Origin of the sequence: Vibrio methylphosphonaticus (assembly GCF_023634655.1) — a bacterium.
GTDB classification, from domain to species: Bacteria; Pseudomonadota; Gammaproteobacteria; order Enterobacterales; family Vibrionaceae; genus Vibrio; species Vibrio methylphosphonaticus.
In genome coordinates this window covers 173,015-230,685 of the sequence record NZ_JAMKMS010000002.1, presented here as the reverse complement: position 1 = coordinate 230,685, position 57,671 = coordinate 173,015, and the positions used below count along the sequence as shown (strand labels likewise).

Genomic DNA, 57,671 nt, shown 5'->3' with positions numbered 1-57,671 from the left:
TTCTGCCACATTAAACCGGTATTGAGGTCAGTAACGGTTCCATCTCCATTATCTTTATAGCTTAATGGCACCCCTTTAACAGACGCATCTTGACCAGTAAACAAGCTGCTCTTAGAGGCAACTAATGGGTCGCCTTTAACATCATATTGAACACTTTGACCCGTATCTGGCAATTTAGGCGCTTCAAGCTGGGCATAAACGGGATTAAGTAATGATAAAACTAATCCCGCTAGTAATGAGGTTTTTAAAATTTTAGACATATAAATCACCTAATTAATGATAATCATTTGCTGGTAGGAGAATCGTCTCTGTGCACCGCTTGATCGAACCTATGTCATGACTGATATAGCACGCTACGGGCACAATAAGTAATCAAACTGCATTAGTTGGCATGTCAACTAATTTGAAGTCAAGATATAGATATATAGTAGACCTGTCAACTATATTGCTGTATAAACACTCTAACTGGCCAATATCTAAAAGTAACAATCTCTATGAACGGTAAACCACGCGACTACACAAGCAGGCCTGATAAGAACCAGATTTCTTTCGATAAAACATTGGATGATGTGTATCGAAATAAGAATAGGCTACTTTCCCACTTTTTAGATAAGTACTCGCTAGGAAATGGTCAGTTTCACATACTTAACATGATCGCTTGGGACGAGGGCACTTCTCAGGAGCAAATTGCGAGTAAAAGGAATATTGATAAATCAGCGATTGCGAAATCGGTTAAGAAGCTTATTGATAACGGCTACGTGCACAAAGTTCGTGATGAGCAAGACAAGCGCGCTTTCTGTCTTTTCTGTACAGAAAAAGGCCAGCAAGTTATCCCTGAAATCCGCAGAGTTTTGCATCAAGTTAATGAGATTTTGACAAGTGGTTCCACACCAGAGGATCTTGAAGCTTTCCTCCGTGTTACAGACCGAATGAATCACAATATCGATGGTTTTCTCAAACCGTAATCAAAATTACGTGGAACTCGTTAGAAGACCGTGTAACTTAGCCGCTTCTAGCGTATCGATATCAGCACATACGCCTAAATCATCACAATCGAATTCATAAAAATGTGCATGGTTTTGTTTGATGATACTTTTTGCCCCTTCTTCCCGTGTTAGCCGTGACAACGCATCGAATAGCGCACGAGAGAAAATAACAGGGTGTCCGGACTGACCTTCAAAACGAGGGCGACAAATAATGGTCGTCGTTAATGATTGGGTGTGTTTTTCCTCTGTAAAACGAACGAGATTAGTTAACGTCATTGAGTGGATAAAAGGCATGTCTGCGAGGAAGATCGCACAAAAGTCAGGCGGGTTGTCGACACTGAGTATTGTTTTTATCCCTCGTGCTATTGATGCGCCTAAACTTGGGTCATGAGTATTATCATGCGAGACTAATGTGACCTTAGCATAATCAATGTTAATAGATGATAAGTCGTCGCCATCTTTATGGACCAAGACGACACGGTCAAAGGTGGAATACAAAGACAATAGTGTTTTTGATAGAAGAGGGGGAGATCCAATGAAGCGCTTGTCTTCACCAAAACGTTGGCTATTCCCCGCGGCAAGGAGTAAAGCGATGGTTTCCATATTTAACCGCGATTTTTGGTCGCAATGATATCTGCGATGACGGATATCGCGATTTCAAATGGTGTTTTGCTGTTGATAGCAAGCCCAATCGGCGCTTTTAGTTTCTTCATATCTTCTTGACCAATGCCACCAACTCCCTCTAACCGCTTGACTCTTTTTTGTGTGGTAAGTTGTGAGCCCATTGCGCCCACATAAAAAGGGTTCAATTCCAAGGCTGCCATTAGACCTAAATCATCGATTCTAGGGTCGTGTGCTAACGCTAAGACTGCGGTATTGTCGGTGATGTACTCTTCAACAAACAAATCCGGGCTTCTCCAAATGACTTCTACCGCTTCGTATTGCTCGGTGGCAGGGACATTCCAACTTTGTGCAAGCTCTTCACGCATATCACAAATTTTCACACAGAACCCCGCCATTAGGCCAAGTTTTGCTACCCATTCACTGACTTGGCTGATGCCGAGAATTAATAATTGGGTGACCTGTTGATAATGTATGTGGATGATTTGTTCGCTCGGCTCAGATTGTAGAGACGACACCTCAGTGTCATCATAGTAATGAATATCACCGCTGTGTAAGTCAATAACCTTATGGAAAGGGCGCTTTTGATTGGCACTGTCTATAAATGTGTTCAATAAATGGTAGTGGCTAGGAGTATAGTGCTCAACCAGCAATTTAATGCTTCCACCGCAGGGAAGCTCGATGGTGATATCGTTATCGACAAGATCCTTTCCGTAAGTAGTGACCTGCGGGAAGCGCTTGATAAAACCACATTCTAACTTTTGAATAAAAGCATCTTCAAGGCACCCTCCAGAAATTGAGCCAAGCCTTTGCGAACCATTCCAAGCAAATAAAGAACCGACAGGCCGGGGAGACGAGCCATACGTGGCCAATATCGTACATAACCAAAAGCTATGACGATCTTGCATCCACCCTTGAATGTCACGCAATATGTGTAGATCAGTGAGTTGCATTTTTTTGACTCTCCGTCACGGATGTTCGTATTTCTTTGGTTTGCTCTACACTGAGCTGAGCACTATTTTCTGTGTAGGTCGCGGTTAAGTAATTGAGTAAATGCATCAGGTCTTCATTACTTAATTGTTTGTCGTAACCTGGCATGGTGTAGAACGCATTGGTTGGGGTGTAATATTGAGGCTTGATGCCGTATAAAATTGCACTGACGCTATTAAAGTGATTTTCTTGGGAAAGAGTACCGTTGCCTTGCATACTAGGGGCATAGTTCGGTTTGCCTTGACCTTCATACCCATGACAATGGGCGCAAAAGGCTTGGTACACTTCGCGTCCCTCACCTTGTGCATTATCAGGACGGAAAGTGAGCGCTTTACCTTCGACATTGCTGTCGGAATCTAACAAATAAACGGCGGCTGCATTTAAATCGTCGTCATCGAACTTGCTCAAACTGTGGAAAATAGCCTCGTACATTTCACCTACAACGGTCCCTTTTCTCGAATAACCGTGCAGTAACATGTCTTTTATATCTTGGGTGCTCCAACCTTGTTGATTAAGGTACGCCGGCGTAATGTTTGGCGCGAATACCGACCCAATCATGGCACCTTGCAAATGGCGCTCAGAATCCATGCCCATCATGATGTTGCGGGGTGTATGACATTCACCACAGTGGCCGAAGGTGTTCACAATGTAGTTCCCACGATTCCACTCAGCACTTTTGCCCGTTACGGGGCTGTAATTCACTTCTTCTAGGTTCAACATGTTCCAAGCATTTAGACCAAAACGAAGATTAGCAGGAAACATCATGTCATTGTCTTTATTGGGCTGACTCGATGGTTTAATACTTTGGAAGTATGCAAAGAGTGCTTGGGTATCGTCGTCGTTAATGCCCGTAAATGATGTATATGGCATGGCAGGGTAAAGGTGACCACCGGGTGCTCCACCATTGTGAAGCGCATCATAAAAATCTTGGTACGAGTAATGACCGATCCCTTCTTCGGAGTCGGGGGTGATGTTTGTAGAATAGACCGTACCAAAAGGGGTAACAAAAGGAAGCCCGCCACCATAAGGTTCACCGCCTTCAATGGTGTGGCACGCGTAACAGTCACTCATTTCAGCGAGGTACTTACCTTTTTCTATCTGCTCACTCTTATCAGCGACGGCGTGCTGAGTCAGACCAAACACACCGATCAAGCAAGTTAGTGTTTTTATGTTCATCGGGTCGCTCCTTCCGTGTTTAGAATCGCTTCCTTGACAGCGGCATAGTATTTTACGTAGCCAGTACAACGACAAACATGTTCGCCTAATGTTTCCTCGATTTTTTCTTCAATTTCTTCGACGGGAATAGGGTTTCGTTTTAGCTCTTCAATTAGGGCGATAGTATGGTTGGTAAAACCGGACGTACACCAACCACATTGGAAAGCAAACCCTTTGATCAAGGATTCTTGGACGGGATGAAGAGAGATAATTTCTCCTTTATCGTCCCGTTCAGCGTGACCTTCTATGGTACGAAGTGTTTTACCATTAAAACCAAGCGCGTTGGTGATGCACGTTTTATGTATTTCAGAGGTGCCATCTTCGTTATCTTGGATAATAACGCATGCTGAACAAATCCCTTGACCACAACCAAACTTTGTTCCGGTAAGATTCAGATATTCATGAAGAAACTCCAACATCGTGATTTCTGGATCTATGTCGAGTGGTCCATAAATTTTGTTGTTTATAGTGAGTATAATCGATGCCATCATTAAACTACCTTCATGATATCTTGTGGTGTAACGGGTAAGTGGTAAAAACGCGTATTGGTTGCTTGATAGATTGCCTCAACAAGCGCGGCGACAACGGGCACCATCACAACTTCTGCAATCCCCTTAGGGTTATCTGTCTCAGATAGTGGGGGCAAAATAGTATGCTTCATATTCCATACCGGTATATGACTCGCCAGTGGTACTTGGTAGCGGTTAAGGTTCCACGTTCCGTTACCAGCACCGCTCTCATCTGCCGGTAGATATTCATATAAAGTGTGGCCCACACCCATAGCTAGCCCGCCTTCTATTTGGCCTTCTACAAGTTCTGGCACAATCACTCGACCTGCTTCTAACCAAGTATGAGTTTCTAAAATATTGACGTGTCCAGTGGCTTTATCAATCGCGATTTCGGCAAGCGTTGCGGCGGGGGCGTAATAGGTCACCATTGCATTGTTTAGCTGTACTTTTGGATAGTCAACGGCGCGTCTTTCAATCACTTGATACCCAAACTTGTTCTTCGTATAGGGTTTTGCACTGATCCCGTACTTCACTGCTAACCCGTCAATTGGGTAGGTGCTGCGTTTGCCATTGAGGTCAAATGCGGAATTTGCCCAAGCCCATCGATTGAAACCATGTACCATGACGCTGGTAATTGAACCGTTAGCGTGAGCTTTCATGGCTAGCGTTTTGAAAGGGATTCCAGGGTAACCTTGAAGCGTTAACTTACCGTCGACCCAGCGAGCATCGAGAATGTTGTCAAAATCAGGTTCGGTTAAGTTGCCGTTGTAGAATTGTTCCTTCCAAATGGCAATAGCTGCTGGGTAAAGTGACTGCTCAAAAAGGATACGACTTGCTTGTTCAGTGACGTGGGATTGATAAAACGCAGACATTGATGCTGACGATGCCATTGGGACAACTGGCGTCCAACGCGGGTCCTTTTGCATTTTATCCTGGTGCTCTTGCGACATTAAATAAGGGTCTTCGGTATCAAAAAGCTCCATTGCTTCAAACTCTTCAATAACACCACCCACAACGTCATCCGCTAAAACGCCTAAATATTTTTTTGTTATCACGCCTTGGGCTGTATCGGTTCCCGTTCCCATTTCGACAAAACAAGATTGAACGATGACCTTTCCTTCAGGCGTTATCTCCACCGACCCAGAAGGTGAGGCCGCACCAGTACCGTAATCCTTGGTCACGATACTAAAGCCAACACCGTATAACAGGTTGGGGTTTTCTTCTTCAAATGCTTTCTTTTTCGCTATGCGGTCAACCCACACAGGGTGCTGCTCTGCCATATCAAGCATTTCATGGTAACGCGCGGCACCATTTGGGATGGCGCCTTGTGTGTTCTTGTCGCCTGATTGCATTGCGTTCGCGCGACGTATAGTGAAAGGGTCAATGTTTAATTCTTCTGCAGCTTCATTGAGCATCAATTCGATGGTTGGCATAGATTGCAGTGTTCCGTAACCACGCATTGATCCGCAATGTGGGGTTTGAGAGGGGTAACAAACGGCTTCAATATCATTTCTTGGGATATAATAGATGCCTTGCAGCGCACTTGCTCCAACCATAGTAACGGATGAAGAGAAATTTAAGCGACCCCCACCATCGACGAGCATACGCGATTTCAGAGCTGCAATTTTGTGGGTCTTTTTATTGAATGCCAGTTTGTTTGTAATAATGAATGGGTGACGCTTAAGACCGGATTGGAACTGCTCAAAACGGTCGTTGGCGATACGAAGCGGTCCGTTGGCAAATAAGCTTGCGATCACGCCGTAGTAGGGGAATATAGTATGGTCTTTAGCACCAAAGCCACCACCGATGAAAGGAGAGTGGACCACTAAGTTTTTGACTTGTTGGGTGAGAGGGCTTTCAGACAAAATCTTAGCGCTCATCTCATGAAAATCTTGGGGCGATTGAGTGGTGATCACAACATGCAGCGTCTGGGTTTCAGGGTTGAGGTAACCGTTGAAAGCTTCCGCTTCAAACATCATAGGCTCCACTGACTGAGTGTTAAACTCTCTGTCGATGATAAGCCAATCGTTTTCATTTTTGCTTAAATCATTAGCGATGCCATCGGCATAATAAACCGCTCTCGCGGTGTTATTAACACTATTTTTATCGCCCATAGGCCAGTCTGGTTTATGATCTTTTACGCCAGTAAAAATCATGCCATCTTCTAGTACTGAGAAAGCGTCTTTGGCATTTCGGCCGTTGGCATTTTCCTCACGAACAATCCGCCATGTCGCATAAGGGTCTTGATTGGCCATGATTAACGGGACTTCTGCGCCGTAACGGACAACGGAGTCATTAAATTGAAGTCGAATCTTGGCTTTTTTAAATTTACTAAATGAGTCGAAGAGCAAAATGGCGAGTTCATGGCCAAGGTAGTCAGGCGCGTTGCCTTCTTTTAGAAGCATATTTTTGCCGTAATAAGCCGGAAGGCGAAGCTCATTCTGCTCGAGGTCGCTTTGGGTGACGACTCGATATGGCTGAGCGTCATCAGGTAAGCCGCTTAGGTCAAAACCTTCAAAGATATGATTGGCTTTGTTTGCACGGAGGATATAACCGTAATGCTGTTGATCTGGCCAACCGCTTATATCACGTGCTCGGTAATCTCGGCCGTAGATTTTTTGCCCAGTGACTTTTTCTATCGCATCGGTTCGATATTGAGGTTCGCCGTCGAGCTTCCAGTGGCTTTTTATTGACTCGTTGATACTTGTTTGTGCTGCTTCACTGGTATTGAATAACATAGGTGCACTATAAACCGTCACACCACCAATGACACATTGCTTAATAAATGTACGTCGGCTTGGATTGACACAATTGCTCATAATCCCCCCTTGGAATAATTTTGTACCAGTAAACAGGCATTGGTGGCTAGGCGCCAAGCCAGCAGCGAACTAATTTAGTGTAAGAGACAAAAATCTATTAATACAGTTTGAATGCTCAATCCATCGACATACTTAAATGATGCAGCTCTATTGATAAAGTTATAAAGTAAAGAGGTGCTGTATTGATAAAGTCAAAAAATTAGGTGCCGTATTGGTGAGGTGTACGTAGATTGGAATTATTTGAATACGAGATGATTGGATAGGGTCTTGAATAATAGTTTGTGTATAAATAGTAATTAAGTGTTTGAATAATTACTATTTATACGTTGAATAGTTAACGAGAAATCCGTTCGATTAATCTACTAAACTAGCGTTGCCGTAAAGACAACGCCGGAAGACAAAGATAAAGACAAAGATAAAGACAAAGATAAAGATAAAGGTTGCCTCACGATGTATCGTGATCGTGGCGATGTTGTGTCTTTTGAGCAAATGAACGATTGACTCGTTTGTGCATGTAGTGGTTTTACCACCTGAATTGATAGCATTTCATAGGAGGTTTGATATGAAATGTCGTTCTCGGCAGGTTCTGCTGTCCACGTCAGCATATATAGGAAACTTCATCAAAGCGTCGCCATCTTTATTCTAATTGACTCTGACTCGTTAACTATTAATTTAAGTTCCAATTAAACTTAAAAGGCGATGCTTGTTTTTTTTCTAAGTGATTGATTGCCTTTAATAGTGTCTTAGTTTCCATCTCGGAAATGGCGTCAGTCGTACTTTTTGAATACTCAAGCGTTAGTAATTTATTCCAAATCATGATGGATTCAGGATCCAAAGATGATGGAAAATGACCGTTAGAAGTAGGTGTTTGTCCGGCGAGTTCATAGATATCTTGCACCGCTTTGTTGTACTGCTTTCTTTCAATATGTCGACAAAACTGAATGCTTAACTTCTTGGTATTCAGTTGCTGGCGTGCGGCAAAATAGCGTTGTAACTCGCTAAAATGGTTGGTTACTAGCCGCGCAGTCGAGGCAATGAAAAGCGCAGCGATGACGAGATAATACCAATATTGGTTTATCCAGTTCGAAACGGTTTGAAACCCTGAGTTAGTACTCAACGAGTCTAATAACTTTGCGTCACCGACTTGAAGCGTTTGCTGCTCTACCGTCAACGATTCCAGCTGATTGGTTCTTGTGTTCCACCACGTCATGGTCTGTTTTGGTAAGACGACTTTCCCTTGCTCTTGAAGAATTAACGTTACCTGTTGTTTGAGTGTCGCGGTATTGCTTTTATTCAGACGATTGAACACGTTTTCTTTGACTGCTGGCTTGCGATACAACTCAACGCCAGATATGTCTGGGATATTGATCTCCGGCAGCAACATCATGTGTGAGTTTGCCACGCTCAATGTATACGTGGCAGTGACAGCGTGGCCAACTTCGAATTCGTCGGTTAATGGACGATCGGTTGATATTGAAAGCTCAGCATTTGGGCTAACAATCAACGCGTCTGTATCAATGTTGCTCACGGGCATTTTGGATGTAAAGTGAATGGGTTGCGATTGAATCGCCCCCTCAACAACGTTTTTGCTAGCAAGCTCTACGCTAACGGGAATGTTCAATTCAGGGACGGTAAACTCGCCAGCTTGCATTGGGTACAAGTAGTAACGTGCTTTTTGTGTAAACCACTTGGTGCCTTCAATTGTGCGTGCTGAACGCGCGACTTTCTGCTCATCTTTTTTTACGACTGTGTTGGGTATATCTAAGTAAGGTAATGCCAACTCTTCTTTAAAGGGGCGGGTACTCAATACCTCAACGTCGAGTGCGACTTGTTGTTTCACTGCGACACCCTGAGCTTTAATTTCAATGTTTAGCTTCAATTCACCGTCACTGATAAGCTGGCTTATGTCATTAGCACTTGCAGGCATTGAAATTAAAAGCACCATCGCGGATAAGACAGCAAACCAACATTTCAGAAGGTCGAATGATCGGACTGTCGATTTAGTTTTGTTCATTGCTGTATTCCTGCTGAAATTTTTGTCTTAGAAACTTAGATGGATTCTGCCTGACCTGTTTTAGCCAAACTTGGTCAGAGATCACGAGCGCCTTCTGACTCCCTTCTTTTGGTTCGTCGTCGACCAATTTCCTATCATCAATGACTTTTTCTGAATCTTGTTTTGTCGGTGGTGTGTTCTTGATTTTCTCTATCGCGGCTTCCACAACGGCGAGGTTGTTGGTCGCTTGTTCTGAATACTTTTCGTTGTTCAACAGTTCGGTGTAAAGCGCAGTGGCTTTATCAAATTGAGCGGTATGAGCGTAGCTGTTCGCGACGATTAACTTAGCAAAATCAGTCAGCGCTGTCGGTTCGTTACTTTGTTCACTCTTTTGTGGGCTTAATTGGTCAATCGCGCCAAGGAAATCACCTGACAGATAACGACTGTAGGCTTTCCATGTTGGATCATCGAACAGAGCAGCACTTTGCGCGTAGTTGCCTTGCTTGAACTCGACATAAGCGTGTTGATCATTGGATAGCCAGAAATCAAAAAGTGCGTGCTTATCGGCGATTCCCCAAATCAGATTTCCTGCAATAAGCACAAGCAACAAGTGCATTGGCTTAAGTTTGGATAACCAAGGTAAACGACTGGCTTTGTTTGTAGTCGAAGTTGTTGGCTTCGTCAGATTATCTATTTTTTCATTAATTACGTTTTCATTATTTACCATTGAAGTGTCCACCCTTTTCTAAACCACATCAATTGGATAGGCAGCAACAAGAACAGTAACCAATAGCCGGCATCTAACCAAGGTAGGGCGTTATCGCTGACCGCAAACAGGTTGTTTTGAATGCCCTGATAAACCGCTTCTACATCGCTAGCATCGTGGGTGAATGAAACCATGTTTCCATGACCTGCTTGCGCGAGTTGTGACAGTGAAGCGAGTTGAGTTTCTGTTAAACCTGCCGTGCCATTTCCGCCACTTTGTGGGTTTTCACCCATCGCCCAAACGATCACTTGGTGTTGCTGTTGTTCAAACGCTTTAGTGAATTCTTCTATCGCTTGGTCATTGGTCTTGTCCGTCAGTATCAAAACCGTTGATGGTGCTTTTGCTTGTGAGATTAGCTTGAGCGTTGGCTTTAACACCGAAGCCGGTTTGCTCTCGTTATCTGGCAACAAGCTTCCATCCAATACATCGAGGAAGTAGCGCGTTAACGCTTTGTCTTTGGTGACAGGCATAGCGACATGCGCACTGCCGCCGTATATGACTAAACCAGTTTTTGCGTCGCCGCGCAGTTCGACAAGTTGATTGATCTTCTGTTTAGCGCGCTCTAATCGTGACGGTTGGATATCGGTTTTATTCATTGAATCAGAGACATCCAAGGCGATCACCAGCTCAGAATTGTCTTCAAAAAATGGTGAAGGTTGTTGCTGCCACGTTGGACCCGCCATAATGAGCGTGGCGAAAACTGCAAACACCAAAAACAATCGATTAGGAGAAACTATACGCGCTCGATCTTGGTTGAGAGACAGATGTTCCACCATGTTTTTAGACATCACAGGTTGCCACTGCGTGACCAAATCGTCTTGTTGAACAAGTGCGCGATAAAACAACACGAACGGGACCAATGCAAACAACCATAATGGGCGGATGAAATGAAACTGGCTGATATCGCCACCAAACCATGTATTGAAATCAGTCATTGGTGAGCTCCTCTCTACGGCGAATCACGCGCTTTATTTCTTTTTGATGACGCCTTTGACGACGCAGATTGGCACCAAACACCATTAAGGCCGCGAGTAGGTTGCTCACAAGACACACGCCAAATGCATAGTGGTGCAAGCTGTGTTTAGGACGGTGAGATAAAAGCTCGAACTCTTGCTGTTCTAGTTCGTCTATCGTTGCGTAAGCTTGTTCGAGTTGTTTTCGGTCCATGGCGTGAAACATCTGCCCGCCAGTTGCTGCTGATACTTTCTCTAGTGTTGGAAGATCCATCTTGTAGCGACCTTTGGTGCTCGGGTCACCAATTGCAATGGTGTAAATCTTCACGCCATATTTGGCGGCGATTTCCGCGGCTTTGACAGGGGGCATTTTCGAGCTTGTGTCATCACCGTCGGTGAGCAGAATCATCACTCGTTGTCGGCTCTGTTCTTGTTCGAATACGGCAATTGATAAGCCAATCGCATCGCCAAAAGCGGTTTGAAATCCAGCGTAGCCAAGCTCAACGTCTTCGAGTAGCGATTGCCACACGTTAATATCTTCTGTAAATGGCGCTTGAACATAAGCAGAGTCGGCAAACAAGATTAACCCCAAGCGATCATGTTCTCGCTGGGCTGCGAATTCACGCAATACCTGTTTTGCTATCGTTAAACGGTCGTGTTTATTGCCTTCTGTATCGGCAAAATCCTCTTCAGACATCGAACCTGACAGATCAAGTGCGACCATAATTTCGCGAGCGGATTTTTTTTGTTCAATGGGTTCGCCTACCCACATCGGCTTAGCAATCGCGACGACTAAAGCGAGATAGCTAATAATGACCAACAGCCATTGCACTTTACGTCGGCTCATCTTGACCGCGGTTTCAGAGGGATCTTGTGAAGACACGGCAATAAGGCGATCAAAAAAGGGCACTTGAATCGCGCTTTTTGACTCTTTGTAAACAGGCAACAACCAATACAAAGCAAAGGGTAAGCAGAGCAGTGCAAACGCTATAGGGTATTCAAATTCAATCATGTGACACCTCGTGATGCTTTATCCAAAGTGCAACGTTCTCCATGATGGCGTGTCGTTTTTCTTCCGTTAATGTCGCTGCTGAAGAGTAGGCGAGTTGAGCAAGTACGCCTGAGAGTTCCGATGTAGAGAACTCGGTTGAAAATTGGCGATTGGCGCAATGGTCGTCTAACCACTTTTCCCAATCTGTGCCGGTTAAAGGAGCGACCTCTGCACGAGGGAAGGCATACAATGCGGTTCTTCGTATCAGTTGTGGTAGCTTTTGAAATGATGAAATGTCACCAGACTGAGCCTCCAAAGAGAGTTGCTCTAACTCCACTAAGGCAGCGCGTCGGTATGTGTTTGCTAAGTACTTTTGAATAACTAAATAGACACGATATAAAGCGAAGCAAAACAGCAACAAGAGTAGCCAGTACCAGCCTGCTGCATTTGGTAGCCACGAAATACTTTCTGGCAAAGAAGGCTCAGACAAAGAAGCCATCAATGGATTCACGTTCTCTGGCTGTAAAGGCTCAAGCCCAGTGTTAGTCGTCATAGTCTGCATTCTCAGTTAGTTAACTCGCGCCGAGTGCTTTTCTAAGCTGAACATCGGTTGGATCGACGGTGTTGAAAGGCAAGACAGGGATTCGATATTTCTTCGCTACTGCCGTGAAATTATCAATGGCTTGAACCACGTCTTTGGCGAATGCATCGCGTAACTGTGCTTCTTGGCCTGATACGGATAATTGCAATTGCCCGTCGCTGAGTACCATCTTATTGAGCGTGGCTAAATCATGCTCCAGTGGGTCGGTGACATGACACAACACCACATCGTTGTGCTGACACAGCGCTTTTATCTGCTCTTCACTGCGCTCGTTATAGCCGTAGCCATCGGTAATCAAGATCACTAACCCATCATGCTTAACTAACCTCTGCGCCTGATGAAACAATTTAGCGAACGAATTGGATTGGGTGTCTTGAGCCTTTCCCGCCTTGAGCTGCTGATTTTTGCTCGCAACTTCATTGAGTATTTTGAGTACGTGATTTGCGCTGCGTTGTGGTGAAATAGGCAGAGCAGTGCTGTCGTTATAAACAATGGCGCCCACCCGATCGGTACTGTCGATGACTTTCCAAGCAATCAAAGCTGCGATTTCTGCCGCAACCACAGATTTCATTCGGCCGGTACTGCCAAAGAACATGCTGGTGCGCTGGTCGACCATCACATAAACGTTACGCTCGCGCTCTTCAGAGAATATCTTGACGTGTGGCTTGCCCGTTCTATTGGTCACTTTCCAATCCATGGTGCGAATGTCGTCGCCAATTTGGTAGTGACGCATCTCTTCAAAGTTCAATCCACGTCCACGTAGCTTCGACACATGGCGACCGGTTAACGCACTGTTGATTGGCTGATTAGGTAGAAAGTCAAAGCCATGCGCCTTGTATTTCAACAATCGTAATGCCTTCAGATTGGTATAGATATCAGGATCAAGTGTTGGTTTCGTCTCCATGGTGACCTCTCGCGTTACGCAACTGCAACCTGAGACAAAATCTCATCGATGACTCGGTCTGAACTGACGCCTTCAGCCAGCGCATCGTAGGACAGAATCAAGCGGTGACGCAGAACGCCATGAACCACTTTACGAACATCATCAGGGTCGACAAAATCTTTACCGTTTAGCCATGCCATTGCTCGTGAACACTTGTCTAACGCGATGGTTGCACGCGGGCTCGAACCAACACCAATCCACTGTGACAGCGGTGACTCTGGGTACAACTCGGGTTGTCTTGTTGCCACCACAATCGCAACAATGTATTTAAGAACCGCGTCGCTACAATGTATGTCGCGTAGTTGATCACGAGCATCAAAAATGCATTGAGGATCAATAGGTGCAGGTTTGTCTGTGCTTGGTTTTTCCTCACTGCGAACCATCTTAATGATCTGCTCTTCGGCATCCGCGTCTGGATAATCAAGATTTATTTTCATGATAAATCTGTCCATTTGCGCTTCTGGCAGTGGGTAAGTCCCTTCTTGTTCTACCGGGTTTTGTGTCGCTAACACCATGAATAGGTCAGGCAATTTGTAAGTCTTGCCAGCTACGGTGATTTGTCGCTCTTCCATCGCTTCTAACAATGCAGCTTGTACCTTTGCTGGGGAGCGGTTGATCTCATCGGCCAGCAATAGATTGTTGAAAACTGGGCCCGGTTGGAAGGTGAGCGTTGGTTTGCCATCTACGTCTTGATATACCTCTGTGCCTGTTACGTCCGAAGGCAACAAATCTGGAGTGAATTGAACACGACCAAGGTCAACTTGTAGGGCAGAAGCCAATGATTTGATAGAACGAGTTTTTGCGGTTCCTGGTAATCCTTCAAGCAATACATTGCCGTTTGTAAGGAGCGCAACCAGTAATGTGTCGACCATATGTTGCTGGCCGATTACTGCGGATTCCATCTGCTGCTTTAGTTGGTTTATAGCGTCTAAAGTTGGGTTCATTTGCTTACCTATTGATTAATTAATCAAGTGAGATTTAGGTCACCAGATGGCGAAAATATAAATATTGTCAGTTAAAGCAATTGTTTAAATCACCTTTGCTAAGGGTAGTCGAAAATAATTTCGTCACACGCGATCAACCTATCCTTATTTACCACTACTTTGGAAATACCAAATATCATGGTCTATAAATAGGCTACTGTATTGTTAGTATTTCAATCAAGAATAATGCTTGATAAGTAACATTACTTCGCTGCATATCTATTATACGGCGATGTCATTTGTGAATTTGTGCTGTCTTGATAACATTGTTCACAAGTTGAGCGGTTAACGACTAACTGCTCGAAAGCACAAATGGACTATGTATCGATTTAGCGTGTTCGATTTTATTAGAGGTCAACAATGAAAAAATTAGCATTAGTAGTTTTAGGTTTAAGCGCAGTTTCACTTTCTTCTTTCGCAGCTGAAGAAGTGTCCACTCTGACAGAGTTCTTCAATGCCGATGGTGAAGTCACCACCGTCGACAATTACGCGGTGTACGAAACGTCACGCCAATATTTAAAAAACCAAGAGCTTGCTGGTGTTAATAAATTCCTACATAAACGCGAGCTCACACCAACAGACAAACAACCTGTCGTTCGAATGAACCGAGACACATACTACTCGATGGCTGTGATTAACGTTTCACAGGGCGCGACTATCACGTTACCTGAGATTCCTGAAGGCAAATACATGTCGATGGAAGTCATTACAGAAGACCACCGCATTCAGCCAATGCAATACGGTTCTGGTACGTTTGATCTTTCTACTCACAGTGGCGACCACGTTTATGTCATCGTTCGTACCGATGCGACGTTCACCAAAGATGAAGTGCATAAAATCCAAGATAAGATGAGCATTGATGCAAAAGCAGACGCTGAATTCACAGCGATGCAAGTGGATGAAACATCGTTTGATGAGGTAGAGAAAAACCTTAAAATGGAAATGCCAAAACTATTGAAACGTGATGGTGCTCAAGCGACGTTTGGCATGTTTACCAGCCCGGAAGATGCGTCAAAAGAGATGTTTACCAAAGAGAAGTACGCGGTGGGTGCGGCTATCGGTTGGGGTGGTGCGCAGTTAGAAGACAATATTTACGAAGTATCTGGAAACTTCCCCGCGGACACTTGTCATCAAGCAACGTTTGAAGACCCTAAGAACCAAGCGTTTTGGTCGGTAACGGTCTACAACAAGCAAGGTTTCATGTTTGGTGAAGTGGCAAACGTAAGCTCGAACACGGCTGATAAAAATGCAGACGGCACTTACACTGTTAGCTTTGGTTGTGGTGATGATGCAGTAAACAACATCAAAACAGTGAACGACTCTGGCGTGTTTAACTTGGCTTTCCGCCATTACATTCCAAGCCAAAAAGTACGTGATGGATTCCGAGTGCTTCCTTATGTGAAAGCAATGAAGTAGTAGGAATGTTGCATTTCATTATCCTGTAAGTAGGTTTAGCACTAAGTGCTAAACCTACTCAAGTGTTGATGATTCACACGATGGTCTAGAAAAACAGCACCATAACCTTAAATAAAACAGCACTATAATTTTAAATAAAACAATTAATTAAATACCATTAGCGTGTTGATTCTTGACCGCTAGTCTTTCGTCCTAACTAAGACGAACAACTGTAATGCGTCACACCACCCACATCGAAAAGACTCAATGGCCTTAATTGATAATACTTGTGTTCAACGTCTTGCGATTGCTCACCATAAGGGTCTGCCAATACGGCTTGAAGCTCATGAATCAAACCAAATTCTTGTTGCTCCGCTTGTTTGTAAGCGGGTACGACTAACCACTCACGCCATGTATATTTGGGGTTAACTTGCTTCATGCGCTTCGATAAGTCATCAAGACATGCCGAGGAATCAATTTGGCGTCGCCAATGACTTAACCAATCTCGCCACTGAGCCAGAAGATCTTCTTCTGGTGAGGTATAGAAGCTCTGCGCTAGCGTCGAAATATCATTTGGGATATGCGACAGCTGACGGAAAAAGATAGTGAAATCCACATGAGTCTCCATCATTAACTTAAACAGATCTTGTAGTAGGTCGCTGTCGAGGTTATCAAGACCGAGTTTCGATGCCCACATACTGCTTAACTTTTCGTGCATGATGGTTGAAAAGTCGTCCTGTATTTGCCCGAGTTTCTCAATGCTGTCGGAATCAGAGTGAATTAGCGGCATCAACGCGGAACAAAAACTTTCGAAGTTTTTCTCTGCAGCGAGTGGTTGGTTGAAAAAGGAAAAATGACGCCCGCCTCCTGTCCAAGGCTGAAAATAAGGTTCAAAACGCTCACAAAATCCAAAAGGACCGAAGTCGAGCGTGAATCCACCCACTGCGCAGTTGTCACTGTTAAAGTTACCTTGGCAGAAGCCAACACGCATCCACTGAGTGATTAACGAGGTGAGCCTCTCTCGAAAGGCCACTGCGAGAGCGAGTACCTTGTGAGAAGTCGTCGCGTTTATGTCTATTTGCTCTGAATACTCCCGCGCTATTGCATGGTTAACGATCATCTCGAGTTCACGAATTGCATCAGGGGACGTTTGACTACGGGCTCGACGGGCAAATAACTCAAGCTGGCCAACTCGTAAAAATGACGATGCGACACGAGTGGTTATTGCCACTGGGTTTGAGACCATAATGTCGGGATTGTCCGAGTGTGATCCATCTGTATACCAAGGTCGATCGACGCTTTCTGATTGCGATACAAATAGGCTAAGGGAACGCGTTGATGGTACACCTAGCGCATGCATGAATTCCTGCGCAAGAAATTCTCTTACACTAGAGCGTAACACTGCTCGTCCGTCGGCGCCGCGGCAATATGGTGTTGTGCCGCCGCCTTTTAGCTGCATTTCCCAACGTTGGTTATTGAGAATGCCTTCAAAGACAGAAATAGCTCGCCCATCGCCATAACCGTTGCCCGTTTTAAATGGGCATTGTTCGATGTACTCGGTCCCATAAATAGAGAGCGCATACCCTGTCGCCCAACCGAACGTTTCCATTGGACTGGGGACATGACTTAATTCGCCAGAGAACAAGTGACGGAATGCATCCGTCTGCGCTAATTTATCGTCTAAGCCCAGTTCCCGAAAAAGCGAGCGACTATGGCTGACATAAATAGGGTTGGCGATTGGCGTGGGCTTAACAGGAACATAGTGGCCAGAAAACACCGGTCTTAGCGTGTAGTCTTCGCCTGTGCTCGTGGCATCAGGGTCGCGATTAAGCGTGTTCAACAAGGAGTAGTCAGCGGCTTTTGCTAATGCCTCTATAGTGGTGATGCCCATATTTATCTTGTTGCGTTCTGCGTCACTCATCCTTTTTAGCCTCTTAATGTTCAGGTTTCTAACCAGTGAGCCAATAATAATCGGCCTAAACAACGGGTCATGATAGTCGATTAGAATGCTGATTAACGTCGTTAGTCTTTTGATTGTAGAATACTGACGTATCGAAAAATCCAGCCTCGATTATTGAGCATTTCGCTGTGCGAATTCCGTTCACTTGGTGAGTGTTATTGGTACCACATATTACGGGGAAGTTCTCTGTAAGTATGACTTTTATCTATAAAACTAGCTAACGGTCAGTGGATTAGCGTAACATGTCATACAATATGCTTTTGCTTTTCTGCCATTTACTACGGAATATCAATGACTCAAGGAATTCGGTACAAAGTCATTCTGCTCGCCTGCCTTATCATTAGCGTTGGTCAACTTAGTATGGGGTTAGTGTTCCCATCTTTACCTTGGATCGCGAAAGATTTTAATATCACACTTGATGAAGCGCAGTTATTGGTGGGCATTTACCTTTTAGGCTTTGGTCCTTCTCAGTTTTTATATGGTCCCATATCGGATGCAATAGGCAGAAAGAAAGTGCTGCTTAGTGGCCTTGTGATTGCTCTTTTGGGTTTAGCGCTGATTATTTTTATGCAGCATTCTTTTGAAGGCATGGTGCTTGGGCGGTTTTTACAGGGGCTTGGGACGGGTTGCTGCGCCGTACTTGCTAGGGCATCGACACGCGATCAGTTTAGTGGCGCAGATCTCCCATTAGCGATGTCATATATCGCGATGGCGGCATCGATTACTCCGGTGATAGCGCCTGTTTTAGGCGGGTTTATCAACTATCACTTTGGCTGGAGCATGGTGTTTGTTTCGCTGTTTAGCTACGTAGCGCTGGCAGGCGCTGTCATTGCCGTTAAGTTTAAAGAAACCGTCGCAGAAAAGTCTTCTATTCCTTCCCCTAGAATGATGATCACGCAATACCGTGAACTACTCAGGTCTCGTTACTTTATGAGCTTTGCGAGTATAGGGTGGCTGAACTTTAGCCTGATGATAACCACGGTTTCTGTAATGCCGTTTATCATGCAAAACCAAATTGGAATGAATTCCGATGAGTACGCGTTATGGGCGCTTATTCCCGCACTAGGAATGATTTTGGGTACCACGCTTTGCAATCGCGTTCGCCCTATCATCGGCAGTAGAAAAATGCTGTTGTGGACTCCAGTTCTTCATGCTTTTTCGGCACTTTGGTTGTTTCTATGTCCACTTGAGCCTGTCTACCTGATGTTCGGCCAGCTACTCATGATTCTGGGTAACGGTATTGCTATGCCTTGTGCTCAGGCTATGGTGATGTTGCCATACAAAAAGCAAGCCGGTGCGGCTGCGGCGCTGTCTGGTGGTGGTCAAATGATCGTATCGTCAATTGTCAGTATGTCTTTGGTGCAACTAGGGCTAAGTCAACCATGGCATTTATCGATAGTGATTGCCGTCTTTGCTTTGATAACATTCTGCAATATTACTCGTGGGTTCAACGTCGCCCAGCCTGTCTAGGGATCAACGCGGGTCAGTTATTCAATAGCGGAGAAAACTGGATAGCGAAGAAAACGGCTTATTAAGATTTAGTTGAACAAACTCTGCTAGCTATGACGCGGAGGACTGCATTATGTCACAGTTTACAAACTAAGAAATTAACGAACTTAGGGCCAGCTTCCGCCTTGAACCTCTGCATTATTTGATATAAGAATCCAAAACTTTCAGCACGATTTCCATATCGGCTTCACGTTGCTGTTTGTCTTCTTCCAGTACTACATGCTCAAGTAAATGACCTTTGATAACTTCCCTCATCAAACCATTTACCGCACCACGAATAGCCGCTATTTGCTGCAACACATCTTGACACTCATGTTCTTTTTCCAGCATTTTTTTTAGTCCGTTTACTTGTCCCTGTATTTTACTTACGCGGGTATTGAGCTTCTTTTGGTCTCTGGTTGTGTGTGACATGACTTATCTTCTTAAGGTGACTTACTGGGCGATTTTAACCGATAATGTAGCACTAAATTTATACTCCCCCCTAGTATTTAATACTAGGGGGGAGTATAGTTTTTGTAAATTTGAATGGATTACAGAGAATAGCAATGGATTTTGTTGCATTACTACAACAAGGGAATGGGTGGTTTTTTATTCCTAGCGCCATCTTACTTGGTGCTTTGCATGGATTAGAGCCTGGGCACTCCAAAACAATGATGGCAGCGTTTATTGTCGCGGTGAAAGGGACGGTTAAACAGGCGGTTATGCTAGGGTTAGCTGCGACTATTTCTCATACCGCTATTGTATGGTCAATTGCTGTAGGTGGGATGTACATTAGCCAGAAGTTTACCGCTGAAGCTGCTGAACCTTGGATGCAACTTATTTCAGGGGGCATTATTGTTTCAACAGGTGTATGGATGCTCTGGAGAACGTGGAGCGGCGAACGAGCTTGGTATAACGCCCATAGCCATGCTCATGACTGGAAAACCCAAATGGTAGATACTGGACATGGGCATATTTCTCTTTCTATTGTTCCGGATGGACGTCATCATCGCTTCCAATTGCGTACGATTAACGGTAAGCCTTTAATGGCGGACAGTGTCAAAGTTATAGCTTCAAGTAAAAACAAGCAAACCGTTGATACGATTATATTTAATGAACAGGCTGGATACTTGGAATCGGAATGCGGCGTTGAGGCATCTGATGATTTCACTGTCACATTGGCTATTGGACACCACGATCATACTCATGATTTTGACGTTCATTTCAATGCAAATGCGCAGTCAGTTAGCGAGAATAAGGAATACCAAGATGCTCATGAACGCGCTCATGCCTTAGACATTCAAAAGCGATTTGAAAACCAAGAAGTGACAAATGGGCAAATACTGCTTTTTGGATTAACAGGGGGATTAATTCCATGCCCGGCTGCTGTAACCGTTTTGCTCATCTGTTTGCAGCTTAAGGCGATGACTCTTGGCGCAACCTTGGTTGTTTCATTCAGCGTTGGTTTAGCTCTGACGTTGGTTACGGTTGGTGTTGTCGCCGCGGTAGGCGTACGAAAAGCGACATCTAAATGGAGTAGCTTGAACGATATTGCGCGTCGAGCCCCTTACTTCTCGGGGGTTCTGATTAGTGCGGTTGGTTTGTACATGGGGGCACACGGGTATACATCACTGATGAGTTAGTGGGGATGGCGACTTTGTTTTGAATACTTTAAAGGTAATAGCGCTAAGCTGTAGATGAGAACCTAGCTTGTTGAATGATGTACTCGGTTCTTTGACTCGTATAGCATCTTAGGCCATGGTACAGCCTCGATTAGCGGTTAAGAGCCATTCTCATATGTATAAAAAAAGCGGACCCTAAGGTCCGCTTTTTCATTGTATTTAACGTCAGCTGAACATTAATCGATGTAGTTATCGATGCTTGGGCAGCTACATACTAGGTTTCTATCGCCGTATACGTTGTCGACACGGTTAACGGTTGGCCAGTACTTAGACGCTTTTGCTTGTCTTGATGGGAAGCAAGCCAGCTCACGTGAGTATGGACGTTCCCATGTGTCAGAAGACAGATCCACTTGAGTATGCGGTGCATTAACGAGCGGGTTATTGTCTAGCGGCCAAACGCCGTCTTTCACTTGAGTCATTTCTTTGCGAATCGCAATCATCGCTTCACAGAAACGGTCTAGCTCTTCCAAATCTTCAGACTCAGTTGGCTCTACCATTAAAGTACCAGCAACTGGGAATGACATGGTTGGAGCGTGGAAACCATAGTCCATTAGACGTTTGGCAATGTCTTCTTCGCTAATGCCGGTTTCTTCTTTCAATGGACGAATGTCAATGATGCACTCGTGTGCAACACGGCCATTGGTGCCACGGTAAAGAACAGGGTAGTGAGGTAGTAGGTTCTCCATCACATAGTTAGCGTTCAAAATTGCGACTTTCGTTGCTTCCGTCAGGCCAGGTTCACCCATCATAGCAATGTAAGCCCACGAGATAGGCAAGATAGACGCGCTACCTAAGTCTGCCGCGGAAACCGCATAGTCTTCGCCTTCTACACCATTTTCGATGTGACCCGGAAGGAAAGGTGCTAGGTGTGATTTAACACCGATAGGACCCATACCTGGACCGCCGCCACCGTGTGGAATACAGAAGGTTTTGTGCAGGTTAAGGTGCGAAACATCAGAGCCAATGAAACCTGGGGTTGTAAGGCCGACTTGAGCGTTCATGTTTGCGCCATCAAGGTATACTTGGCCGCCCGCTTCATGAACCATTTCACACACTTCTTTCACTTGCTCTTCATACACACCGTGCGTAGAAGGGTAAGTGATCATGATGCTTGACAGGTTTTCGCGATGTTTTTCGATTTTGGCCGCAAGATCGATCATGTCGATGTTACCAGCATCATCACATTTCACTACTACCACTTTCATTGACACCATAGACGCCGTTGCAGGGTTAGTACCGTGAGCAGAACTTGGAATCAAGCAAACATTGCGGTGACCTTCGCCGCGGCTCTGATGGTAGCGTTGAATTGCGATAAGACCCGCGTACTCGCCTGATGCGCCAGAGTTAGGCTGTAGCGAAAAGTCGTCATAGCCGGTGATTTCGCAAAGTTTTTCTTTAAGGTCTTGCGCTAGGGCTGTATAACCCGCCGCTTGCTCAAGCGGAGCAAATGGGTGAATAGAACCAAACTCAGGCCATGTCACTGGAATCATTTCAGCCGCAGCGTTGAGCTTCATTGTGCAGCTGCCTAGCGGAATCATACCGTGTGTCAGTGAGAAATCTTTGTTCTCTAGCTGCTTTAAGTAACGCATCATCTGAGTTTCACTGTGATGCGTATTAAATACTGGGTGCGTTAGATAGCGAGTGCTACGGCGGCAGTTCTCTGGAATTGCCGCAAATTCGTTGTTCGCGATTTCAGCAGATAGCTCGTTAACGGAGTCGTTTACGCCAAATACAGCAAACAATGCAGTAATGTCGTCAACCGTAGTGGTTTCATCACAGCTTACCCCTAACTTACCGTCAAGTTTACGTAGGTTAAGATCAGCGTTTTGAGCCGCAGTGAAGAGCGCATCAGTTTGATCACCAGTGTTGATTGTGATCGTATCGAAGAAGCTGTTATTCGCTAATTCAAAGCCAGACTTAGTTAGGCCAGCTGCCAAAATTGCCGTCATGTGGTGAGTACGACGAGCGATGGTTTTTAGACCTTCTTCACCGTGATAAACCGCATAGAAAGAGGCCATGTTGGCAAGAAGGGCTTGCGCAGTACAAATATTTGAGGTGGCTTTCTCACGGCGGATATGCTGCTCACGCGTTTGCATTGCCATACGAAGCGCTTGGTTGCCGTTGCTATCTATAGAGACGCCAATGACACGACCTGGCATCGTACGTTTGTGTTTTTCTTTGGTTGCCATGAAGGCGGCATGTGGACCGCCGTAACCCATTGGAACACCAAAGCGTTGCGCGGAACCAATAACAACGTCTGCGCCCATTTCGCCTGCAGGCTTGAGTAGAGCTGAAGCAAGAAGGTCAGTGGCCACCGTTACAAGTGTCTTATTAGCTTGCGCTGTCGCAATAATGTCAGTGAGGTCGTGTACTTGACCCGTTGTACCTGGGTACTGAACTAAAGCACCAAATACGTCGTGCTCAGCGAGAGAGTCTAGTGAACCAATGACGACATCGAAACCAATGAACTCGGCACGGGTTTTCACGACTTCAATCGTTTGTGGGTGAACATCGTCAGCAACAAAGAAGGTTTTGCTTTTGCTTTTACCAGCACGCTTACACAGTGTCATCGCTTCCGCTGCAGCGGTAGCTTCATCAAGTAACGATGCGTTGGCAATTTCCATACCCGTCAGGTCCATGACCATCTGTTGGTAGTTAAGTAGCGCTTCTAGACGACCTTGAGAAATCTCTGGTTGATAAGGGGTGTACGCCGTGTACCAACCTGGGTTTTCTAAAACATTACGCAGAATAACGTTGGGAGTGAAGGTGTTGTAGTAACCTTGACCGATAAATGAACGTTTGATTTGGTTTAGATTCGCAAACTTTTTCATTTCAACCAACATGTCGGATTCGCTCATTGGCGCAGCCAGTGTCATTGGTTGTTCTAGGCGAATCTGTGCTGGAACGGTTTCTGTGATGAGGGCATCAAGATTTTGAGCATTGATGGCATCCAGCATTTTTTGTTGGTCTGATTTATTCGGACCGTTATGGCGAGCAACAAACTCGTTTTGTGTGCTTAGCGTGTTTAGTAATTCAGTCATGGTTCCTTTACCTTCTCAAAGATCTTCTGCGAGACCCTTAAAAAACAAGCTGCCCAAAATTGGGCAGCTTTAATTTGTGCTTGGCTTATTCGTCTTCGATAGACGCAAGGTAGTCTTCAGCGCTCTTTAGATTATCCAGTTCAGATGCATCAGACATCTTCACTTTAACAATCCAACCGCCGTCATAAGACTCTTCGTTAATAAGCTCTGGGCTGTCTTCGAGTTCTTCGTTGATTTCTACGATTTCACCAGTAATTGGCGCGTAGATATCCGAAGCTGCTTTTACTGACTCAACGAGAGAAAAGCTCTCACCTGCTTCAATTTCGTCTTCGACTTCTGGTAAGTCAACAAATACCACATCGCCCAGCATTTCTTGAGCGTGCTCTGAAATTCCGATAGTCACGGTGCCGTCACCGTTATCACGAACCCACTCATGGCTGTCAGAAAACTTCAAAGTGTTATCCATTGCTATATCTCCAAATATTTTAAGGATGTTTATTCTTTATTGGTAAAGTGGGAAGCGAGCACACAGGGCTTTCACTTCTTTTTTAATGCGTTGTTCAACGTCTGGGTTGCCCTCAGGGGATTCAACCAAGCCATCAAGAACGTCACCAATCCACTCTCCGATGAGTTTAAATTCTTCAGTTCCGAAACCACGGGTGGTTCCAGCTGGTGTTCCTAAACGAATACCAGAAGTAATCATAGGCTTTTCGGTATCGAATGGGATGCCATTTTTATTACAAGTAATGCCAGCACGCTCAAGCGCCTCCTCAGCTTTGTTACCTTTAAGTCCTTTTGGTCTTAGGTCAACAAGCATCAGGTGAGTGTCGGTGCCGCCAGTTACGATGTCACAACCGCGAGTTTGCAATACTTCAGCAAGAACTTTTGCGTTCGCGATCACTGAATCAATATAAGTACCAAATTGTGGGCCTAGCGCCTCGCCGAATGCGACAGCTTTTGCTGCGATGACGTGCATCAGAGGGCCGCCTTGTAACCCAGGGAATACCGCTGAGTTTATCTTTTTGATGATGTCTTCATGGTTAGTGAGGATCATGCCACCGCGTGGACCACGCAATGTTTTATGGGTTGTCGTGGTGACAACATGCGCGTGTGGTAGTGGGCTAGGGTGTGCGCCAGTGGCAATGAGGCCAGCGATGTGCGCCATATCGACCATTAAGATTGCGTCTACTTCGTCGGCAATCGCGCGGAATTTAGCAAAATCAATGGTACGTGGAATAGCAGAACCGCCTGCAATGATCATTTTTGGTTTGTGCTCGATTGCCAATTCACGAACGGCATCGTAATCAATTTCCAGCGTTGTTTTGTCTACACCATACTGAACAGCGTTGAACCATTTACCCGATAAAGCTGGGCGAGCGCCGTGGGTAAGGTGCCCACCTGCATCGAGTGACATTCCCATGATGGTATCGCCAGGTTGCAGCAGAGCAAGTTTTACTGCGCCATTAGCTTGTGCGCCAGAGTGAGGTTGAACGTTTGTGTATTCACACTTAAAAAGAGATTTAGCGCGTTCGATAGCGATGGCTTCAACAGTATCGACGTGTTCACATCCACCGTAGTAACGGCGGTTGGGATAACCCTCTGCGTATTTGTTTGTTAGACAAGTCCCTTGGGCTTGCATGACCGCTTTGGAAACAATGTTCTCTGAAGCAATAAGCTCAATCTGTTCATTTTGACGAGTGAATTCGGCTTGAATACCAGTAAAGACGGCGTCGTCAGTGGCTGAAAGATTGGTTGAGAAAAAGTTTTCTAAGCTGTGGCTTTGGTAGCTTTTTAGGTACTGAGCAGTCATGGCAGTTTACCTTCCGTTATTTGTTCAATATGACGTTTATTCAATATGACGATTATTCAAACTCTCTGTTATTCAGTGGCCGCTTGCGGCGCTGTTTTATGAGTTGAATACTCTGTGTCGTTGTACTGCGCGAACAAAAAAGTTGTTCAATAATGCAGCGTGAATAGGTCCCAATCATTAGGACTAAATCATTCAGCAAGGTGGGTTTTGAACACTTCACTGATTGCGTCAACGCATCTCTTCATCTAACAAGTCGGTAACATACCTCGCGTGACGCCAATAATCAATCAAAAATTTCCTATAGGAAACACAGTTTCCAGTTTTGTTAACCAGAGCACGCTTTATTTTTGACCATGACCTTTAATGAATAAGTCGCTTCATGCAACAATGTCGGTAAGATAAAGGAAGCGACTATTTCGAGGGATAATATGTCTGAAGACATCTATGATGAGTACCCATCTTTGACGCTAGCGAAAGACGCTGCCGATGAACATATAGAGCCGCTTAAACTGGGCGAACGATTAAAAGATATTCGTGCCAAAATGGGCCTGACGTTGGAAGAAGCTAGCCAACGAACCGGCTTGGCGCGTTCTACTTTAAGCAAGATTGAGAATGAGCAGATCTCTCCGACTTTCCAGGCTATGCAGAAGTTGGCGACAGGCCTTCAAATAGACATGCCGCAACTCTTTGAACCACCAAAGAAAAAAGTGGCGACTGGGCGTCGAGACCTGACTAAACAAGGGGAGGGGAAACCACACCCAACTCCAACTTATGAACATGAGTTGCTTGCGACGCAGCTTTCTAATAAAAAAATGATGCCATTTAAGAGCACTGTCCGAGCGCGTGCTTTTGAAGAATATAGTGATTGGGTCCGTCACGATGGCGAAGAGTTTTTGCTTATCCTTTCCGGCACGGTACGTTTCTTTTCTGAATTCTATGAACCGGTAGAAATGAATGAAGGCGACAGTGTGTATTATGACGCAAATATGGGGCATATGCTGATTTCGGTAAGCGAAGATGATGCCCATATTTTGTGGGTGACGGCGAAATAACAAGCGATTGAATGAGTTTCCAATAATAAAGGCAAACGTTTGCTATTGCCGCTAAAATCGCAGAAATTACAGGAAATAAGCAGAAAAGTGCATTGAACAGGCCGCTTCATTTGCATTTGGTTGTGTAATGAGTTTGTTAAATGTCACATTTATGCCTGTTCAAATGTTGTTAATGATGAAAAATTGGCGCATTCTTGTTTATTATAGGAAACATAGTTTCTGGTAGGTGGATTTTTAATCATTGAGCTGATTGATGATTCACTGTGAGAAACGGTGTAAAGCATAGTAATGTGCTCTAGCGGCGAATGCGTTAGGGCTTATAAAGATGACGTGAAAGTTAAACAGCGGCTGATTACAGCTCACGGAGAATAAAATGGCACAAGAACAAGTGACTCAAGATCTATTGACGACACCTTTACACGCTCTTCATGTTGAAGTTGGCGCTAAAATGGTTCCATTCGCTGGTTACGATATGCCAGTACAGTATCCTTTGGGTGTAAAAAAAGAGCATTTACATTGTCGTGATGCGGCTGGCCTTTTTGATGTGTCGCACATGGGTCAACTGCGTTTGCATGGCGAGAATGCCGCTAAGATTCTTGAGTCATTAGTCCCTGTCGATATTATCGATTTACCAGTAGGAAAGCAGCGTTACGCTTTCTTTACTAATGAGCAAGGTGGCATCATGGACGATCTGATGGTGGCCAACCTTGGGGAACACCTGTTTGTTGTTGTTAATGCGGCTTGTAAAGAGCAAGACATTACTCACATTGAAGCGCACCTTACTGATGGCGTTGAGATGGAAGTTATCCAAGACCGCGCATTACTGGCGATTCAAGGACCAAAAGCGGCGCAAGTTTTGGCTCGTCTGGCACCAGAAGTCGCGGATATGCTGTTTATGGATGTAAGAAGCGTTAATCTACTTGGTGCCGACTGCATTGTATCGCGCAGTGGTTACACTGGCGAAGATGGGTACGAGATTTCTGTACCTGCGAACCAAGCAGAGGAGCTTGCTCGTAAGCTTACCGCAGAAGAAGAAGTGGAGTGGATTGGCCTTGGTGCTCGTGATTCACTGAGACTAGAGTGCGGTTTGTGCCTATACGGTCACGATCTTGACACCACAACGACGCCAGTAGAGGCAAGTTTGTTGTGGGGAATTCAAAAAGTACGTCGTGCCGATGGTGAGCGTGCGGGTGGCTTCCCTGGTGCGGATATCATCCTAGATCAAATTGAAACCAAAGCCGTGAGTCGTAAGCGTGTTGGTCTGGTTGGTCAAACTAAAGCACCGGTACGTGAAGGCGCGGTACTGTTTGATGCTGATGATAATGAAATTGGTATTGTCACCAGTGGTACAGCTGGGCCGACAGCAGGTAAGCCAGTGTCTATGGGCTATGTGAAAACAGAGTTTATGCCAGTAGGCACTGAAGTGTTTGCAGAAGTGCGTGGTAAAAAGTTGGCAATGACCGTTGAGAAAATGCCGTTTGTGCCTCAGCGTTATTACCGTGGATAGCTCGTTTGCGTGGATAACTAGTTACGTAGATAGCTAGTCGCGCGGATAGCGAGTTGTGTGGATAGCAAGTCGTATAGATAACTGGTCGCAAGAATAGTAAGCAGAACAAGTGCCCCTGAGAGTCTGCGACTGACGGTTACTCTTAAAAACACCGCATTATGCGGTGTTTTTTTTCGCCTCTAGAAACTGAGAGTGCGCCTAAACACATATGGCTAACGCAATAAAGTGCGAGAAATGTTGTACTTAATGAGAGTTAGGTTGGTATGGCGCCTTTGGCGTTTGCATGAAGTTGGTTTGAATGATATCAATTGAACTCTAGCCATACAGAGCGATAGTCAACAGGGAGTAACTATTTCGTGGTTCAGTTTTTAAGGAAATCTTATCTAGCGGTCATTGCGCTATCAACGCTATGTTCAAACGTATTAGCTGAAGACAGTACGAGTTCAGCAGTGGCGATATCGCCTTATATTGTCAATGGCTCCAATGCTGATGTGAGTGATTACCCCTCCTTTGTCAGCCTGTTTCAGGATTCGAGTGAGTATAATTTTTTCTATTCAGTGGCACCATATTGTGGAGGAACATTACTGAATGATCAGTATGTGCTGACCGCTGCTCACTGTATTTATGGCAATCAAGAGTCACAGCTTTTTACTATGGCTGCCCCCCAATTACAGAATGAAAATGATTATCTAACCGCTGAAAAGCAACGTGTGGTCGAGATTTATCATCCGGCGAACTATAGCAACGATATTGGGCAACTATTGCCTAATGATATTGCGATATTAAAACTTGAGTCTGCACTGAGTATCGGCACCGCGATTGCCCAGCCAAGGGATGAAAGCTATCGCAGCGGCAATCATGTTTTTACGGCGGTTGGTCACGGTAATACACAGTCAAATGTTGATGCGACAAGCGTGTTACAAAAGGTCAATCTTAGCTGGGTGGATAATTCTGTCTGCGCGGGAGAATTTGATAATGGTCATTACCTAGAAAGCTTCCATCTTTGTTTTACCGGTGATTATAGTGCGGTAAGTCACTTGCTTGCTGGGAGCTGCCAAGGTGATTCTGGCGGTCCGATTTATTGGGATGATGCGGGCGTGCAGACGCAAGTTGGGATTACCAGTTTTGGTCCTGTTCCTTGTGGAGACAATACGCGGAACGTGACGGCTGTATTTACAGAAATTGCGGATTACTCAGACTGGATTAATGACGTATTAAACGGGCAGATCGATCCAGACTATGTATCCACAGACGAAGAAAGAACGGCGTACTTGATTAGTCAAGGCTTTGATATTCGATCAAACGAGAGCACAACATCGAGTAGTTCTGGTGGCGGCGCGATATCATTATTTGCGTTGTTGATGCTCACTTTTTTTGGTTGGAAGAGAGAGCGTCACGTGTCAGCCAAGTAACACTTTTTCGCTATTGCTTTTTAAAGACCTCGCAGTGCCGTTGCGGCCACGGGGTCTTTGTTTTTCTCTCCTACGAATACAAGCGCACAATCAGCAGCCATATTGCCCCGACTCTATTCTTAAAAATGATACTTAGCCAGTTAGTCTCAATAAACGGGCTTAGATGCACGTTGGCTTGATACTTTTCAACGATTTTCTTTCTATACTGTTAATGAAAGCACAATAAATTTGCCAATTTGGGATGTGCGTCAATTGTATGGAGGGGCTTTGTATGGCATGGATGTTGAAAAAGCAAACTCGTGAGATCACTCAGAAAATACTGCTTGCTATGTGTGCTTTGGGCGCGCTTCCTATTCACGCTGAAGATGTAGATATCGCCCCTATGATTGTCAATGGCGAGGATGCTAACGCGGCTGATTACCCTTCTTACGTCGGCCTTTATATCGATTCTAGCGAGTATGATGGTCGCTATTCGGGTGGGGCCTATTGTGGGGGTACCTTATTGAACTCCGAATATGTCCTCACCGCCGCTCACTGTATTGAAGGCGATCTTGCCGCTGGTTTATTCACCACTGTGATTCCGATGTTAGAAAACGAGAGGAACTTTCTAAACGCTGATAGAAGGCGAGTGGTTGAAGTGTATATCCACCCCAGTTTCTCAAATAATATTACCGCTCTGCTCCCTAATGACGTGGCAGTGCTGAAATTAGAAACTTCCACGTCTTCGGGTACTGCCGCAACGCTAGCATCCTCTGAAAGTTATCGCTCTTCCAGCAATACATTTACCGCGGTAGGTCATGGTAACGTCCGATCGAATGTTGAAGGAACGACAATCTTGCAAAGAGCCAATTTAGTGTGGGTCAACAATTCGGTGTGTGGTGCTAATTTTAGAAATGGTGGCAACTTAACGGATAAGCAGGTGTGCTTTACCGGCGCAGTCAGTCAATCAACAGGATTAAAAGCAGGCACTTGTCAGGGGGACTCTGGCGGCCCCATTTATTGGGATGATGCGGGTGTGCAGACACAAGTTGGCATCACGAGTTTTGGCCCTTCGACCTGTGGGGACAGCAGTTCGGCAGTGACAGCCGTGTATACCGAAGTGAGTGACTATCGCGTTTGGATTACTCAAGTGACTGACGGATTAGAGACGCCTAGATATGTGTCGGATGACCTCGCACGGAGTAACTATGTCGCTCAGTATGGCCAAGTTGTGTATACCGGAGGGACCTTTGCCTCTGGTGGTGAGGGAGGAGGCGGTAGTGTTGGTTTGTTCTGGTTAGGCTTATTGATGGGCGGATTTTTGATAAGAAAATTGCCGTCTTAGACAAGTATTCGCTAGATCACTAGCCGTTCAGACTGCGACTAGCTGAGATAGCGTTCAGTTTAGATAGCGTTCAGTTTAGATAGCGATTGGTTTAGATAGAGAGGAATTTAGATAGCGAGTAGCTTGGGTAACGGCTACCGTTAATAGTGATATGCATTGAAGAGACGACTAAGGTGTGGTTTCTCAACTCACGGAAAGTAAAAGGCGCCGCAGATGCAGCGCCTTTTTTAATGATGGTGACCCACCCTAAGTAGTCTGTCTTAAATCATTCGGACAAGGAACCTTCGTACCCAATTAAGCGTTAGCCACCTGTTGCGTTTCCGCGCGGTGCTTTAAGAAAGCGTAGGTAAAGCCTGTCACCAAAGTACCCGCAGCGATAGCGACTAAATACATCAGTACTGGTGAAATTGCTCCAGGAATAAGCAATACGAACAGACCACCGTGTGGTGCCATCAGTTTTGCGCCTACAAGCATAGATAGTGCACCCGTTAGCGCGCCGCCAGCCATACATGATGGGATTACGCGCATTGGATCTTTTGCTGCAAATGGAATGGCACCCTCAGAGATAAAGCACATGCCTAGTACGAAAGATGCTTTGCCTGCTTCGCGTTCACCCGCTTCAAACTTATCTTTTGCAAGGAAAGTCGCAAGCCCCATACCCAGAGCCGGCACCATACCTGCGGCCATGATAGCGGCCATTGGAGCATAAGTTTGAGACGCAAGCAGACCAACGCCAAAGGTATACGCTGCTTTGTTGACCGGACCACCAAGGTCAAAACACATCATGCAGCCCAAGATAACACCGAGTAGAACCGCATTCGCAGAACCCATATTATTTAGGAAGTCCGTCATTGCAGACATAATGCCAGCCACAGGGCCGCCCACGATGTAAACCATGACTAAGCCAGTAAACAAGCTGGCAATAAATGGAATGATCAAAATAGGTTTGAGCGCTTCCATTGATTGCGGCAACTGAACTTTATCGGCTATCAACTTAGCTGAATAGCCCGCAAGGAAACCTGCAACGATACCGCCTAAGAAGCCAGCACCAGTCGAGCTTGCCAGCATGCCGCCGATTAGACCGGGCGCAAGACCTGGACGGTCAGCAATGGAAAAGGCAATAAAGCCAGCAAGAACCGGAATCATTAATGCAAATGCGCTGCCACCACCGATGGTCATAAGCGCAGCAGGTAGAGACCCTTCTTCTTTAAAGGCTTCAATACCAAATACGAACGAAAGGGCGATAATCAAACCACCAGCAACCACGACAGGAAGCATGTGAGATACACCTGTCATTAGGTGTTTATAAACGCCTTTTTTCTCTTCTGTTGCGGGTGCTTGATTGTTTCCACCTGCGTGAGCATAAGGAGTCGCTTCAGAAAATGCCTTGTTGATCTCTTGTTCGGTTTTTTTCAATGCAAGACCTGTGCTGGTCTTGTACATGTTTTTGCCGTTAAAACGATCCAAAGGAACTTCGATGTCGGCGGCGATGATGACAAGATCGGCATCTGCGATATCTTGATCACTAAGTTGATTTTTAGCGCCAACTGAGCCGCGAGTTTCCACTTTAATCTGGTGACCAAGGCGCTTCGCTTCGTTCTCCAGTGCTTCTGCTGCCATGAATGTATGCGCGACACCAGTCGGGCATGCTGTGATAGCGACAATCTTTTTCGTGGTAGACGAACTCTCGTTATTTACGGGCTCGGTAGTGGAAACGGTGAGTGCCGCTTCTTGGCTTAATGTTTGAGCATCACTGATCGCTTTGCTTAAAAACGCCTTAGGGTCACTGGTGCACTCAGAAATATTGGCTTGATAAACACGTTTACCAATTAAACGCTGTGTATCGACAGGCGCGTTTGCTGCAATGATAATCGCGTCAGACTCAGCGATTTGAGCCTCAGTTAATACTTGCGTTTCTACAACACTGGAGTGGCATTCAACGCTGGCATCATGGCCGAGTGCTTTGGCTGCTTGATCAAGTAATCCGGCGGCAATAATGCTGTTCGCTACCCCACTAGGGCAGGCGGTAATGATTGAAATTTTCATAGATTCGACCTTTATGTCCATTTTGTCGTGTTAAATCAGAATCATCAATACAGATGCTTAACGATTTAGCGCTTGTGACGGTATTTGTTTTTGTAGGGATACAACGTCTTCTTTACTTGGTACACCAACGCCAACCTGGCCAACGGCCAGAGCAGAAAGTGCAGTAGCAAAGGAGAGTAATTCGAGTTTTGGCATAGATTGCATGTGGCCCCAACATAGCCCAGCAACTAGTGTGTCGCCAGCGCCAACTGTGCTGACTACACGCATTTTTGGCGGCTTTGCTTGAAGCCATTGGTTATCATGTAACCATAGAACGCCTTCAGCACCCATGGAGACAACAATGTTATCTATGCCTTTATCAGAAAGCGTTTCGGCCGCTTCCAAACAGTGTTCTTGAGTGCTGAGTTCACGCCCAACGAATTGAGAGAGCTCTTCATCATTGGGTTTAATTAACCATGGCTTCGCATCTAAACCCTGGGTTAGCGCATCGCGGCTGCTATCAAACAGAACTCGTTTGCCATTGCTTTGTAGCTTTTCAATCCATTGTGCGCACTGCGCGGCGCTAATACCGCGTGGTAAGCTACCAGCAAAGACAAAGTAGTCATGGCTATGCATGAGTGTTTCGAGTGTTGCCTCAAACTGAGTGATCGCTTGCGCGTCAACCTCAACACCCGGGAAATTAATGTCACTGACTTCACCACTGTTTTCAACTAGCTTCACATTGATACGCGTCGAGCCAGAAACACGAATGAATTCGTCTTTGGCGTTTAACTCCGTAAAGAGTTGGCAAAAAAGCTCTTGATTGTCGGTTCCTAGAAAGCCTGTTACCGTCACGTCTGCGCCTAAGTCGGATAATACTTTAGCAACGTTAACGCCTTTACCTGCCGCATGCAGTGAACCGTTGTTGACTAAGCTCACTGAACCTTGATTGAGCTTATCTAAGCTGCCAGTAAGATCTAAAGCAGGATTGAGGGTAATAGTGACAACTTTATTCGTCACTGATGGTTCTAATTGAGTCGTCATCATCAATCCTTATCCTTCACCAAGACCAGAGGCGATAGCTTTTCCAATGGCGTCTAGGGCTTGCTCGGCATCGACACCGTCGGCGCTAAATTGCAATTCGTGACCGTGCTTAACACCTAAAGCAATCACTTTCATTAGGCTCTTCGCGTTAACTGCTTTCCCTTCGCCGTTTAGGTTTGATACTTGAATCGTTGCTTCAAATTTTTTCGCTTCAGCAACCAGCATTGCGCCAGGGCGGGCATGCAGACCATGAGCATTTCTGATTTTGAATACCGCGACATTACCACTGTCACTTTCAACGACTGGTGCTTGTTCACCAGTGAAGAATGAGAGTAGTTGTTCTGCAGAAAGTGATAGCAGTTTACTTTGCTCTTGCTTAAAGACGAGGTCGGTAATTTTACTAAGCATCACTTCGTGGGCGTTGTTACATGCCGCGAACGCAATAAGTGCTTGTACTGGTGTACCATCCAATTCGCATTGGTTAATCGTTGAGACAAAGGCCATTCCAGTGCGAGTGACGGCTTTATCACTACTGACTAGCCATAACCCTTTGCCAAGGTGCGTGGGGGACTTGGTCACAAGGTCGGCAACAAACTCAGCGCCAGTGCCACCTGTGTTTTTAAGTAAGCCACCGGCAACCGCAGCCATTTGAATCATTTCACTTGCAGGGAAGTTAAGTTGAATTAGTGAAGCATCAAAATCGGCTTCAAGCTGCACGTCGCCATTTAATAGCGCCATGATCTCTTGTTCGGTTTTTGCCTGTTTCAGCTTTTGCTCCACACCATCAGCAGACAGCACTTTAGTCAGCTGTTTCAAAATACCTAAGTGTTCGTCTGATTTAGCCGCAATGCCTATCGCGACGTAAGCGATATTACCGTTACCCCAGTCAACGCCATTAGGGAAGTGATGCACTGCAACACCAGTCGTTTTTACCAAATCACGGGTATCTGTCGTGCCATGAGGAATCGCGATACCATTACCTAGAAACGTTGAATTTTGACCTTCGCGATTAAGCATCCCATCGACGTAACCTTCTTGAACTAACCCTTTTGCAGTTAGGTCTGCCGCGATGACTTTAATGGCACTAAGTTTGTCGTTTGAAGATTGATTGAGTTTAATGTTGTCGCTATTGAGTTGAAGCATGTTTGCTCACCTACGTTATTCTTGTTTTTAAACCGATTAGTTCTTTGCTTTACATAAAGACTGAATCGATTCAGCAAAATTATAAAAAAATTCAGCAAACCATTTTCACTGCATTGGTTTCACTGTACTGGTTTTACTGTGGCGATATCCTATCACTGTAAATATAGGCCAGTTTTCAAAAGTGTGAACTTTGCTGAATCCTTTCAGCTTTTATACTGAACCGATTCAGCATATAATTCAACTTGTCAGCATGGTTGGAATTCATTTATATGATCCATCGCACAGAAAGGATCGAGATATGACTTTAGATGAAATAGCAAAGCTTGCAGGGGTGTCAAAGACCACAGCGAGCTATGTGATTAACGGTAAAGCACAGAAATATCGAATTTCTGAAAAAACTCAAAAAAAAGTGATGGCGGTGGTCGACGCCCACAATTATCGTCCCGATCACGCAGCATCGTCGTTGCGCGCAGGGCATAGTCGCTCGTTTGGTCTTATTATTCCGGATCTCGAAAACTCCAGTTACGCCCGGATAGCTAAGCTCCTTGAGCAAAACTCTCGTAAGGCGGGATTTCAAATTTTAATTGGCTGCTCTGATGACGATCCGGAAACAGAAAAGCGCGTAGCAGAGGCATTAATCTCGAGACGTATTGATGCGCTATTTGTCGCCAGTGCGATTACGGACGCCAGCGATTACTACTTTCCTATCCAACAAAGAGGGACGCCAGTTATCGCGATAGACCGCTCGTTGGATGATGAGCATTTTAGTTGCGTGATCAGTGAAGATTTTGGTGCGGCATTTAATTTGACGTCTTCGGTATTAGATGAAGAGACCAAGAGTATTGGTTTGATTGGGGCGTTGCCTTCGCTCAATATCTCACGCGAGCGTCAACTCGGTTTTGAAGCTGCGGCCAAGTTAGTCACGACGCAATCTAGCGTGGTTTATGGTGAACACTTTAATCGTGAGGAAGGTAAACGTCTATTAGAGCAGTGGCTTGATGCAGACCAATTGCCAGACTCCATTGTGACGATGTCATACACCTTGTTAGAAGGAGTCTTAGACGTTTTCCTAGAAAAACCGGAACTGATGGGAAAGGTGAAGCTAGCAACCTTTGGTGATAATAGACTGTTGGACTTCCTTCCTTTCAAGGTTAATTCATCTCCTCAACAGTTCGATCTTATTTGCGATAGTGCGATGGAATTAGCGTTGAACGCCGCGGCTAAGCGATACAACCCTGGCATTGAATTGATTCCAAGAAATATGACCATCCGCCACACTGAGGATTAGTTGCGATTCTTTAAACTCGACTCATGTATTTAGCAGATGCAGCTAAGAAGACGAAGAGATGTGGTAGAGAAAGTGGAGCTGTAAAGCGTAGCGGCGTGATTAACCGCTACGTTATTTTCAATCAATGACTTTTGCCATCAATTACTGCTGAGCGCAGTTAATGTCACCCAAAGCGGTACAAATTTCTTTTTCGTGTTGCGCATCGGCTTCCATTTTATTGCCAATTTCTTGGTTGTTACGATTCTCGTTGGGCGCTGCGCATCCCGCCAAAATAGCCGCTAATCCTAATGCACATACCACTGCAAATTTAGAACGCATAACGAACTCCTTGTTAATTATTGTTACATAAACTTATCATCTTTATTTAGGTGGTTATAGTGATTAATTATATAGATGCCCTGATTGCTCATTAATTGGCTAAGTTATAGGGGGAATATCACCGTGATGAGGAGTTTTCGTACAGTACAATATTCGATGACTTTGTTTACCTTTAACTTTGTATTTCTGTTGCCCGCTCGTAGACACAAAATGTGATGTTGCCCTTTTCTTATTGGCAAGGAATTCGTTATGTTGTGACCTAACAAGAAATAATAAGAGAATTCACAACACCAATGTCAGCTCAAAAAGCCACCATTTATGACGTAGCCAAACGTGCAGGCGTGTCAGCAAGCACCATTTCACGTTATCTAAATCGCACCTCATTCATTGCAAAAGAAAAAGTCGATGCCATCGAGTTAGCCATATTTGAAACGGGCTTTAAGCATAAATCTCGCAAAGGAGAGCCAGATACAAAAAGGAATATGACTATAGGCGTGATTGTTCCATCCTTTGATACGCCTTACGTTAGCCGAATTTTGCTTGGTATGGATGCGCAGATGCATAACCACAGTTATGACCTTATTATCGAGACCACGAATTGGGACGTCGCGAGAGAACGTAGTGAACTGAAGGATTTAGTTAATCGGCAAGTGGATGGCGTGATCATTATTGGCGGTGAGTTGGTAGAGAACGAGATAGTGCGTATGACCGGAGACATACCGGCATTACTGATGTGTCGCAGTGGCTCCGGATTGCTGCCTATGATTAACGTTGATAATGAAATTGGCGCGTATCTCGCCACGAATCATCTGTTGCAACTTGGGCATAGCAAAATATTTCATGCCATGGGCGCGAGAGGTAACATTGAAACTGAGCAGCGATTAGCTGGGTTTAAAAGAGCAATGACAGCGGCTGGGTTACCAAGTGGTGAGCCGACGTGGATTTCGGCTAACTTTGAACCAGACGAAGCGTGTCAGAGAACCATTGAAATAATCGAATCTGGCGCCGAGTTTACCGCCGTGTTTGCCGCTAATGACTTATCCGCATTTGGTGTGATTCAAGCCTTGCACCGAAAGGGGGTGCGCGTGCCCGATGATGTGTCCGTTATCGGCTTTGATGATTTGCCCATAGGGGAGTTCTACATACCGAGACTGTCCACCATGCGTCAACCGTTTGCGCAGATGGGGGAGATTGCTATTCGTTATATATTAGACCTTATCAGTGGTAATGAACCGGACTATGACATTCCACCCGTGTCTATTGTGGTCAGAGACAGTACGAGCAGCATTGCGCTTAGTTGATTGTTAACGAACTTAACCTATAGGTTTATAGGTTTATAGGTTTATAGGTTTATAGGTTTACAGGTTTATAGGTGAATAAGTTAATGGATTCATAAGTTAACGGTGATTAGTTCTATAAGCCATTAAAAACGGTTGTGTACAAATATTGACCATATGTAGGGGCAAATTAAAGGCCATATAGAAAGTTTCATGCTAACTATCTGATGGGTAGGGATTTAACCATAACTCGACACATAAGTTTCATGATGTCTGGCGGTATTGTGGAATGTTTCCGAGTTTTGTTACCTACTCTCAGAGGGGCTTATTCCCTGTGATTTAGGTCACGAATGAGACGCTCGTTCGCTTATATCATCGCTGAAAGTTTTGAGTTCAATGCACATTCACCTCTAACGCCTCTGCGAGAGCGTGCACTGACATCTTATTTATACGCCCGGTATCAAACCCTTAGGACATTTCACATGACATCAATCACGCCTTATTTCTCAGATTGGCCTCGAATCAATTCCTCTATTCAAACCGATCCAATGGTTGAGAAGGAGATTGCCCGTATTGTTGCTTTGATGACGGTAGAAGAAAAACTTGGTCAGATGATACAACCTGATCTGAGGGGGGTGACTCCCGAAGAAGCGAAACAGTATAAGCTTGGCTCTATCCTAAATGGAGGAGGGGCGTGGCCAAATGAAAATAAGCGTTCTTTAGCGCAAGACTGGGCGGATAAAGCCGACGAGTTTTGGCACGCAACCGAAGAGGCGTTCGCAGATCGGCCATTTCGTATTCCGTTCATGTGGGCAACGGATGCCGTGCACGGTCATAATAACGTGTATAGCGCGACGGTGTTTCCCCATAACATTGGGCTTGGTGCGGCGCGAGATCCTGAACTCATTCGTCGAATCGGAAAAATTACCGCATTGGAAGTCGCTGCGACAGGCTTAGACTGGACATTTGCGCCGACAGTCGCGACACCACGCGATCTCCGTTGGGGCAGGGTATACGAAGGATACTCTGAAGATCCCGAGATCACTTACGCTTATGCGTCGCAAATGGTGATTGGTTTGCAAGGTGACCAAAATGAGCTGAAAAGTGAGTATAAAGTCATTTCCAACGTCAAACATTGGGTAGGGGATGGCGGAACCTTAACGGGTGTTGACCGTGGGGTGAATGCCTATAGTGAAGATCAGTTGCGTAATATTCATGCCATGGGCTATTTCAGTGGCTTAGAGGCTGGAGCGCAAGTGGTTATGTCGTCGTTTAATACTTGGGAAAATCCCGCCAACTATGATCACTCGCCACAGAGTGATATCACCGGTGAGGGCAACGCTTATAACTATAAGATTCATGGCAGTAAGTATCTTTTAAATGACGTACTCAAAGACAAAATGGGCTTTGACGGACTGATTGTGACCGACTGGCATGGCCATGCTGAAATTAACAAATGCACCGATGGTAATGCCACTTACGCTATCAACGCTGGCAATGACATTTTAATGGTGCCGGTTCATGAGCACTGGATTGAAGTGTATCGCACGGCATTAGCGGATATTCACTCTGGCGTTATCCCCATGGCGCGTATAGATGATGCTGTAACACGCATTCTACGAGTGAAAATGAGAGCGGGATTATGGACAAAGCCAGCCCCTACTCAGCGAGTCCTTGCTGGTAATCAAAGTTTGCTGGGTGCACAGGCACACCGAGAGGTTGCTCGTGAAGCGGTACGAAAATCGCTAGTGTTATTAAAAAACAACAATCAAATATTGCCGCTGAGTAAAAACCAGAAAGTATTGGTGACAGGCAGTGCCGCCGATGATCTTCAAAAACAATCGGGCGGATGGAATCTGACTTGGCAAGGTGATGAAAACACCTTAGAGGACTTTCCTGGTGCGACGACACTGAAAATGGCATTAGTGGCTGAACTTGGAGAGAGCAATGTTACGTTTGATCCTGCGCTGAAAGAAGATGTGCAGCCAGGAGATATCGCGATCGTGGTCATTGGCGAAGATCCGTATGCGGAAATGATGGGTGACATTAAAGCATGGCAAACCCTAGAATTTGCCCAGTTGAAGCGCAGTTATCGAAAAGATGTGGAGAAAATACATCGCTTGCATGCGGCGGGTGCCAAGATCATTACCGTGTTCTATAGTGGTCGTCCTTTATATCTTAATAAAGAAATCGCCATGTCTGACGCATTTGTTGCCGCTTGGCTTCCGGGCAGTGAAGGTGAGGGCATTACCGATGTTTTAGTCGGAGATGAACAGAAACAGCCACGTTATGACTTCCAAGGTAAGCTGTCTTATAGTTGGCCAAACAAAAAGCTGAGTGCAACGGTGAATCGCATTCCTCAGCACATTCCTAATTACCAAGTTTCACCGCATGAACAAGATCCTAATGGGGAGCATGCACCACTGTTTGAGTATGGCTACGGGCTGAATTATACCTCGCTATTGCAGGAGCGCGATTTGGATCGGCTTGATCTCGATGACAGTGACCATTTCACGGAAGGCAATGTGCCTCCGGCAATCGAGCTGTATGGTGTTCGCTCAACGATTGGTGATTTTCAGTTACTTGTTGCCCAAGCGCATGATGGGGAAGGCGTTGAAGTGTCTCGCAATAACCCAATGAGCTTTGCATCGATAGAGACTAAACCCTATAACTACCAGCAGCAGCAAGATGCGGTGAGTTTGGTATTTAAAGAGGCTGGCGCGTCGGTTTTCATCACAACAACGGATGGGGAAACGGAAGACTTTAGTCGCTTTGCCCACCCAAAAGGCGGCTTGAGTTTTGAAGTTAAGGTCACCGAGTGCCCTACTGGATGCGTGTATGTGGCAGCGCAAAATCGACAACAACTAGGGGTAGAGTCGCGCGTAGTGAAAATTGATATTACTGAGCAACTGCAAACGGTTGATGAGTTTGTGACAGTCATGGTTTCAAGTGAAGAGTTTACTAACAAAGGGGTAGATTTAAGTCAACTTGATACACCATTTGTGTTGTTAACAGACACAAGGCTTGCGATGGTATTAGCCAACATCCGCTGGTGGAATGCACCTTAGTCTGTGAACGCGCCTTAGTCTGTGATCGAACCTTAGTCTATGAACAAACCTTAGTCTGTGGTTAAAACTCACTCAGTCGACGAAAAGCGATAACCTATTCAGCTAACAGGGCTGATGAAAAAAGGGGAATTCTCAATGAATTCCCCTTTTTGATCTGACTTGTTGTTTAATGCTAGCTATCGACTTTAATGACGCGAGCTAGATTCTAATCAACCGACTTAGATATGAATAAGTCGCTTTAATCGGCAATAGTAGGCTTCGACGCGAATACATACAGTAATTCAAGCGCAATGGTTGCACCTGCCAATGCGGTAAGATCGCTTTGATCATACGGAGGCGATACTTCAACCACATCCATGCCAACCACGTTCATACCAGCCAAGCCACGGATGATTTTCAACACTTTATCAGAGTTAAGACCACCACAAACCGGCGTGCCAGTACCCGGAGCAAACGCGGGATCTAAGCAATCAATATCAAAAGTGATGTATACAGGTTTATCACCCGTAATGGTTTTGATCTGCGCTACAATCTCTTCAACACTCTGGTCGTTGGCTTGCATGGCATTAATGACATTGAAACCATGATCGTCGTAGTCATATTCGGTGCGAATCCCAACCTGAACCGAGTGCTTCGGTGAAATCAGGCCTTCTTTTGGCGCATGATAAAACATCGTCCCGTGATCGTAGCTGCTGCCATTGGCATAGGTATCGGTGTGCGCATCAAAATGAATCAATGCCATTTCACCATGATGCTTCGCGTAAGCACGTAAAATTGGCAGCGTAATAAAGTGATCACCGCCAAGTGCGAGCATGGTTTTACCATTTTTTAAAATGTCGCTTGTCGCGGCTTCTAAACGATAAGTAAAATCTTCTGCGTCGCCGCAATCAAAGACTAGGTCACCTGAGTCGATGACTTTGAGTTTATCAAATACGTTGAATGTCCAAGGGAATTTTTTGCCTTCCCACGCAAGATTGACAGACGCACGACGGATAGCGTCTGGGCCTAAACGCGCGCCAGGACGACCAGAGGTCGCCATGTCTAGCGGTACGCCAAGAACGACAACATCGGCGTCGGTTCCAATCGGGTTTCTCACGTAAGGACGGCGGACAAATGTCATCGCATTCGAATACAGAGAATAATCAGTTTTTGTAAACAAATCATTCATTTATAAATCCTCTAGATAGGTATAACCGGTTAGGCCATACTCTAACTCTTCTAAAATAAGTGCTTGCTCGTCAGCATTAATATGACGCTCAACCAGTTCTCTATAGTTACTACGAATAGCATCAACGTCAATGTGAACATAGCGCATCATGTCTTCAACCGTATCACCAAGGTCAATGGTTGCAAAATCAATATCGCCATTATCAGTGACGTTAACCACCGCACTGTGAGTGTCACCAAATAAATTGTGCATATCGCCCAATATTTCTTGGTAAGCACCGACAAGGAAGAAGCCCATTAAGTAGGGTTGATCCTTGTTCCATGCAGGAACCGGTAATGTGGATTCAATACCTTGCCCATCTACATACTGCTCAATGGTACCGTCTGAATCACAAGTAATATCAAGCATAATGGCTCGAGTTTGGTCTTCTCTGTCTAATCCAGATAATGGAAGAACAGGGAATACTTGCTCAATACCCCATGCATCGGGTAATGATTGGAACAGCGAGAAATTCACAAAGAACTTATCGGCCAATCGCTCGTTCAATTCATCAAGAATTGGACGGTGGAAACGGTTTTTATTGTCCATCTGACGATGTAATTCGCCATAAATGGTTAAGCTCAATTGCTCTACCCATGCTCTTTGATGCAAATCCACCACACCTGTTGCGAACAGGGTTTGAGCTTCTGACAGGTCGCTTTGCGTATCGTTATAAATTTCGATCAACGCACGAGCATCGGTTCCTGACTTTAGGTTTTGCCAATTCTGCCACATGTTTTGCAGTAAAATCGGCGCTTCCTCAGACGGCGCATCAACGTGTTCACTTGCATAGCTTTCGGTACCAATAACATTGGTGATAAGCACGGCGTGGTGCGCCGTTAATGAACGGCCAGACTCGGAAATGATCACTGGTGCTTTTTCGTCATATAGCGCACAGACGTCACCTACCGTGCTAACAATGTTACGAGCATATTCAGCCAGCCCGTAGTTCATTGAGCTGCTTGATTGGCTACGAGTACCATCGTAATCAACCGCTAAGCCACCCCCAACATCAAAGTAGGCAATCGGCACAGACATTTTACGCAACTCGCAATAAAAGCGAGCCGATTCGTTCACACCATTACGTACGTCACGAATATTCGCCATTTGCGAGCCCAAGTGGAAATGCACAAGTTGCAGCATATCCAATTGATCTTCTTGCTTTAGGCGATCAACGACTTGTAGCACTTGCGAAGCGGACAAACCAAATTTAGATTTGTCACCGCCACTTGATTGCCATTTTCCAGCACCTTGAGACGCTAAGCGAATACGTAAACCAATACGTGGCTTAACATTGAGGCTACGAGCCTCTCTTAATACCGTATCCAGCTCTGACAGTTTTTCTAACACGATAAAGACTTTGTGACCTAGCTTTTCACCAATGAGTGCCAAACGAATGTACTCACGGTCTTTATAGCCGTTACATACAATCACAGAGCTGGCACGTTGCGCCATTGCAAGTACAGCAAGTAGCTCTGGTTTACTACCAGCTTCTAGACCGAGCTGTTTGGTTTCCGCTTCCGCTTGGCTTGCTAGGATTTGCTCAACCACGTCTTTTTGCTGGTTGACTTTAATTGGGTAAACCAGCAAGTAATCATTTTCGTAACCGTAATCGTTAATTGCTTGGTTAAAAGCGTCACAGATACCGTGTACTCGCTGGTGAATAATTTGCGGAAAGCGCACCAACGCCGGCAGTGTGAGGCCTTTGTCTTCCAAAGCCTGAGCAATACGAGTTAAGGGAATATGATGTTGAGCATCTTGACGTGGCGAGACGTAAACGTCGCCATCATCATTGATGCCAAAGAAATTTTGGCTCCAATGTTGCACATTGTAGTTCGCACGAACATGGTCAAGTTTGGAAGTGTTAGTCACGGCTTATATTACCAAAGCAATAGGTTTTACTAATCTTTCTCGATTGGATAATGGATATTAGCGTTAACCTGAAAAATTACACCCCGTGATTGTCGTCCTTGATGGTCACGAAACACCTCTAAGTAGGGCAAAGTTGTGGAGAAAACGCCCTCTAGAGTCGCACGCATTAACGGATAAAATGGGGCTCGAGTCTAATGAAAGATTTTTATCGACACGATAGTGTTTCGTTGTCGAAATATTGGGTTGGTATGTTATTGAATATAGAGTGATTAATAGGGCAGTTGATGATTCTAGATACTATTAGGTGTGAGCGGTTTAAACGGCAATGAAAAAAAGGAAATAATTGGTTAATTGGTTGTTTTTAATAGGGTTTTATTGATGTTGAGATTAAAGCTGTCATTGCTAATGTCGAATGACCAGTTAGAAAAAAGGCCTCGATTACTCGAAGCCTATAAAATTGGTCAGCGTGTTGTTATTGAGGAACAACGTTTGTCGCTTGTGGGCCTTTTTGGCCTTGTTCAACTTCAAAAGTGACCGCTTGGCCTTCTTTCAGTGTTTTGAATCCGTCACCAGAAATAGCACGGAAGTGAACGAATACGTCTGCTCCGCCATTTTCTTGCTCGATGAATCCGTAACCCTTTTCTTCATTGAACCATTTTACTTTGCCAGTAGTCGTGTTAGACATTTTTTGTCCCTTACCTTTCAGATTAAAAATTTCGCCTTGCGGCTGTCTCGCTTAGTGGTTCTGTTTATTTAATCGAGGCGTAAATGGATAAAACGAATGACAAATACTCGCATATGGAACTATCTGACAATACAACTCGCACTCTTTTTACTCTTACGTTAAATAACTCTGAACACCAGAGCAAAATTAGTTTAGCACAGCAAATGGTCGATTAAATGAAATTATCATGACGGCGAGCACAAAATAGGGCAACAATTAGACAATTGTTGCCCTATGTTAAAGCGGTTATGAAGGGGAATGTCCTTCGGGCTAGCGCTTAAATGTTACGTCTTCAACGGCATCTAAGTGAATCTGTGTTTGCGCAGGTTTCGTTGTCGCAATAATGTCACCCTTACGAATAGAGTAACTAACTGGCACTTGGCGTCGAACGGCATCAAATCCATTGTCCGCAGGCAGTAGCAGCAAACTGCCGTCTTTACCCACGTCTAGTCCATGTGTCGCTTGGATGTTGAGCGTCTTAGCAGAGTTAGTGCTGATAAGATCGAGCGATTGATTGATTTGATCGTAGCCCATGACTTGGCATACATGCAGACCCATATGCAGGACCTGGAGCATGTTTGCCGTACCTAATGGATACCAAGGGTCAAAGACGTCATCGTGACCAAAACAGACGTTGATATCTGCAGCTAGCATTTCTTTTACGCGAGTGACACCACGACGTTTAGGGTAGTCATCAAAGCGACCTTGCAGGTGAATGTTAACCAATGGATTGGCAACAAAGCTAATGCCCGACATCTTCAATAGGCGAAATAGGCGAGAAGCATAGGCACCGTTATAGGAGTGCATAGCGGTAGTATGACTGGCCGTGACCTTGTCACCCATTTCGTATTTGTGCGCCAGCGCCGCCAATGTTTCGACAAAACGTGATTGCTCGTCGTCAATTTCGTCACAGTGCACGTCAATCAAGCAATTGTACTTGTTGGCAAGTTCAAATACGTAGTGTAGGGACTCAATGCCGTACTCACGAGTAAACTCGAAGTGTGGGATGGCACCAATCACATCCACACCCAGTTGAACGGCTTGTTCTAGAAGTTCTTTGCCGTTGGGATAAGACAGAATGCCTTCTTGTGGGAATGCGACAATTTGAATGTCGACCCAAGGCTTCATTTCTTCGCGTACTTCCACCATTGCTTTAAGCGCAATTAATGTAGGGTCAGAGACATCCACGTGGGTGCGAACATGTTGGACACCATTGGCAATCTGCCATTTCAGCGTTTGTTTCGCGCGTTGTTTAACGTCTTCGATAGACAGTAAGGCTTTGCGTTCTGACCAGCGCTCAATGCCTTCAAATAGTGTCCCAGAAATGTTCCAACTCGGCTCTCCAGCCGTTTGTGTGGTATCTAAATGGATATGAGGTTCACAAAATGGTGCGACAGCCATGTGACCAGCAGCATCGACGACGCGATCCGCCTGCATTTGTTGTGAGCCTGCAGCTTCAATAGCCGTGAACACACCGTTTTCAACAAGAATATCAAAGCGACCTTCTCGTTGATCTATCGCGGTATTTTGAATGAGTAGAGATGACATAACTGGCACTTCCTAATTATTGAGTATCAGCGCTAGCAAGTGCTGCACTGTTTTTATTGAGCATTGGGTTTAATACAAGATAGCTCAAAGCACCACCTAGTACGGCATTGACGGGAACGACGCCTGGTAAGAAGTGTCCTGCTGCTACGCCCACTGCGACTGCAATAATACCTGCCCAGTTCACGGTTTGGAATTTTGTTGTTTCAAAATGCTGATACTTTTTACGATTTGCAATGAAGTCCGCAATGATAACGCCACCAATAGGAGGGATAGCAATGGATAGGAAGGTTAGCCAGCCGACAAAGTTATTGTATAACCACAATGCGCAGAGGGTACCCACAACACCGTTAGCCATCGAGATATATTTACTTGGCAGCCCCGTTACGTTCGAGAAGCCTAAACCAGATGCGTAAAGCGCGTTATCGTTGGTGGTCCAAATGTTCAAACCCAGCACGATAATGGCAGGCAGTAGCAAACCTTGCGCAATCATGACTTCAGAAATGTCAGCTTGACCTGTTACTGCTGCGCCAGCCGCGCCAAAAATAAACATCAGCGAGTTGCCAATAAAGAATGCCGTCATGGTAATAAATACTGCGCTTCTTGGTTTCTTACCAAAGCGAACGAAATCGGCGGTAAGCGTACCTGCACTGACAAATGAACCGACGACCATCGCAAGCGCGATTGAAAAGTCGATGGGTTCAGAAGGTTGAATTTTTTGGAGTTCAGCGACACCACCAACACTATCAACCGCGGTGAATACAGAGTAGCCACCTAGAATGGCAATCGCGGGAACCGCGATGGTAGACAAAACCATTAAGGCAGAAATACCAAAGTAAACGGTTGCCGTCATTAATAGGCCACTGACGATAATGAGTGTGTTGGTATCAATACCTGTCGCTTTTTGAACGGGAATGGCGAACATAGCCACGCCAACACCAAACCAGCCAACCTGAGTGCCGCCTAATAAAATCGACGGAAGCCATGAGCCTTTAGAGCCAAAAGAGAAACGAGCAAGAAGGTGTGTAGAGAGACCAGTAGAAGAGCCGATGTAACCAAGAAAAGAAGTATAGATGCCGAGGATTAAGTTGCCGATGAGAACAGCGAGGAAGAAGTCATTGAAGGAGAGTCCGGTACCGAGTGAACCACCTGTCCACATGCTTGCGGAAAAAAATGTCAGTCCCAGCATCACCATAGTGAGTGACGCGACCCCTTTCCTAGCCGATTTGGGAACCGGTCCAAGACTGTAGTTATTATCAGCAGCCATTTTTTACCTCTCGTTAAATCAAAATACTTAAGTCAAATCCCTTACGGAATGCCTGCTTATTTCGCGCAAACGGCGTGCATTATGGCGATGTAACTTTGAGAGTCAAGAGGAGTTTTTCTAGGTAAATAGCGATAAGTAAATCTTTTTGGCGTTTTTATTAATAAAAACAATATTCTAACTTCATTACTGTGCATGAAAAAACTAATTTTCATTCATTGAAAGCGTAAGTTACCTCTTAGGCAATGCTTTGCCATTACCGTTTTATCTCGTAATTGCCATTTCTCTTATTATGTTAATAAGGGTATAGCAGTGGTTGGCTGAAATTAAATGATCGCAGCGAAGATTGCGAAGTCGACATAATGGCTTTAAGTCGTCGAAAATCAGCCAAGTTTAATGTGCTATTTATTTCATATTTGGTGTCATGGTGTTATCTAAAGTTCGCAATATGTTTACGGATTGGCGGTAACGGTATAATTGTCTTATCAACTCATATTGCTCGCCGGAGAGATGAATGAAGAAATTAAGTATTGCGTTTGCCTCTGTAGTGATTGTCGGTGGCACTTTTGCCGTTGCAATAAGTGACGTAAAGGCGGCGGGTCAAAGAGTGGTAGACAATCAAGAAAGCGGCATTAAACCGATTATGGCAGAGTTTGCCTACTATGAGCGGACGCATGACGACTACGAGTATTGTGTTTATCAAAGTAACGGTTTTGTTAGTGGCGTGTCCCTCGATCATTTAGGGGGAAAGGATGGTAATGAATGTCCAGCAGCTCTAGTGTTTACATACAACGAATCCCTGTGATTTTGCATCGTTACCATCGTTCTAACCAGTTGTTTTTAAAGCCGAGGTCGTTAATGTTAAGATTTGTAGAACGCAAAAAAGCCCGTCAAGCCATCATCTATAATTTGGTCCTTGCTGGACTGGATCGTGATGATGCTGAACAGCTTGTGTATGAACACTCTACGCCTGATATGCTGTTTGACGATATGTTAGCCGCCGTCAACGACCTCACAACAAACAACACAGAAAAAATGCTCTGTTTTTCCTATGTTATGTTGTCAAACGAAATTGCGTGCCGAAGAAATCAAAAGCTTATTAAAAGCGAATTGGCTTCTTCCTATCAAGTAAATATGTCATACCAACAAATAGCTGAAGGTAATACAGCCGATGTGTGCAAGCGAAAAGCACGGTGCGCGATGGTTACTCCACAACGTAGTCGTGATTTGGGGGAGGTGTTTATGAATCTCAATGCGCTTATGACGGGAGAGACCGTCATGGAAGACAATCAACTTGACCGCATTCGGAATCGCTATCGTTTAATGATTGATTATGTTGCGTTGAAAGAGATGAATGAAAGGTTGTATTCATTTCACCTTAAGAGCGCGTAACCTTGGATGTAGGTGAGACTGTTTATTTAAAAAAACAGCACCTCGTGATGCAGAGGTGCTTAACATAGGTCTATTTTAGCGTTTTTCAATTACTTCGCGTTTTTCACTTACATCGAGCTAAGTTTATCCCATGCTGATGTCCAGTGACTGCCCGTGCCCGGTTCATACTGAGTGGCAGTTGGTGACCATTGAATACAATAGCCCGAATACGGGAAAGGTTTACATTGATAGATCCCGCCATCGCTTGCTAAGACTTTTGTCCCTTCGGTATATTGAGATAGATTATTTGGAAAGACAAAATCGTAGTCGCCAGGCTCAGTGGTGTCGACCAACATAAAATCATTCGTGGTTTGGTCAATAAGGTTATCGTTTTTATCTTTTACGCGAGTCACCAACATATGATGCCCAGGTTCTGATTTCGATAATGTTAAGGTCACGTTTTGTGAGTCGCCGTCGGCAATCTCGATCTTTTGATTGGCAAGAGATTCTTGGCCATGATTGTACACATCCATTTCGACTTTTACATCGCCAGTGGCGGCTACGTTCAAGTCAAGAGCGATTGGTGATTCTGTTATCGTGTATTCTGGTTGTAAACCCGAAATTTCGACGCCGATGACCGGTGGCGGTGTCACTATGTCATAATTGATTTCAACACGCTCTAACGCGCTGTTTTCAGCAATATAAATTGGGTTGGTACCATAAACAGGAGTCGCATTGCCATTGCTATCCATGGAGCCGGCTTTGATATCTTTATGTTCAACATTTATCTGTGAAGCCAGTGCATGAGCCCATTGGTTAGCTTGGCCTTGGCTTGCGCTATCAATCGTAATGCTGGTGGAAAGGTGTGGTAACTCGCCATTGTTATCAAACACACGAGTATAGACCGAATCACCAGTATTAAGATCCATGGTTGGGTTGATGCTGCCTGCAGGTGTCCAACCTGGAATACCTGGATTTTCCCCACTAAACTCGACATCGATAACGTTATAGAAAGCAGCAGCGGTATCGCCCACATCCCATACAGCTAGAATGACTTGATAGCCACTGCGCTCTGGAACTTGGCATTGATGCGACATTAGTTTAGGGGGCTTCTCCATATTCCCGCTAACCACACAGAAAGGGTCCAAATCAAATGAATCACGAGTGAGAGCTTGATTCGGGTTCCAATCAGGTTGAGTAATATAGTATTTCCAATCCTTGGTCACGTGGTTTGCTGTGAATGTCCATTCAAATTCTTGCGCGCCAGAAGTAATAGGACGTTTTACCCAACGATCTGCCGTCTGTTCATTGAGCGGTGAAAATTGCGTGAGACCTGCACTGGCAATTTGCCCATCTACAGGGCCGCCTTGTGGAAAACCTTCTGGTCCTTCTATACTTTGTGGCTCCCACTGTACCGCGCCACACCCCGTATTTTTTTCACCCGTGCTGGTAGGGAATTTACATAATGTCCCCCTTGCTTCTGCAATACCATTTTCAACGGCTGACACATAGCCATGGCTAAAAACCTGTGGACTCATTGCGAGGCCGATAGCAACCACTGGTAAAAGAACACTTGAATTCTTCATACTATTCCCTTCTCTTATTATGTTAACGGTACATCTTGTTTAAATGTATTTGACGTACTGCCATGCGGATCTTTACTTTCTTTACGCCTGCTAATGCAAACGCTGGGCAGTAATTTAGCGCTATAAAATAAGTGGGGCGAATGGGTTGAGTGTTTTATGGAATTAATTTCTATAATTTTGTATTTCTATCTGAAAATTTACATTGTAAAGATGATTGATCTGTAAATATGTACTATAAGGGTCATTAATGTTGATTTTATCACTTGTTGAGAAAGTGTCGCCCTAACTTGCTTGCCTAGATTAGATTAGATTAGATTAGGGAAACCAAAGGCGTTGATTAGGGCTGAGGAGAGCAAACCGTTATGGAAAATAGACATAACGGTTTGCTATAGAGGGAGGTCAGGCAAAATGGTCAGGCTTACTTGACTTCGTATCTTAGTAATACTTCGTTATCTAGCACGACATTGGTTGACCAAATAAAGGTTGCGCCAGCACCACTGAACTTTTCTATGAAATTCATATAGGACTTCTTGTTGTTGACGCCAATATCGTCTTCTGAGTAGGTCGTAGCTTGTGGCCAAGTGGTGGAATCAAAGTTTTTATCCATCCATTTACTTGGGGTTTGCCAATGCACGGCATATGCATTTTGACCATTATCTGTGCCTTCTGTGGTACAAGTGTCGGATCGGCGCTCACCGTCCGTTTCTTTTAGACAAGCCAGATTATAGATAGGCGATGTGTAGAAGGTTTGCGCTTGCCAGTCTGAACTCGTGACGGTGCCATCACTAAAGCTAGCGATAAAGCCTCCATCTCCAGGGTGATAAGCTTTCCCTCGGTTATTTTCTGTCCCTAAACCTAAATTCTCTTCCCAATCAATGACTTTTACGGCGATGGTATAAGGCTTTTTTACCTTAAACTTAACAATACTGGAGTTAAAAGGGGTAAATGGCACGGTATCCACGGCGATGAGACTGCCATTGATGTATAACTCAAAGTAATTGTCCGCAAAAATATAGCCAGTAATCTCATCACCATCTGCATCAATTACTGAAACTGGCACAGAGCTTTCATCAACATTGCTAAGGCTTTGTGGAGTAATGCTCTCACACTCTTCATATAGATCAACCGCTTTAGGTGCGGTTGTGAAATGGTTTTTGGCGGGGACTGTCCATGTTTTTCCTTGTGAATCGGTAACTTCACCCATACCAGCAATTCGACTGCGACCATTCTTACACTCAAAAAGATTGGTTTCTACGGTATTCGCGACACCTTGAGTAATGCTGCCTGAGCCTTGGTAATCAGTAATATTACTGCTTGCTGCTACGTCTGGTGATGGTGAGCACCCAGTAGCCAGTAACATGGCGGATGACAGCGTCATGATTGAATAATTTTTCGTTATCATTGCAGAGTGTCCCGAGAACAAGTTGAATTAACAACATAGCAGTCTCCTTAGTTGTCTACAAAAAATGACAGCAAATATTTAAAACCAGATAGTTATCGTGATTTTAGATGTTTACTGTCATTGCCTATTGCTAATTAAGAGCACGACGTGTCTATTTTTCAAAGATGATGTTCGCTGGGCTACGAAAGAAGAAAGTCTTTAAAATGAATGGCGACGGCAGAGGCGGTAGCGGGCGGCTGGTAGTAAACATTTAAGCTCCAAACGCTAGTATCAAAATCCTCCAAAATAGGGGTGATTTCGCCACGGTTAATGTAATCATCGACCAAAAATGCAGGCAAGTAGGCAATGCCAGCGCCATTTAATGTTGCTTGCAGCAATAAGTCGCTGTCGTTGACCTCTAGTGATTTAGGTACCTTGATTATTTGACACTCATTATTTTGATGGAATACCCAGTCATTGCTACCGGTCAGGGTGGTGGCAAACAGACACTGGTGTTGAATTAACTCACTAGGGGAGGTTGGGGTATTCTGTCTTGTTAGGTAGTCAGGAGAGGCTACGACCACAAATGGGCTTTGCATAATCTCACGGCGTACTAAGAGTAGGTCTCGTTCTCGGTATCCTTGATAGGTCGCGTTTGCGCTAATCGTAATATCGCTGTCGGCGGCATGATCGAGTGCCCAAGGCGTGATATTGAGATTAAACGTCACATTTGGGTTTGTGGTTAAGTATTGGCTTATTTTTTCCATTAGGAAGTGGTTAGCATTTACAAAAAGGCGAGCACTCTTCTAATGTGGGAACAGAGGTGGATAGTCACTCATTAATGCAACCTTTAGGCGTTTGTGTTGGTATTACCCCGTTTAATTTCCCGGCGATGGTGCCAATGTGGATGTTCCCGATTGCGTTGGCGACAGGTAACACGTTTGTATTAAAGCCTTCGGAGAAGGATCCTTCTCTGGCGATAGAGCTCGCCCACTTGCTAAAGCAAGCTGGCTTACCTGATGGTGTGTTTAACGTTGTTCAAGGTGACAAGCAAGCCGTAGATGTATTACTCACCGATGAACGGGTGCAAGCGGTGAGCTTTGTCGCTCCACGCCAATCGCGGAATACATTTACACGACGGCCTCAGCGCATGGTAAACGATGCCAAGCGCTGGGCGGCGCAAAGAATCACTGTTTAGTGATGCCCGATGCGGATCTCGATATGACCGCTAACGCCGTTATGGGCGCGGCTAACGGGGCCGCGGGTGAGCGCTGTATGGCGTTATCGGTAGGAGTCGCGGTGGGGGATGAAACCGCAGGCCGATTAATCGATAAGTTACAAATGCAAATTCAAACGATGCGGGTCGGGCCGGGTATTGTCGATGGTAAGGAGAACGACATGGGACCGGTAATATCTGCGCCACACAAGCAAAATATTTGTGACATTGTCACAATGGGCGTTCGGCAAGGCGCTTCATTGTTGGTTGATGGACGTGATTTGGCGGTGGCAGGTTACGAGCAGGGCTATTTTGTTGGACCGACGTTGTTTGATCATGTCACCCCAGAAATGACGATCTACCAAGAAGAAATTTTTGGACCGGTATTGGTGATTGTACGCGTGCCAAACTACACGACTGGACTAGCGCTAATTAACCGCCATGAATATGGCAATGGAACGGCCAATTTAACACGCGATGGGGAAGTGGCGCGCCAATTTCAAGAAGAAGTGTTTGCTGGCATGGTGGGTGTTAACGTGCCATTGCCAATGGCTTTTCATAGCTTTGGAGGCTGGAAGCGCTCTGTCTTTGGTCCGCTAAATATGCATGGTAGCGATGGTGTCCGTTTTTATACTCGAATGAAAACCGTGACGAGCCGATGGCCCGCAAGTGTGCGTTTAAAGCAGCACACCGCTAACTTCAATTTTCCAACGATGTAAGTCTATAGCGATGGTTATCTAGCAGCAGCTCAGGCTGCTGTTTTTTTTAGACTAACCTGGTGAATATTCTTTTTACCTACTGGATGTTTACTTTCTCTTTTCAGCTAACCGTAAATCGCTTCTTTGAGCACCGACCTGTCTACGGGCTTCAATACCTAACAATCTTTTGGGTATATTATTTGTTTTGGGTATAGCCTATTTGGCTTGATTGAGTACGTTGAGTGACGTTTAGGGTCGGTGCAGTGTTATTGATTAGCGTTTGTTTAGAGCTATTATTTTTAAAGGAAAAGTGATGATTCAATGGCCGTGTGTTTTTAAACTAGACGGTGATTATGAGCTCATGTTTATAGGCTCGGAGTCAATGTTAGCGAGCGAGTTAGAGTCGTTAATTTGGAGTGATGCTGATCAGTTGATTGATAGTGTTGGCCAAGGGTACATAATTCGCGAATCGAGAGGGCACTATGCATTTGAAGCAAGTGGGGAACTGCTGTCCCTGACGGCAATCACACAGTTAATTCAAGAACATGAGTTTTCAAAGGCTGAAATGTGTCTGACCAAAATACAGTTCACATCGGTGCAAGAAGCTATACAATCTTTGGCCGCGGAACAATAAAGGAGCGCGAATTGCTAGAAATCAAAACCCTTGGCCTGTTTTTTATAACAGCACTTGCAGAAATATTAGGCTGTTACTTGCCTTATCTGTGGTTAAAAGAAGATAAGTCGGTCTGGCTTTTGATCCCAGCTGCATTCTGCCTCGCTTTATTCGCGTGGTTGTTATCATTACACCCGACAGCCGCGGGAAGAGTTTACGCCGCATATGGTGGCGTTTATATCTTTGTGGCCGTTCTTTGGCTTTGGGTCGTTGATGGGATTCGTCCAACGTTGTGGGATATTATTGGTGTATCAGTGGCGTTACTCGGAATGGCAATTATCATGTTCGCACCCAGAACGACCTAAAATATGAGATGACGTCAACTGTCAGCCGTGACGCTACCTTGCCTTTACCTTGTTCATATCGCTTTATCTTTCCGCTTATATGCTAACTCGCCTCACTCGCGCATACTCAGCCTTGCATTCAATTAAACATATTTGCTATTGGAAGGTAAACCAAGACTGAGGTCTATATCCTTTCAGATTGGCCAAAATGTGCTGATGCAAACTTGAGGCAAGATTCTGTTACTAAACGTAATTTAGTGCTATAGCTGAATATACTAGGTTCACGTTATTCAGCTATTAATGAGTTAATTATGGATCCATTAACGCAGGGTTTATTAGGCGCGTCTTTGCCCCAATCGGTGAGCAAAAAGCAGCATTTTGTCGTCGCCGGGGTGTTAGGACTACTTGCGGGAATGGCTCCTGATTTGGATGTGCTCATTCGCTCGTCGAGTGATCCGTTGTTGTTTTTAGAATTTCATCGACAGTTCACGCACTCCCTTTTTTTTATCCCGATTGGCAGTTTAATTTGCGCCTTAGTTTTACACCGACTTATCGCTAAAAAACGTGGGCTGTCATTTAAGCAAAGTTGGCTCTACTGCGCCCTGGGTTATAGCACTCATGCGCTGTTGGATTCTTGCACGACTTATGGCACTCAGCTGCTTTGGCCATTCACCACTGAGCGCTATGCTTGGAATACCGTATCGGTAATAGACCCTGTTTTCACGTTACCAATATTGATATTGCTAGTATGTGCAACGCTAAAACGAAATCCCTGGCTGGCTCGGACAGCGTTTCTTTGGGCGCTGATCTATCCAACGCTTGGGATGATACAACGAGACAGAGTGGAAGCGGCGGGATGGCAATTAGCTAAGGAGAGGCATCATACACCCGTCCAGCTTGAAGCTAAGCCGAGTTTCGCGAATATTTTTTTATGGAAAGTGATTTACGAAGTAGAGGACGACTACTACGTTGATGCTGTGAGGGTAGGGATATCAGTAAAAACCTATCCGGGCGAATCCATCGCTAAATTAAACGTGAATCGAGACTTTGCGTGGCTTGACCCTGACTCTCAACAAGCCAGAGATATTGAACGTTTTCGCTGGTTTTCAAATGGGTATTTAGCGCAAGACCCAACCGATGAACAGCGTATCATCGATGTGCGATATTCTATCGTACCTAATCAAGTTAAGGCGCTATGGGGAATCAAGTTATCTCCGTTAGCGACCGAAGATACCCATGTTGAGTACACGACTCATCGAGATAATACCCCAGCCTCCAGACAACTCTTCTTCGATATGCTCACCGACTTTTGATGATTACCTATGTGAGTTATGTCATTTACAGGCAGTGAAATCCTTTGCAATGTGAACCGTTAAACTGTGGTTTTGAGATGGAACGCACAACTTGCTACAAATAAACTGCATTCAGGTGGTTGAACTGAAGTTTAATTAATAATGAAAACGCTATTTATAGCTAACCTGCTAATCTTAAAAAGGAATTGTATAAGATATGGTTTGTGTATCTAAGACCGCGTGTTAAAGATACGTCTCAAGGATAGAGTAACAATGAATAATACCAAGGTTTCATTCCGGGTCACGGTAGTGGGAATGTTTGTCGTCGCGACGATATTGACCGCCATGGTAGCGGTTTCGCTACAATACTATTTTAGTAAAAAAATGGCGACGGAACAGACGTTGTCTAGTCTCACTATGGTTTCCCAACAGTTGAATGAAGTCATTGGCAAAGTGGATGCCGATGCGACCAATACCGTTCAATTGCTCTCAAAGATTAACCGCTCGATTAGTCATCATTTATCGGATCAAGAGAGAAGGTCTATCTTATCTGAGGCAGTAAAAGATAACGATTTGTTCTACAGTATTTATGTGGGTTCCGACAACGATAATTTCTATCAGATTATTAATCTCGACGCTTCACCTGATGTTAGGAAAAAACTGGGCGCGGAAGCGAAAGACCGTTGGGTTGTGATCACCATTCGCGGTATTGGTACTCAGCGAACCCGGAAAACCAGCTATTTTGATGCGGCTTTTGACCTGAGAACAGAAACGGTTTCGAACAGTAATTATTATCCCACGACTCGGCCTTGGTATATTGAAGCTGACTATGAAACGGTGAGTAAAACGGATCCGTATTTATTCCATCACCTACAGGTCACAGGGCAAACCTATTCTTTGGCCTTTCAATCGAAACAAAATGATATCAGCCAACAGGTTATTGGGATTGATATTATTTTATCCTCGTTAGCGGATCAAATCTCAGCCACCTCATTGGGCTTGAAGCAGGACAGTGAAGTTGAAGCGTTTGTTTACTCTAAGTCCGGTAATATTATTGCCTCGAATAAACAAGCTTCACCTCAAGATGTGTTCCCCGAAAGCCCAACGCTTAATCTTACTGAAAGCCAAAAAGCGATCATCGCAAGTGCGAATCCTATTCTCATTTCCAACCAGAATGATTGGGGTCCTATGGATTATTCCGTGGCAGGTAAGCCAAATGGTTATGCCATTGATGTTATCGCTCTTATCTCACAGAGCACAGGTATTGAATTTGATTTTGTGAATGGATTTTCTTGGGGAGAGCTAACTACGAAATTTGCGCAAGGTGATTTAGATGCTTTGCAGTCTGTGCAAC

The 57,671-nt window shown here is 44.9% G+C and carries 46 protein-coding genes and 2 pseudogenes (2 of these 48 running past the window's edge); 18 read left to right on the top strand and 30 right to left on the bottom strand.

The window, feature by feature from the left end:
• Positions 1–260 carry the 5' end (the start) of an Lcl C-terminal domain-containing protein gene (locus M9196_RS03360; RefSeq protein WP_250616111.1) on the bottom strand. Its footprint begins 955 nt before the window's first position, so the window shows 260 of its 1,215 coding nt (coding positions 1–260); its start codon is at positions 258–260; the stop codon falls past the left edge of the window.
• A 234-nt stretch (positions 261–494) separates the two neighbouring features.
• Here M9196_RS03360 and M9196_RS03355 point away from each other — a divergent pair, with 234 nt between their 5' ends.
• Positions 495–965 (top strand): MarR family winged helix-turn-helix transcriptional regulator, encoded by a 471-nt coding sequence (locus M9196_RS03355; protein WP_250616110.1) that lies wholly within the window; start codon positions 495–497, stop codon positions 963–965.
• Between the two features lie 6 nt (positions 966–971).
• On the opposite strand, the gene M9196_RS03350 is transcribed toward M9196_RS03355, so the two are convergent.
• The 12 genes from M9196_RS03350 to M9196_RS03295 form a co-directional block, all read right to left on the bottom strand.
• The gene (locus M9196_RS03350; protein WP_250616109.1) at positions 972–1,589 is read right to left on the bottom strand and encodes a nucleotidyltransferase family protein; all 618 of its coding nucleotides are present in this window, start codon (positions 1,587–1,589) and stop codon (positions 972–974) included.
• A gap of 2 nt (positions 1,590–1,591) precedes the next feature.
• Positions 1,592–2,560, bottom strand: a complete 969-nt coding sequence (locus M9196_RS03345) for an XdhC family protein (protein ID WP_250616108.1) — start codon at positions 2,558–2,560, stop codon at positions 1,592–1,594.
• The gene (locus tag M9196_RS03340) at positions 2,547–3,773 is read right to left on the bottom strand and encodes a cytochrome c (RefSeq protein ID WP_250616107.1); all 1,227 of its coding nucleotides are present in this window, start codon (positions 3,771–3,773) and stop codon (positions 2,547–2,549) included. The genes M9196_RS03345 and M9196_RS03340 overlap by 14 nt, the downstream gene beginning before the upstream one ends.
• The gene (locus M9196_RS03335) at positions 3,770–4,303 is read right to left on the bottom strand and encodes a (2Fe-2S)-binding protein (protein WP_250616106.1); all 534 of its coding nucleotides are present in this window, start codon (positions 4,301–4,303) and stop codon (positions 3,770–3,772) included. The genes M9196_RS03340 and M9196_RS03335 overlap by 4 nt, the downstream gene beginning before the upstream one ends.
• Complete coding sequence (locus tag M9196_RS03330; RefSeq protein WP_250616105.1) at positions 4,303–7,140, bottom strand: xanthine dehydrogenase family protein molybdopterin-binding subunit; 2,838 nt, start codon at positions 7,138–7,140, stop codon at positions 4,303–4,305. The genes M9196_RS03335 and M9196_RS03330 overlap by 1 nt, the downstream gene beginning before the upstream one ends.
• Before the next feature lie 667 nt (positions 7,141–7,807).
• Positions 7,808–9,154: a BatD family protein gene (locus M9196_RS03325; protein ID WP_250616104.1), complete on the bottom strand. Its 1,347-nt coding sequence runs from the start codon at positions 9,152–9,154 to the stop codon at positions 7,808–7,810.
• On the bottom strand, positions 9,141–9,860 hold the full coding sequence (locus M9196_RS03320) for a hypothetical protein (RefSeq protein WP_250616103.1): 720 nt from the start codon (positions 9,858–9,860) through the stop codon (positions 9,141–9,143). The genes M9196_RS03325 and M9196_RS03320 overlap by 14 nt, the downstream gene beginning before the upstream one ends.
• Complete coding sequence (locus M9196_RS03315; RefSeq protein ID WP_250616102.1) at positions 9,854–10,834, bottom strand: VWA domain-containing protein; 981 nt, start codon at positions 10,832–10,834, stop codon at positions 9,854–9,856. The genes M9196_RS03320 and M9196_RS03315 overlap by 7 nt, the downstream gene beginning before the upstream one ends.
• A complete protein-coding gene (locus M9196_RS03310) occupies positions 10,827–11,864 on the bottom strand; it encodes a vWA domain-containing protein (RefSeq protein WP_250616101.1) in 1,038 nt (345 codons plus the stop codon). The genes M9196_RS03315 and M9196_RS03310 overlap by 8 nt, the downstream gene beginning before the upstream one ends.
• Entirely contained in the window at positions 11,857–12,396 is a 540-nt protein-coding gene (locus M9196_RS03305; RefSeq protein ID WP_250616100.1) for a DUF4381 domain-containing protein, read from the bottom strand. The genes M9196_RS03310 and M9196_RS03305 overlap by 8 nt, the downstream gene beginning before the upstream one ends.
• 19 nt (positions 12,397–12,415) lie before the next feature.
• Entirely contained in the window at positions 12,416–13,348 is a 933-nt protein-coding gene (locus tag M9196_RS03300) for a DUF58 domain-containing protein (protein ID WP_250616099.1), read from the bottom strand.
• A 14-nt stretch (positions 13,349–13,362) separates the two neighbouring features.
• Positions 13,363–14,331, bottom strand: coding sequence for an AAA family ATPase (locus M9196_RS03295; protein WP_250616098.1), 969 nt, complete (start codon positions 14,329–14,331; stop codon positions 13,363–13,365).
• A 399-nt stretch (positions 14,332–14,730) separates the two neighbouring features.
• Between M9196_RS03295 and M9196_RS03290 the strand changes: the two genes are divergently transcribed.
• Positions 14,731–15,786, top strand: coding sequence for a DUF1254 domain-containing protein (locus tag M9196_RS03290; protein ID WP_250616097.1), 1,056 nt, complete (start codon positions 14,731–14,733; stop codon positions 15,784–15,786).
• Between the two features lie 196 nt (positions 15,787–15,982).
• Here M9196_RS03290 and M9196_RS03285 read toward each other — a convergent pair whose 3' ends face one another.
• Entirely contained in the window at positions 15,983–17,686 is a 1,704-nt protein-coding gene (locus tag M9196_RS03285) for a protein adenylyltransferase SelO (protein ID WP_250616096.1), read from the bottom strand.
• 330 nt (positions 17,687–18,016) lie between these two features.
• On the opposite strand from M9196_RS03285, the gene M9196_RS03280 reads away from it, so the two are divergent.
• A complete protein-coding gene (locus tag M9196_RS03280) occupies positions 18,017–19,195 on the top strand; it encodes a multidrug effflux MFS transporter (RefSeq protein WP_250616095.1) in 1,179 nt (392 codons plus the stop codon).
• A gap of 177 nt (positions 19,196–19,372) precedes the next feature.
• Here the strand turns inward: M9196_RS03280 and rcnR are convergent, their stop codons facing one another.
• On the bottom strand, positions 19,373–19,645 hold the full coding sequence (rcnR, locus tag M9196_RS03275) for a Ni(II)/Co(II)-binding transcriptional repressor RcnR (protein WP_250616094.1): 273 nt from the start codon (positions 19,643–19,645) through the stop codon (positions 19,373–19,375).
• Positions 19,646–19,779: 134 nt separating this feature from the next.
• Between rcnR and M9196_RS03270 the strand changes: the two genes are divergently transcribed.
• Positions 19,780–20,856 carry a nickel/cobalt efflux protein RcnA gene (locus tag M9196_RS03270; protein ID WP_250616093.1) on the top strand — a complete coding sequence of 359 codons (1,077 nt, stop codon included), beginning with the start codon at positions 19,780–19,782 and terminating at the stop codon, positions 20,854–20,856.
• Positions 20,857–21,071: 215 nt separating this feature from the next.
• On the opposite strand, the gene gcvP is transcribed toward M9196_RS03270, so the two are convergent.
• The 3 genes from gcvP to M9196_RS03255 form a co-directional block, all read right to left on the bottom strand.
• On the bottom strand, positions 21,072–23,936 hold the full coding sequence (gene gcvP / locus M9196_RS03265; RefSeq protein WP_250616092.1) for an aminomethyl-transferring glycine dehydrogenase: 2,865 nt from the start codon (positions 23,934–23,936) through the stop codon (positions 21,072–21,074).
• Between the two features lie 85 nt (positions 23,937–24,021).
• Positions 24,022–24,402, bottom strand: coding sequence for a glycine cleavage system protein GcvH (gene gcvH / locus M9196_RS03260; RefSeq protein WP_250616091.1), 381 nt, complete (start codon positions 24,400–24,402; stop codon positions 24,022–24,024).
• A 36-nt stretch (positions 24,403–24,438) separates the two neighbouring features.
• Positions 24,439–25,746, bottom strand: a complete 1,308-nt coding sequence (locus M9196_RS03255) for a serine hydroxymethyltransferase (protein ID WP_250616090.1) — start codon at positions 25,744–25,746, stop codon at positions 24,439–24,441.
• Between the two features lie 428 nt (positions 25,747–26,174).
• Here M9196_RS03255 and M9196_RS03250 point away from each other — a divergent pair, with 428 nt between their 5' ends.
• The 4 genes from M9196_RS03250 to M9196_RS03235 all read left to right on the top strand — a co-directional run bounded on the left by M9196_RS03250 (position 26,175) and on the right by M9196_RS03235 (position 31,041).
• The gene (locus tag M9196_RS03250) at positions 26,175–26,798 is read left to right on the top strand and encodes a helix-turn-helix domain-containing protein (RefSeq protein ID WP_250616089.1); all 624 of its coding nucleotides are present in this window, start codon (positions 26,175–26,177) and stop codon (positions 26,796–26,798) included.
• A gap of 373 nt (positions 26,799–27,171) precedes the next feature.
• Entirely contained in the window at positions 27,172–28,305 is a 1,134-nt protein-coding gene (gene gcvT / locus M9196_RS03245) for a glycine cleavage system aminomethyltransferase GcvT (protein WP_250616088.1), read from the top strand.
• A gap of 356 nt (positions 28,306–28,661) precedes the next feature.
• Positions 28,662–29,717, top strand: a complete 1,056-nt coding sequence (locus tag M9196_RS03240) for a S1 family peptidase (protein WP_250616087.1) — start codon at positions 28,662–28,664, stop codon at positions 29,715–29,717.
• A 271-nt stretch (positions 29,718–29,988) separates the two neighbouring features.
• Positions 29,989–31,041 (top strand): S1 family peptidase, encoded by a 1,053-nt coding sequence (locus tag M9196_RS03235; protein ID WP_250616086.1) that lies wholly within the window; start codon positions 29,989–29,991, stop codon positions 31,039–31,041.
• A gap of 294 nt (positions 31,042–31,335) precedes the next feature.
• Here M9196_RS03235 and fruA read toward each other — a convergent pair whose 3' ends face one another.
• The 3 genes from fruA to fruB are packed head-to-tail and all read right to left on the bottom strand — an operon-like array spanning position 31,336 to position 35,253.
• Positions 31,336–33,087, bottom strand: a complete 1,752-nt coding sequence (gene fruA, locus M9196_RS03230) for a PTS fructose transporter subunit IIBC (RefSeq protein WP_250616085.1) — start codon at positions 33,085–33,087, stop codon at positions 31,336–31,338.
• A gap of 57 nt (positions 33,088–33,144) precedes the next feature.
• The gene (pfkB, locus tag M9196_RS03225) at positions 33,145–34,086 is read right to left on the bottom strand and encodes a 1-phosphofructokinase (protein WP_250616277.1); all 942 of its coding nucleotides are present in this window, start codon (positions 34,084–34,086) and stop codon (positions 33,145–33,147) included.
• Between the two features lie 33 nt (positions 34,087–34,119).
• Positions 34,120–35,253: a fused PTS fructose transporter subunit IIA/HPr protein gene (gene fruB / locus M9196_RS03220; protein WP_250616084.1), complete on the bottom strand. Its 1,134-nt coding sequence runs from the start codon at positions 35,251–35,253 to the stop codon at positions 34,120–34,122.
• A gap of 250 nt (positions 35,254–35,503) precedes the next feature.
• On the opposite strand from fruB, the gene cra reads away from it, so the two are divergent.
• The gene (gene cra, locus M9196_RS03215; RefSeq protein ID WP_250616276.1) at positions 35,504–36,541 is read left to right on the top strand and encodes a catabolite repressor/activator; all 1,038 of its coding nucleotides are present in this window, start codon (positions 35,504–35,506) and stop codon (positions 36,539–36,541) included.
• Positions 36,542–36,682: 141 nt separating this feature from the next.
• Here the strand turns inward: cra and M9196_RS03210 are convergent, their stop codons facing one another.
• Positions 36,683–36,859 (bottom strand): hypothetical protein, encoded by a 177-nt coding sequence (locus tag M9196_RS03210; RefSeq protein ID WP_250616083.1) that lies wholly within the window; start codon positions 36,857–36,859, stop codon positions 36,683–36,685.
• 293 nt (positions 36,860–37,152) lie between these two features.
• Here M9196_RS03210 and M9196_RS03205 point away from each other — a divergent pair, with 293 nt between their 5' ends.
• Together M9196_RS03205 and M9196_RS03200 are read left to right on the top strand one after the other, a co-directional pair.
• Positions 37,153–38,160, top strand: coding sequence for a LacI family DNA-binding transcriptional regulator (locus tag M9196_RS03205; protein ID WP_250616082.1), 1,008 nt, complete (start codon positions 37,153–37,155; stop codon positions 38,158–38,160).
• 458 nt (positions 38,161–38,618) lie between these two features.
• Entirely contained in the window at positions 38,619–41,204 is a 2,586-nt protein-coding gene (locus tag M9196_RS03200; RefSeq protein WP_250616081.1) for a glycoside hydrolase family 3 protein, read from the top strand.
• A gap of 238 nt (positions 41,205–41,442) precedes the next feature.
• Here the strand turns inward: M9196_RS03200 and speB are convergent, their stop codons facing one another.
• The 5 genes from speB to codB all read right to left on the bottom strand — a co-directional run bounded on the left by speB (position 41,443) and on the right by codB (position 47,819).
• The gene (gene speB, locus M9196_RS03195) at positions 41,443–42,372 is read right to left on the bottom strand and encodes an agmatinase (protein WP_250616080.1); all 930 of its coding nucleotides are present in this window, start codon (positions 42,370–42,372) and stop codon (positions 41,443–41,445) included.
• Positions 42,373–44,283, bottom strand: a complete 1,911-nt coding sequence (gene speA, locus M9196_RS03190; RefSeq protein WP_250616079.1) for an arginine decarboxylase — start codon at positions 44,281–44,283, stop codon at positions 42,373–42,375.
• Positions 44,284–44,755: 472 nt separating this feature from the next.
• Entirely contained in the window at positions 44,756–44,968 is a 213-nt protein-coding gene (gene cspE / locus M9196_RS03185; protein ID WP_250616078.1) for a transcription antiterminator/RNA stability regulator CspE, read from the bottom strand.
• 309 nt (positions 44,969–45,277) lie between these two features.
• A complete protein-coding gene (locus tag M9196_RS03180) occupies positions 45,278–46,555 on the bottom strand; it encodes a cytosine deaminase (protein WP_250616077.1) in 1,278 nt (425 codons plus the stop codon).
• Between the two features lie 16 nt (positions 46,556–46,571).
• A complete protein-coding gene (gene codB, locus M9196_RS03175; RefSeq protein ID WP_250616076.1) occupies positions 46,572–47,819 on the bottom strand; it encodes a cytosine permease in 1,248 nt (415 codons plus the stop codon).
• Positions 47,820–48,330: 511 nt separating this feature from the next.
• On the opposite strand from codB, the gene M9196_RS03170 reads away from it, so the two are divergent.
• The gene (locus tag M9196_RS03170) at positions 48,331–48,621 is read left to right on the top strand and encodes a hypothetical protein (RefSeq protein WP_250616075.1); all 291 of its coding nucleotides are present in this window, start codon (positions 48,331–48,333) and stop codon (positions 48,619–48,621) included.
• A 53-nt stretch (positions 48,622–48,674) separates the two neighbouring features.
• Entirely contained in the window at positions 48,675–49,208 is a 534-nt protein-coding gene (locus M9196_RS03165; protein ID WP_250616074.1) for a hypothetical protein, read from the top strand.
• A 107-nt stretch (positions 49,209–49,315) separates the two neighbouring features.
• Here the strand turns inward: M9196_RS03165 and gbpA are convergent, their stop codons facing one another.
• The 3 genes and pseudogenes from gbpA to M9196_RS03150 form a co-directional block, all read right to left on the bottom strand.
• The gene (gene gbpA / locus M9196_RS03160) at positions 49,316–50,773 is read right to left on the bottom strand and encodes an N-acetylglucosamine-binding protein GbpA (RefSeq protein WP_284677073.1); all 1,458 of its coding nucleotides are present in this window, start codon (positions 50,771–50,773) and stop codon (positions 49,316–49,318) included.
• Positions 50,774–51,191: 418 nt separating this feature from the next.
• The gene (locus M9196_RS03155; RefSeq protein ID WP_250616073.1) at positions 51,192–52,175 is read right to left on the bottom strand and encodes a hypothetical protein; all 984 of its coding nucleotides are present in this window, start codon (positions 52,173–52,175) and stop codon (positions 51,192–51,194) included.
• 179 nt (positions 52,176–52,354) lie between these two features.
• Positions 52,355–52,942 (bottom strand): annotated as a pseudogene (locus tag M9196_RS03150) (substrate binding domain-containing protein); the annotation flags it as partial.
• On the opposite strand from M9196_RS03150, the pseudogene mmsA reads away from it, so the two are divergent.
• The 5 genes and pseudogenes from mmsA to M9196_RS03125 form a co-directional block, all read left to right on the top strand.
• Positions 52,936–54,089: pseudogene (gene mmsA / locus M9196_RS03145) on the top strand (CoA-acylating methylmalonate-semialdehyde dehydrogenase); the annotation flags it as partial. The pseudogenes M9196_RS03150 and mmsA sit on opposite strands and share 7 nt — an antisense overlap.
• A gap of 292 nt (positions 54,090–54,381) precedes the next feature.
• The gene (locus M9196_RS03140) at positions 54,382–54,702 is read left to right on the top strand and encodes a DUF4144 domain-containing protein (RefSeq protein ID WP_250616072.1); all 321 of its coding nucleotides are present in this window, start codon (positions 54,382–54,384) and stop codon (positions 54,700–54,702) included.
• 11 nt (positions 54,703–54,713) lie between these two features.
• Positions 54,714–55,046 carry a YnfA family protein gene (locus tag M9196_RS03135; RefSeq protein WP_250616071.1) on the top strand — a complete coding sequence of 111 codons (333 nt, stop codon included), beginning with the start codon at positions 54,714–54,716 and terminating at the stop codon, positions 55,044–55,046.
• 290 nt (positions 55,047–55,336) lie between these two features.
• The gene (locus M9196_RS03130) at positions 55,337–56,338 is read left to right on the top strand and encodes a metal-dependent hydrolase (protein ID WP_250616070.1); all 1,002 of its coding nucleotides are present in this window, start codon (positions 55,337–55,339) and stop codon (positions 56,336–56,338) included.
• 252 nt (positions 56,339–56,590) lie between these two features.
• Positions 56,591–57,671: the 5' portion of an HD domain-containing phosphohydrolase gene (locus M9196_RS03125; protein ID WP_250616069.1), read on the top strand. It continues 2,093 nt past the right edge of the window; only the first 1,081 of its 3,174 coding nucleotides appear in the window; its start codon is at positions 56,591–56,593; its stop codon lies beyond the right edge, outside the window.

Coding starts and splice junctions, on each gene's coding strand:
- M9196_RS03355 (WP_250616110.1), top strand. CDS start 495: ATGAACGGTAAACCACGCGACTACACAAGCAGGCCTGATAAGAACCAG.
- M9196_RS03350 (WP_250616109.1), bottom strand. CDS start 1,589: ATGGAAACCATCGCTTTACTCCTTGCCGCGGGGAATAGCCAACGTTTT.
- M9196_RS03345 (WP_250616108.1), bottom strand. CDS start 2,560: ATGCAACTCACTGATCTACACATATTGCGTGACATTCAAGGGTGGATG.
- M9196_RS03340 (WP_250616107.1), bottom strand. CDS start 3,773: ATGAACATAAAAACACTAACTTGCTTGATCGGTGTGTTTGGTCTGACT.
- M9196_RS03335 (WP_250616106.1), bottom strand. CDS start 4,303: ATGATGGCATCGATTATACTCACTATAAACAACAAAATTTATGGACCA.
- M9196_RS03330 (WP_250616105.1), bottom strand. CDS start 7,140: ATGAGCAATTGTGTCAATCCAAGCCGACGTACATTTATTAAGCAATGT.
- M9196_RS03325 (WP_250616104.1), bottom strand. CDS start 9,154: ATGAACAAAACTAAATCGACAGTCCGATCATTCGACCTTCTGAAATGT.
- M9196_RS03320 (WP_250616103.1), bottom strand. CDS start 9,860: ATGGTAAATAATGAAAACGTAATTAATGAAAAAATAGATAATCTGACG.
- M9196_RS03315 (WP_250616102.1), bottom strand. CDS start 10,834: ATGACTGATTTCAATACATGGTTTGGTGGCGATATCAGCCAGTTTCAT.
- M9196_RS03310 (WP_250616101.1), bottom strand. CDS start 11,864: ATGATTGAATTTGAATACCCTATAGCGTTTGCACTGCTCTGCTTACCC.
- M9196_RS03305 (WP_250616100.1), bottom strand. CDS start 12,396: ATGACGACTAACACTGGGCTTGAGCCTTTACAGCCAGAGAACGTGAAT.
- M9196_RS03300 (WP_250616099.1), bottom strand. CDS start 13,348: ATGGAGACGAAACCAACACTTGATCCTGATATCTATACCAATCTGAAG.
- M9196_RS03295 (WP_250616098.1), bottom strand. CDS start 14,331: ATGAACCCAACTTTAGACGCTATAAACCAACTAAAGCAGCAGATGGAA.
- M9196_RS03290 (WP_250616097.1), top strand. CDS start 14,731: ATGAAAAAATTAGCATTAGTAGTTTTAGGTTTAAGCGCAGTTTCACTT.
- M9196_RS03285 (WP_250616096.1), bottom strand. CDS start 17,686: ATGAGTGACGCAGAACGCAACAAGATAAATATGGGCATCACCACTATA.
- M9196_RS03280 (WP_250616095.1), top strand. CDS start 18,017: ATGACTCAAGGAATTCGGTACAAAGTCATTCTGCTCGCCTGCCTTATC.
- rcnR (WP_250616094.1), bottom strand. CDS start 19,645: ATGTCACACACAACCAGAGACCAAAAGAAGCTCAATACCCGCGTAAGT.
- M9196_RS03270 (WP_250616093.1), top strand. CDS start 19,780: ATGGATTTTGTTGCATTACTACAACAAGGGAATGGGTGGTTTTTTATT.
- gcvP (WP_250616092.1), bottom strand. CDS start 23,936: ATGACTGAATTACTAAACACGCTAAGCACACAAAACGAGTTTGTTGCT.
- gcvH (WP_250616091.1), bottom strand. CDS start 24,402: ATGGATAACACTTTGAAGTTTTCTGACAGCCATGAGTGGGTTCGTGAT.
- M9196_RS03255 (WP_250616090.1), bottom strand. CDS start 25,746: ATGACTGCTCAGTACCTAAAAAGCTACCAAAGCCACAGCTTAGAAAAC.
- M9196_RS03250 (WP_250616089.1), top strand. CDS start 26,175: ATGTCTGAAGACATCTATGATGAGTACCCATCTTTGACGCTAGCGAAA.
- gcvT (WP_250616088.1), top strand. CDS start 27,172: ATGGCACAAGAACAAGTGACTCAAGATCTATTGACGACACCTTTACAC.
- M9196_RS03235 (WP_250616086.1), top strand. CDS start 29,989: ATGGCATGGATGTTGAAAAAGCAAACTCGTGAGATCACTCAGAAAATA.
- fruA (WP_250616085.1), bottom strand. CDS start 33,087: ATGAAAATTTCAATCATTACCGCCTGCCCTAGTGGGGTAGCGAACAGC.
- fruB (WP_250616084.1), bottom strand. CDS start 35,253: ATGCTTCAACTCAATAGCGACAACATTAAACTCAATCAATCTTCAAAC.
- cra (WP_250616276.1), top strand. CDS start 35,504: ATGGTTGGAATTCATTTATATGATCCATCGCACAGAAAGGATCGAGAT.
- M9196_RS03210 (WP_250616083.1), bottom strand. CDS start 36,859: ATGCGTTCTAAATTTGCAGTGGTATGTGCATTAGGATTAGCGGCTATT.
- M9196_RS03205 (WP_250616082.1), top strand. CDS start 37,153: ATGTCAGCTCAAAAAGCCACCATTTATGACGTAGCCAAACGTGCAGGC.
- M9196_RS03200 (WP_250616081.1), top strand. CDS start 38,619: ATGACATCAATCACGCCTTATTTCTCAGATTGGCCTCGAATCAATTCC.
- speB (WP_250616080.1), bottom strand. CDS start 42,372: ATGAATGATTTGTTTACAAAAACTGATTATTCTCTGTATTCGAATGCG.
- cspE (WP_250616078.1), bottom strand. CDS start 44,968: ATGTCTAACACGACTACTGGCAAAGTAAAATGGTTCAATGAAGAAAAG.
- M9196_RS03180 (WP_250616077.1), bottom strand. CDS start 46,555: ATGTCATCTCTACTCATTCAAAATACCGCGATAGATCAACGAGAAGGT.
- codB (WP_250616076.1), bottom strand. CDS start 47,819: ATGGCTGCTGATAATAACTACAGTCTTGGACCGGTTCCCAAATCGGCT.
- M9196_RS03170 (WP_250616075.1), top strand. CDS start 48,331: ATGAAGAAATTAAGTATTGCGTTTGCCTCTGTAGTGATTGTCGGTGGC.
- M9196_RS03165 (WP_250616074.1), top strand. CDS start 48,675: ATGTTAAGATTTGTAGAACGCAAAAAAGCCCGTCAAGCCATCATCTAT.
- gbpA (WP_284677073.1), bottom strand. CDS start 50,773: ATGAAGAATTCAAGTGTTCTTTTACCAGTGGTTGCTATCGGCCTCGCA.
- M9196_RS03155 (WP_250616073.1), bottom strand. CDS start 52,175: ATGATAACGAAAAATTATTCAATCATGACGCTGTCATCCGCCATGTTA.
- M9196_RS03140 (WP_250616072.1), top strand. CDS start 54,382: ATGATTCAATGGCCGTGTGTTTTTAAACTAGACGGTGATTATGAGCTC.
- M9196_RS03130 (WP_250616070.1), top strand. CDS start 55,337: ATGGATCCATTAACGCAGGGTTTATTAGGCGCGTCTTTGCCCCAATCG.